Annotated in this window: 52 protein-coding genes (2 of these 52 cut by a window edge); 11 read left to right on the top strand and 41 right to left on the bottom strand. The window is 62.6% G+C overall.

Going from position 1 to position 57,671, the window contains the following annotated elements; genetic code table 11:
* On the top strand, positions 1 to 1,234 hold the 3' portion of the coding sequence (locus WBN73_RS11115; protein ID WP_337340280.1) for a M13 family metallopeptidase. The gene continues 719 nt to the left of window position 1, outside the view; only the last 1,234 of its 1,953 coding nucleotides appear in the window; its start codon lies beyond the left edge, outside the window; its stop codon occupies positions 1,232 to 1,234.
* A 95-nt stretch (positions 1,235 to 1,329) separates the two neighbouring features.
* Here the strand turns inward: WBN73_RS11115 and WBN73_RS11110 are convergent, their stop codons facing one another.
* The 5 genes from WBN73_RS11110 to WBN73_RS11090 all read right to left on the bottom strand — a co-directional run bounded on the left by WBN73_RS11110 (position 1,330) and on the right by WBN73_RS11090 (position 6,821).
* Positions 1,330 to 2,889, bottom strand: coding sequence for an LCP family protein (locus WBN73_RS11110; RefSeq protein ID WP_207593632.1), 1,560 nt, complete (start codon positions 2,887 to 2,889; stop codon positions 1,330 to 1,332).
* A 105-nt stretch (positions 2,890 to 2,994) separates the two neighbouring features.
* Entirely contained in the window at positions 2,995 to 3,957 is a 963-nt protein-coding gene (gene era / locus WBN73_RS11105; RefSeq protein ID WP_207593633.1) for a GTPase Era, read from the bottom strand.
* Positions 3,941 to 5,272 (bottom strand): hemolysin family protein, encoded by a 1,332-nt coding sequence (locus WBN73_RS11100; protein ID WP_280622911.1) that lies wholly within the window; start codon positions 5,270 to 5,272, stop codon positions 3,941 to 3,943. The genes era and WBN73_RS11100 overlap by 17 nt, the downstream gene beginning before the upstream one ends.
* On the bottom strand, positions 5,269 to 5,742 hold the full coding sequence (ybeY, locus tag WBN73_RS11095) for an rRNA maturation RNase YbeY (RefSeq protein ID WP_207593635.1): 474 nt from the start codon (positions 5,740 to 5,742) through the stop codon (positions 5,269 to 5,271). The genes WBN73_RS11100 and ybeY overlap by 4 nt, the downstream gene beginning before the upstream one ends.
* On the bottom strand, positions 5,739 to 6,821 hold the full coding sequence (locus WBN73_RS11090; RefSeq protein ID WP_207593636.1) for a PhoH family protein: 1,083 nt from the start codon (positions 6,819 to 6,821) through the stop codon (positions 5,739 to 5,741). Before WBN73_RS11090 ends, ybeY begins: the two co-directional genes overlap by 4 nt.
* Before the next feature lie 424 nt (positions 6,822 to 7,245).
* On the opposite strand from WBN73_RS11090, the gene WBN73_RS11085 reads away from it, so the two are divergent.
* Positions 7,246 to 8,118: a GerMN domain-containing protein gene (locus tag WBN73_RS11085; RefSeq protein WP_207597565.1), complete on the top strand. Its 873-nt coding sequence runs from the start codon at positions 7,246 to 7,248 to the stop codon at positions 8,116 to 8,118.
* 60 nt (positions 8,119 to 8,178) lie between these two features.
* Here the strand turns inward: WBN73_RS11085 and WBN73_RS11080 are convergent, their stop codons facing one another.
* Genes WBN73_RS11080 through hrcA form a run of 3 tightly spaced genes read right to left on the bottom strand, consistent with a single transcriptional unit; the run spans position 8,179 to position 11,131 of the window.
* A complete protein-coding gene (locus WBN73_RS11080; protein ID WP_337340279.1) occupies positions 8,179 to 8,943 on the bottom strand; it encodes a 16S rRNA (uracil(1498)-N(3))-methyltransferase in 765 nt (254 codons plus the stop codon).
* A gap of 2 nt (positions 8,944 to 8,945) precedes the next feature.
* The gene (dnaJ, locus tag WBN73_RS11075; protein ID WP_337340278.1) at positions 8,946 to 10,073 is read right to left on the bottom strand and encodes a molecular chaperone DnaJ; all 1,128 of its coding nucleotides are present in this window, start codon (positions 10,071 to 10,073) and stop codon (positions 8,946 to 8,948) included.
* A 50-nt stretch (positions 10,074 to 10,123) separates the two neighbouring features.
* A complete protein-coding gene (hrcA, locus tag WBN73_RS11070) occupies positions 10,124 to 11,131 on the bottom strand; it encodes a heat-inducible transcriptional repressor HrcA (protein ID WP_089595203.1) in 1,008 nt (335 codons plus the stop codon).
* A gap of 178 nt (positions 11,132 to 11,309) precedes the next feature.
* On the opposite strand from hrcA, the gene WBN73_RS11065 reads away from it, so the two are divergent.
* On the top strand, positions 11,310 to 12,161 hold the full coding sequence (locus WBN73_RS11065) for a DUF3097 domain-containing protein (RefSeq protein WP_337340277.1): 852 nt from the start codon (positions 11,310 to 11,312) through the stop codon (positions 12,159 to 12,161).
* Positions 12,162 to 12,282: 121 nt separating this feature from the next.
* The gene (locus WBN73_RS11060; RefSeq protein ID WP_207593641.1) at positions 12,283 to 12,696 is read left to right on the top strand and encodes a DUF4870 domain-containing protein; all 414 of its coding nucleotides are present in this window, start codon (positions 12,283 to 12,285) and stop codon (positions 12,694 to 12,696) included.
* Between the two features lie 31 nt (positions 12,697 to 12,727).
* Here the strand turns inward: WBN73_RS11060 and hemW are convergent, their stop codons facing one another.
* The gene (gene hemW / locus WBN73_RS11055; RefSeq protein WP_337340276.1) at positions 12,728 to 13,957 is read right to left on the bottom strand and encodes a radical SAM family heme chaperone HemW; all 1,230 of its coding nucleotides are present in this window, start codon (positions 13,955 to 13,957) and stop codon (positions 12,728 to 12,730) included.
* Positions 13,958 to 15,811 carry a translation elongation factor 4 gene (gene lepA / locus WBN73_RS11050; RefSeq protein ID WP_011774924.1) on the bottom strand — a complete coding sequence of 618 codons (1,854 nt, stop codon included), beginning with the start codon at positions 15,809 to 15,811 and terminating at the stop codon, positions 13,958 to 13,960.
* Between the two features lie 160 nt (positions 15,812 to 15,971).
* Here lepA and WBN73_RS11045 point away from each other — a divergent pair, with 160 nt between their 5' ends.
* Positions 15,972 to 16,499, top strand: coding sequence for a type II toxin-antitoxin system PemK/MazF family toxin (locus WBN73_RS11045; protein WP_337340275.1), 528 nt, complete (start codon positions 15,972 to 15,974; stop codon positions 16,497 to 16,499).
* A 178-nt stretch (positions 16,500 to 16,677) separates the two neighbouring features.
* Entirely contained in the window at positions 16,678 to 16,938 is a 261-nt protein-coding gene (gene rpsT / locus WBN73_RS11040) for a 30S ribosomal protein S20 (protein ID WP_207593645.1), read from the top strand.
* A gap of 107 nt (positions 16,939 to 17,045) precedes the next feature.
* Here rpsT and holA read toward each other — a convergent pair whose 3' ends face one another.
* From holA to WBN73_RS11000, 8 genes are all read right to left on the bottom strand, one after another.
* Positions 17,046 to 18,062 carry a DNA polymerase III subunit delta gene (holA, locus tag WBN73_RS11035; protein ID WP_280622913.1) on the bottom strand — a complete coding sequence of 339 codons (1,017 nt, stop codon included), beginning with the start codon at positions 18,060 to 18,062 and terminating at the stop codon, positions 17,046 to 17,048.
* A gap of 156 nt (positions 18,063 to 18,218) precedes the next feature.
* Entirely contained in the window at positions 18,219 to 19,946 is a 1,728-nt protein-coding gene (locus WBN73_RS11030; protein WP_337340274.1) for a ComEC/Rec2 family competence protein, read from the bottom strand.
* Positions 19,939 to 20,763, bottom strand: a complete 825-nt coding sequence (locus tag WBN73_RS11025; RefSeq protein WP_337340273.1) for a helix-hairpin-helix domain-containing protein — start codon at positions 20,761 to 20,763, stop codon at positions 19,939 to 19,941. Before WBN73_RS11025 ends, WBN73_RS11030 begins: the two co-directional genes overlap by 8 nt.
* A 72-nt stretch (positions 20,764 to 20,835) precedes the next feature.
* Positions 20,836 to 21,870 (bottom strand): DegV family protein, encoded by a 1,035-nt coding sequence (locus WBN73_RS11020; RefSeq protein WP_337340272.1) that lies wholly within the window; start codon positions 21,868 to 21,870, stop codon positions 20,836 to 20,838.
* 8 nt (positions 21,871 to 21,878) lie between these two features.
* Positions 21,879 to 24,407: a leucine--tRNA ligase gene (leuS, locus tag WBN73_RS11015; RefSeq protein WP_280622916.1), complete on the bottom strand. Its 2,529-nt coding sequence runs from the start codon at positions 24,405 to 24,407 to the stop codon at positions 21,879 to 21,881.
* 293 nt (positions 24,408 to 24,700) lie between these two features.
* Complete coding sequence (gene glpK / locus WBN73_RS11010; RefSeq protein WP_207593650.1) at positions 24,701 to 26,215, bottom strand: glycerol kinase GlpK; 1,515 nt, start codon at positions 26,213 to 26,215, stop codon at positions 24,701 to 24,703.
* Positions 26,216 to 26,296: 81 nt separating this feature from the next.
* Positions 26,297 to 27,049 carry an MIP/aquaporin family protein gene (locus tag WBN73_RS11005; RefSeq protein WP_207593651.1) on the bottom strand — a complete coding sequence of 251 codons (753 nt, stop codon included), beginning with the start codon at positions 27,047 to 27,049 and terminating at the stop codon, positions 26,297 to 26,299.
* Positions 27,050 to 27,218: 169 nt separating this feature from the next.
* Positions 27,219 to 29,000, bottom strand: coding sequence for a glycerol-3-phosphate dehydrogenase/oxidase (locus WBN73_RS11000; protein ID WP_337340271.1), 1,782 nt, complete (start codon positions 28,998 to 29,000; stop codon positions 27,219 to 27,221).
* Between the two features lie 122 nt (positions 29,001 to 29,122).
* On the opposite strand from WBN73_RS11000, the gene WBN73_RS10995 reads away from it, so the two are divergent.
* From WBN73_RS10995 to WBN73_RS10980, 4 genes are read left to right on the top strand one after another with little or no spacing between them, the layout of a single operon-like run.
* Positions 29,123 to 30,085 carry a sugar-binding transcriptional regulator gene (locus tag WBN73_RS10995; protein WP_207593653.1) on the top strand — a complete coding sequence of 321 codons (963 nt, stop codon included), beginning with the start codon at positions 29,123 to 29,125 and terminating at the stop codon, positions 30,083 to 30,085.
* A 34-nt stretch (positions 30,086 to 30,119) separates the two neighbouring features.
* Positions 30,120 to 31,001, top strand: coding sequence for an aldo/keto reductase (locus WBN73_RS10990; RefSeq protein WP_337340270.1), 882 nt, complete (start codon positions 30,120 to 30,122; stop codon positions 30,999 to 31,001).
* Between the two features lie 10 nt (positions 31,002 to 31,011).
* Positions 31,012 to 31,953, top strand: a complete 942-nt coding sequence (locus tag WBN73_RS10985) for an alpha/beta fold hydrolase (protein ID WP_337340269.1) — start codon at positions 31,012 to 31,014, stop codon at positions 31,951 to 31,953.
* On the top strand, positions 31,950 to 33,032 hold the full coding sequence (locus tag WBN73_RS10980) for a glycosyltransferase family 4 protein (RefSeq protein WP_337340268.1): 1,083 nt from the start codon (positions 31,950 to 31,952) through the stop codon (positions 33,030 to 33,032). The genes WBN73_RS10985 and WBN73_RS10980 overlap by 4 nt, the downstream gene beginning before the upstream one ends.
* A gap of 7 nt (positions 33,033 to 33,039) precedes the next feature.
* Here the strand turns inward: WBN73_RS10980 and WBN73_RS10975 are convergent, their stop codons facing one another.
* The 13 genes from WBN73_RS10975 to pyrR form a co-directional block, all read right to left on the bottom strand.
* The gene (locus WBN73_RS10975; RefSeq protein WP_337340267.1) at positions 33,040 to 35,139 is read right to left on the bottom strand and encodes a primosomal protein N'; all 2,100 of its coding nucleotides are present in this window, start codon (positions 35,137 to 35,139) and stop codon (positions 33,040 to 33,042) included.
* A 163-nt stretch (positions 35,140 to 35,302) separates the two neighbouring features.
* The gene (gene metK, locus WBN73_RS10970; protein WP_089595220.1) at positions 35,303 to 36,532 is read right to left on the bottom strand and encodes a methionine adenosyltransferase; all 1,230 of its coding nucleotides are present in this window, start codon (positions 36,530 to 36,532) and stop codon (positions 35,303 to 35,305) included.
* A 76-nt stretch (positions 36,533 to 36,608) separates the two neighbouring features.
* A complete protein-coding gene (gene coaBC / locus WBN73_RS10965) occupies positions 36,609 to 37,859 on the bottom strand; it encodes a bifunctional phosphopantothenoylcysteine decarboxylase/phosphopantothenate--cysteine ligase CoaBC (RefSeq protein WP_337340266.1) in 1,251 nt (416 codons plus the stop codon).
* 28 nt (positions 37,860 to 37,887) lie between these two features.
* Complete coding sequence (rpoZ, locus tag WBN73_RS10960) at positions 37,888 to 38,148, bottom strand: DNA-directed RNA polymerase subunit omega (protein WP_017197559.1); 261 nt, start codon at positions 38,146 to 38,148, stop codon at positions 37,888 to 37,890.
* Between the two features lie 39 nt (positions 38,149 to 38,187).
* Entirely contained in the window at positions 38,188 to 38,760 is a 573-nt protein-coding gene (gene gmk, locus WBN73_RS10955; RefSeq protein ID WP_207593659.1) for a guanylate kinase, read from the bottom strand.
* 21 nt (positions 38,761 to 38,781) lie between these two features.
* Positions 38,782 to 39,108, bottom strand: coding sequence for an integration host factor, actinobacterial type (gene mihF / locus WBN73_RS10950; RefSeq protein WP_207593660.1), 327 nt, complete (start codon positions 39,106 to 39,108; stop codon positions 38,782 to 38,784).
* A 97-nt stretch (positions 39,109 to 39,205) separates the two neighbouring features.
* The gene (gene pyrF / locus WBN73_RS10945; RefSeq protein ID WP_337340265.1) at positions 39,206 to 40,081 is read right to left on the bottom strand and encodes an orotidine-5'-phosphate decarboxylase; all 876 of its coding nucleotides are present in this window, start codon (positions 40,079 to 40,081) and stop codon (positions 39,206 to 39,208) included.
* Positions 40,074 to 43,382 carry a carbamoyl-phosphate synthase large subunit gene (carB, locus tag WBN73_RS10940; protein ID WP_207593662.1) on the bottom strand — a complete coding sequence of 1,103 codons (3,309 nt, stop codon included), beginning with the start codon at positions 43,380 to 43,382 and terminating at the stop codon, positions 40,074 to 40,076. The genes pyrF and carB overlap by 8 nt, the downstream gene beginning before the upstream one ends.
* A complete protein-coding gene (gene carA, locus WBN73_RS10935; RefSeq protein WP_337340264.1) occupies positions 43,382 to 44,629 on the bottom strand; it encodes a glutamine-hydrolyzing carbamoyl-phosphate synthase small subunit in 1,248 nt (415 codons plus the stop codon). The genes carB and carA overlap by 1 nt, the downstream gene beginning before the upstream one ends.
* Positions 44,610 to 45,131 carry a PH-like domain-containing protein gene (locus tag WBN73_RS10930; RefSeq protein WP_207593664.1) on the bottom strand — a complete coding sequence of 174 codons (522 nt, stop codon included), beginning with the start codon at positions 45,129 to 45,131 and terminating at the stop codon, positions 44,610 to 44,612. Before WBN73_RS10930 ends, carA begins: the two co-directional genes overlap by 20 nt.
* Positions 45,131 to 46,456 carry a dihydroorotase gene (locus WBN73_RS10925; protein ID WP_337340371.1) on the bottom strand — a complete coding sequence of 442 codons (1,326 nt, stop codon included), beginning with the start codon at positions 46,454 to 46,456 and terminating at the stop codon, positions 45,131 to 45,133. Before WBN73_RS10925 ends, WBN73_RS10930 begins: the two co-directional genes overlap by 1 nt.
* Positions 46,456 to 47,463, bottom strand: a complete 1,008-nt coding sequence (locus WBN73_RS10920) for an aspartate carbamoyltransferase catalytic subunit (protein ID WP_337340263.1) — start codon at positions 47,461 to 47,463, stop codon at positions 46,456 to 46,458. The genes WBN73_RS10925 and WBN73_RS10920 overlap by 1 nt, the downstream gene beginning before the upstream one ends.
* Positions 47,460 to 48,044 (bottom strand): bifunctional pyr operon transcriptional regulator/uracil phosphoribosyltransferase PyrR, encoded by a 585-nt coding sequence (pyrR, locus tag WBN73_RS10915; RefSeq protein ID WP_207593666.1) that lies wholly within the window; start codon positions 48,042 to 48,044, stop codon positions 47,460 to 47,462. Before pyrR ends, WBN73_RS10920 begins: the two co-directional genes overlap by 4 nt.
* Before the next feature lie 110 nt (positions 48,045 to 48,154).
* On the opposite strand from pyrR, the gene WBN73_RS10910 reads away from it, so the two are divergent.
* Entirely contained in the window at positions 48,155 to 49,450 is a 1,296-nt protein-coding gene (locus tag WBN73_RS10910) for a PrsW family intramembrane metalloprotease (RefSeq protein WP_337340262.1), read from the top strand.
* A 67-nt stretch (positions 49,451 to 49,517) separates the two neighbouring features.
* Here WBN73_RS10910 and nusB read toward each other — a convergent pair whose 3' ends face one another.
* From nusB to alaS, 10 genes are all read right to left on the bottom strand, one after another.
* Positions 49,518 to 49,928, bottom strand: coding sequence for a transcription antitermination factor NusB (nusB, locus tag WBN73_RS10905; RefSeq protein ID WP_207593668.1), 411 nt, complete (start codon positions 49,926 to 49,928; stop codon positions 49,518 to 49,520).
* Positions 49,928 to 50,491, bottom strand: coding sequence for an elongation factor P (gene efp / locus WBN73_RS10900; RefSeq protein WP_011774957.1), 564 nt, complete (start codon positions 50,489 to 50,491; stop codon positions 49,928 to 49,930). The genes nusB and efp overlap by 1 nt, the downstream gene beginning before the upstream one ends.
* Positions 50,492 to 50,644: 153 nt before the next feature.
* Positions 50,645 to 51,166: a tetratricopeptide repeat protein gene (locus tag WBN73_RS10895; RefSeq protein WP_089595231.1), complete on the bottom strand. Its 522-nt coding sequence runs from the start codon at positions 51,164 to 51,166 to the stop codon at positions 50,645 to 50,647.
* Positions 51,163 to 52,254 carry a 3-dehydroquinate synthase gene (gene aroB, locus WBN73_RS10890; RefSeq protein WP_207593669.1) on the bottom strand — a complete coding sequence of 364 codons (1,092 nt, stop codon included), beginning with the start codon at positions 52,252 to 52,254 and terminating at the stop codon, positions 51,163 to 51,165. Before aroB ends, WBN73_RS10895 begins: the two co-directional genes overlap by 4 nt.
* The gene (locus WBN73_RS10885) at positions 52,251 to 52,817 is read right to left on the bottom strand and encodes a shikimate kinase (protein ID WP_207593670.1); all 567 of its coding nucleotides are present in this window, start codon (positions 52,815 to 52,817) and stop codon (positions 52,251 to 52,253) included. The genes aroB and WBN73_RS10885 overlap by 4 nt, the downstream gene beginning before the upstream one ends.
* On the bottom strand, positions 52,817 to 54,016 hold the full coding sequence (gene aroC / locus WBN73_RS10880) for a chorismate synthase (RefSeq protein WP_337340261.1): 1,200 nt from the start codon (positions 54,014 to 54,016) through the stop codon (positions 52,817 to 52,819). Before aroC ends, WBN73_RS10885 begins: the two co-directional genes overlap by 1 nt.
* 26 nt (positions 54,017 to 54,042) lie before the next feature.
* Positions 54,043 to 54,897 (bottom strand): shikimate dehydrogenase, encoded by an 855-nt coding sequence (locus WBN73_RS10875; RefSeq protein WP_207593672.1) that lies wholly within the window; start codon positions 54,895 to 54,897, stop codon positions 54,043 to 54,045.
* Positions 54,894 to 56,621, bottom strand: a complete 1,728-nt coding sequence (gene mltG, locus WBN73_RS10870) for an endolytic transglycosylase MltG (RefSeq protein WP_337340260.1) — start codon at positions 56,619 to 56,621, stop codon at positions 54,894 to 54,896. Before mltG ends, WBN73_RS10875 begins: the two co-directional genes overlap by 4 nt.
* On the bottom strand, positions 56,618 to 57,208 hold the full coding sequence (gene ruvX / locus WBN73_RS10865; RefSeq protein ID WP_337340259.1) for a Holliday junction resolvase RuvX: 591 nt from the start codon (positions 57,206 to 57,208) through the stop codon (positions 56,618 to 56,620). Before ruvX ends, mltG begins: the two co-directional genes overlap by 4 nt.
* 2 nt (positions 57,209 to 57,210) lie before the next feature.
* Positions 57,211 to 57,671: the final stretch of an alanine--tRNA ligase gene (gene alaS / locus WBN73_RS10860; RefSeq protein WP_207593675.1), read on the bottom strand. The gene runs 2,218 nt beyond the window's last position; 461 of the gene's 2,679 nt are visible here — the last part of the coding sequence; its start codon lies off the right edge, out of view — the gene reads right to left on this strand; its stop codon occupies positions 57,211 to 57,213.

Raw genomic sequence — 57,671 nt, 5'->3', positions numbered from 1 at the left:
GGCAGCCCGTGTCGACGCAGCCAAGCGAAACGAGATCGTTGTCAGCACCCCGGACTTCTTCGCCGGCGCAGCAGGCTTGCTGGAGTCCGAGCCGTTGGAAACGTGGAAGGAATGGTTGACACTGAGGGTGCTGAGTTCGGCGGCCCCGTACCTCTCGTCCGAATTCGTGGACACCAACTTCGAGTTCTACGGCACTACACTCAGCGGCACGCCCCAGAACAAGGAACGCTGGAAGCGTGGAGTTGCCGTTGTCGAAGCTGCGCTTGGCGAAGCCGTCGGACAGATATACGTGGAGCGGCACTTCCCCCCGGGCCACAAAGCAAGGATGGAGACGCTCGTTGCCAATCTGATCGAGGCTTACCGTGACAGCATCTCCTCCCTGGCATGGATGGGCGAGGAAACCAAGAAGGAAGCGCTCAAGAAGCTGGAGGCCTTCCGCCCCAAGATTGGCTTCCCGGAAAAATGGATCGACTACTCAGCCGTGGTCATCGATCCATCCGACCTGTTGGGCAACGTGGAGCGCGCACATGATGCTGACGTCGACCGTCACCTGGACGAGATCGGCAAGCCTGTTGACCTTAATAAGTGGCTGATGACTCCGCAGACGGTCAATGCCTACTACCACCCCATGCTGAATGAGATCGTCTTCCCGGCCGCAATTCTCCAGCCGCCCTTCTTCACGGCAGATGCTGATGACGCTGTGAACTATGGCGGAATCGGTGCCGTCATAGGCCACGAGATCGGCCACGGCTTCGACGACCAAGGATCGCAGTTCGACGGCAGCGGTGCACTGCGCAACTGGTGGACTGATGAGGACCGGACCGCGTTCGAAGCCCTCACGGCCAAATTGGTGGCTCAATACGACGCCCTCTCCCCCTACGCGGCGCCAGAACACAAGGTCAACGGCAAGCTCACCCTCGGCGAGAACATCGGCGACCTCGGCGGCCTGACCATTGCCTACAAGGCCTACCTCCTCAGCCTGGAAGGCAAAGAGCCTGAGGAGATCGACGGCTTCACTGGCCAGCAACGCTTCTTCATGTCGTGGGCAGCAGGCTGGCGCCAGGTAATCCGCCGTGAAGAGGCGATCCGACGGCTTGCCACCGATCCGCACTCCCCCAACGAGTTCCGCACCAACGCCATCGCCCGCAACCTCGATGCGTTCCATGAAGCATTTGGTGTCGGCGCCGGAGACGGCATGTGGTTGGAATCCGGAGACCGCGTCAGCATCTGGTAAGAAGGGAAAAGTGAGGCCGGGCCAGTTCGTAAAGAACTGGCCCGGCCTCTTCAGTGTATGGCTGCCTCGCAGCCCGATACTGGTCCAAGTACTGACTATTGGTCGATGTACAACGGGTTCACTTGTTGGCAGACGGCATCGCTCGCGGTCTGGTTGACGACGTCCGATGGCACGGAGGTTGCTCCGTAGGTAGTGCCGGCGGCGAAGTCCGTACCCACATAGAGCTGAACCCCCGCCACGCCAGGAGCCTCCTGCACTTGGGCCGCCGGAATACCGTAGAGCGCAGCCACGTCTGCAGCAACATCGGCGAAGCCTGCCCCGTAGTAAATCACTGTCTGGTCCACAGGGTTTGCCAAATAGGAAACCGCCTGGGTAAAGCCACCGCCTGTCAGAACCGACATGATCTCCTGGGCCCGCGCGGCTGCTCCGCTGCCGTTGGCCACTGCCACCGGCTGGATCGCTTTGTCGTAGGCGGGGACCGCAGGAGTCGACGCCGTGGGCTGCGGTGCAGGAGTTTCGCTGGCAGCGGGCGACGAGGTGGCACCGGGTGTGGTCAGGTCAAGGTCGGCACGCAAAGCTGAAAAGAGCTGGGATGACTGCGGTTCCACAAGCTCCAGCCTGTTCGGATCAACTGCTGCTGCCTGGGTCGGGACAGCCACGAACGCAACCTTGGAAACATCAATGTCCTTCAACCGCCCTCCGATGGTCAGCAGCGACGGAACGGATGCCAGGCCCTCATCGACGGTGAGGTTCTGGGTGACCACGTCGGCAATCTGGAGGAGCCTCTGCGGGTTACCCAACGTTCCTTCGTCTTTGAGCTTCCTGGTCAAGGACGAGAGGAAAGCCTGCTGTCCCTTGATACGACCGAGGTCGCCTCCATCGCCAAAAGCGTGGCGGGTCCGCAGGAAAGCCAGGGCTTGTTCGCCCTCAACCAGGGAATCACCTTTGGGCAGGCGAAGGCGGGAGTCCGGGTCAAAGACGGGGTCGCTGACACAGACATTCACGCCGCCAATAGCGTGGGACAACTCCTTGACGGCGTTGAAGTCCGCCATCATGAAGTGGTCGATTTCCAAACCGGTCAATTTATTGACGGTGTCAACAGCGCAGCCGATGCCCGCCTCGGCCATGGCCTCGTTGATCATCACACCGCTGCGGGCAGGGAACGTCTGGTTGTTTGTCCGATCGGTGCATTGCGGCACGTCCACCAGCAGGTCACGCGGGAAGCTCATGACACTGACGCGCTTGTTGTCTGCTGAGATATCCAGCAGCATCATGACGTCCGAATGACCGTAGCCGGTGGAGTCTTCCGTGCTTCCGTACTCCGAGTTTTTCCCGTCACGGGTATCAGAACCAAGAATAAGGATTTGCAGGCGGTCCGATTTGTCATTGGCCAGGGTTTCACCGCTGTCGCGGGTCTCCCCTGCACTCAGCGGAGCCTTGGTGATGTTGCTCTGCAACCGGATGAACCAAAAGGCAGCAAAAGCCACGCCTGCCACCAGGGCCACAGAGACCACGCCAGTAACAATCTTCAACCACAACGGAAGTCCCTTGCGGGCCTTCATGTGGCGGGGAGTGCCCTCGGCATCCTCACCGTGGCGAGCCGCAACGGGGTCAGCGGTGCCGGTGCCCTGTGGGCGGGCGTCACGACGTCGCACTATTCGGTTTACCTTTCCTCAAACACGTGGATTCCCGCCATCATAGTTGCCGATTCTGGGAAGTTCCTTATCGCGCCTCTACAATGCCTGGACGTGTCTTGCCCGCTAGAACCCGAGTTTGACCAGTTGCTTGGGATCCCGCTGCCAGTCCTTGGCCACCTTAACATGCAGATCCAGGTAGATTCGGGTGCCCAGAAGTGTCTCGATGCCCTTCCGTGCGTTGGTACCGACTTCACGCAGCCGGCTGCCACCCTTGCCGATGATGATGGCCTTCTGGGAGGGCCGCTCAACATAGAGGTTGACCCGAACGTCCAGGAGCGGGTTGTCCTCGGTTCGACCTTCACGGGGAACGATCTCCTCCACCACTACGGCCAGCGAGTGGGGAAGTTCGTCGCGGACACCTTCCAGGGCAGCCTCTCGAATAAGTTCCGCAATCATGACTGCTTCGGGCTCGTCCGTCAGTTCACCGTCGGGGTACAGCGGGGGCGATGACGGCATGTGGCTGATCAATACGTCCGCGACAGTGGAGACCTGGAATCCGTCGGCCGCTGAAACGGGGACGATGTCTGCCCAACCTTGCTCCCCCAGGACATCGCGTCCCAAAGCAGCGACAGCGAGCAATTGCTCGGTCAAGGCCTGGCGGTCAACAAGGTCGGTTTTGGTGACAAGGGCAACGATCGGCTTCCTCCCCACGGCTGCCAACTGAGCCGCGATGTACTTATCGCCGGGGCCGATCTTCTCGTTCGCCGGCAGGCAGAATCCAATGGCATCCACTTCGGCCAGGGTATCGGCCACAAGATCATTGAGCCGCTTACCCAGGAGCGTGCGCGGCCTGTGCAGGCCAGGGGTGTCCACCAGGATCAGCTGCGCATCCTCGCGGTGGACAATACCGCGGATGGTGTGCCGCGTGGTCTGCGGCTTGGCCGAGGTGATGGCCACCTTCTGGCCAACCAAGGCATTGGTCAGTGTCGATTTGCCGGCGTTGGGCCGACCCACCAGCACAGAGAAGCCTGCGTGGAAGCCACCGAAGTCATTATCGGCATCGAATTTCTTATTTTGCTTGCTCACGTGGAACTCCCTGTTGCGTTGAGTCGGCGTCATCGAGTAGGTCTTCAAAGTCAGTGTCTTCCTTTGGCATGGCTGCCGCAATGATGTGGCTGACCCTGTTTCGGCGACCCTCAAGCCTATCCGCCCTGAGCGATATTCCATCCACATCAACTGAACTGCCGACAATCGGGACCTGCCCCAGGGCCTTGGCAAGGAGGCCGCCTACGGTGTCCACCTCGTCGTCGTCGAGGTCAATGTCGAACAGTTCACCGAGGTCGTCGATGCTCATGCGGGCGCTGACCCGGAACGTACCGTCACCGAGGTCCACTGCTTCTTCTGCCGCGGCATCGTATTCATCCACGATTTCACCCACGATTTCCTCGATGAGGTCCTCAAGGGTCACCAGTCCGGCGGTACCGCCGTACTCATCGATCACGATCGCCACGTGGGTGGATTCCTGCTGCAGTTCCCTGAGAAGGTCACTCACGGGCTTGGATTCAGGAACGTAGCGGACGTCCCGGGCGAGGGAGTCGACGTCGTGCGCCTGCAGTCCGGGTTCGCCTCGATACATGGCCGCGGCGACGTCCTTCAAATAAAGGATTCCGCGGATCTGGTCGGTATTCTCACCGATGACCGGAATCCTGGAATAGCCCGACCGCAAGAAGAGGCCCATGGCTGTCTCGAGGTCCGATCCGGTACCGATGCTGACAATGTCTGTGCGGGGAACCATGACGGAACGGACCAACGTGTCGCCGAAGTCGAAGACCGAATGGATGAGTTCAGCCTCGTTGTCCTCGATCATGTCCGATTCTGCGGCGCGGTCCACGAATTCGCGGAACTCTTCTTCGCTGACGAATGCGTCATCACCGCTGGGCGCGCCAGGAGCCACTGCTTGGCCGAGGGCCACGAGCCACCCGGGAATGGGGCCGAGAACCCAGCAGAGGAAGCGGATCAGCGGAGCCGTGAAGCGAACAACGGGACCGGAATGGGCCCTCCCCAGCTGCCTCGGCGACACCCCCACCAGCACGAATCCGATGACGGCCATGATGCCGGTAGCAGCAAGCCCGGCAAGCCAGACGTTGTCGAGCAAACTGTGCAGCACTACCGCCACAGCTACTGCAGCGGCCATCTCGAACCACACACGCCAGAATCGCAGGGCCCTCATGTGGGCAATGGGAGCTTTGAGGATTCCGCTCAGGGCCTTGCCCTTGCTGCGCACAATTGATTGTTCGGCCTCGTGCCGGGGAAGGAAATTGAACGCGGCTTCAGCAGCCGTCAACAGGGCGACAAAGCTGAGGAAAACCAGCGCCATGCCGACCAGGATGATCCAGGTCACTGCATGGTCTCCATGGGGGCATCCTTGCCCAGGAATTCAGACAGCAGTTCGCGCTGCAAACCGAACATCTCTTCTTTTTCCTCGGGTTCGGCGTGGTCGAATCCCAGAAGGTGGAGGATGCCATGGGTTGTCAGGAGCAGCATCTCATCCTGGGTGGCGTGACCGGCATTGCGGGCCTGTACCTCGGCCACCTGGGGGCAGATGGCGATGTCGCCCAGCATTCCCTGCGGGGTTGGCTTATCCGGGGTGCCTGGAGTGAGCTCGTCCATGGGCACTGACAGGACGTCGGTGGCCCCGGGTTCATCCATCAGTTCGATGTGAAGCTTCTCCATGGCGGGTTCATCCACCAGGAGAATGGAAAGCTCCGCTTGCGGATGGATGTAGAGCCGTTCGAAGATGAAGCGGGACAACGTCACCAGCTGGGCTTCGTCCACCGTCACACCGGACTCGTTGTTGACTTCAATGCTCATTGACGTTCTCCACGTTTGTAATGTGTGCCTGACGCGTCTTTGCGGTGCGCGTCATCCCAGGTGCTGTAGGCGGACACGATGTCGGCCACCAGGCGATGCCGGACTACGTCGGCCGCCTCAAGAATGGAGAAATTGACGTCGTTTATGCCTGTCAGGATCTCCCGGACGATCCGAAGGCCCGACGTTGCGCCCAGCGGAAGGTCGATCTGGGTGACGTCGCCGGTGACTACCATTTTTGAACCGAAGCCGAGGCGGGTCAGGAACATCTTCATCTGTTCCGGTGTGGTGTTCTGCGCTTCATCAAGAATGATGAAGGCGTCATTGAGCGTACGTCCGCGCATGTACGCCAACGGTGCCACCTCAATGGTGCCTGCAGCCATCAACCGTGGGATGGATTCCGGATCCATCATGTCGTGGAGGGCGTCATACAGCGGGCGAAGGTACGGATCGATCTTGTCGCTCAATGTACCGGGCAGGAAACCGAGCCGCTCCCCCGCCTCCACCGCAGGCCGCGTCAGGATTATCCTGCTGACTTCCTTCATCTGCAACGCCTGCACGGCCTTGGCCATGGCCAAGTACGTCTTGCCCGTGCCAGCTGGACCGATGCCAAAAATCACCGTGTTTGCGTCGATGGCATCCACGTAGTTCTTCTGGTTCAGTGTCTTTGGACGGATGGTCTTGCCGCGACTGGAAAGGATGTTGTGGGTCAGCACATCAGCCGGGTTCTGCACCGACTGGGCCCTCAACAGGGACACCAGCTGCTGAAGGATGTCCGGGCTCACCACGGTCCCTTTCGCCACAAGCCCACGGACTTCCTCCAGGAGGCGCATGACGCGGGGAATGACGGTGGAGGGGCCGGTCATGGAGAGCTCGTTGCCGCGGACATGGAAGCTGACATCCTGGAATTGTTCCTCGATGTACCTCAGGGCTTCGTCATGGCTGCCCAGCGAGTGAACCATCTGGTCGGAGTTGTCGAAGGTGACGACTTCCGTGCGTGTGCCCGGTAATGTGTGCGGGAACTCGTTGGGCGGCTGGTTGCCGTTTCCGGTCCTGAGCCGCCCGTTCAAAGATTCACTCATAGTGCTGGCCCGCGGGCCTTTTCTCCTCCGGTTGGTCTGTAATAACGCCATCGATTCGACATTCTCTGCGGACTTTCGTTGCCCGCGTTGATGCCGGAATGTCTCCAATCCTACGCCAGCCCGCCCGCGATGAACCTCCCCCGGCAGCCTCATTCGGCACCCCGGGGCTGATGCGGACATTTTGTCTCAACTCGGCATCAAGCCGGTATCAATCATGTTTCAGTTGGCGCCCTCCCCCGGAAACCCGGCCGACCGCCGTCGACGATGTGCCAAGCTGGCATTGCGGGTGAAAACACAACCCCGCACCCCAGCCGACAAATGGCTGCCAAACCATGCAGGGCAGGACAGGAAACCCATCAAGAAAACAGCCAGCAACGATCATGGCGCGAACAAGCGGACCAAGTCCGCTGTTGCCGTGCCGGCGATGCTCGCTGTCCTCCTGCTGACCGGTTGCATCGCCAACGGTGGCGGCACCCAAGCCACCTCCACCCCGCCGCCGCTGACCGTCCAGGAAGCCCCGGCCAGCAACGCCCCGCTGGAAACCACCCAGGCCTCCACCAAGATCCCGGTCTACTGGATCGGGCGGAGCAAGGAAGAGGTCTACCTCTACCGCGAGTTCCGGGACATCTCCGGCGACGGAAATCCTGTAACCACCGCCCTGAAAATCATGATGGCGGAAAAGCCGTTGGATCATGACTTCTTCACTCCCTGGCAGGAACCCGCCAACCTGGCCACGTCCATTTCCGGCAAAAACGTCATTACAGTCGATATTTCCCGCGATGCTTTCAACTCAAACCTGGATGCCGGCATGGCGCAGCGTGCAGTGCAGCAACTCGTCTACACGGCAACGGCCGCAGCTTCGTCTTCAGGGCTCATCAATTCAGGCCAGCAGATCCAAGTGGTCATCCTGGTTGATGGCCACAAGGACTACATGGCGTTCGGGCAAGTGCAGCTGGGGGAGCCGATGACCCGCGACGCCTCCCTGGTTGCCCCGCTCTGGATCATCGATCCGCAGGAAGAGACCACCCTGCCCACAGGACTGGTCAAGTTCAACGGACGGAGCACTGACAGCTCCAAGCCCATCGCCTGGCAGGTACTGCAGGACAATGGCAAGGGCGAAAAGACCAGCCTTCTCACGGGCCAAACGCAAGCCACCGGCGAACCCGGGCAGTATGGGTTGTTCACTTTTGGCGCGACATTGAAGGCCGGCCAGTATGAGGTACGTGTTTCCCAGGTGGACAGCGCCGGAGACATCATCGCGACAAGCACCGACACGCGGCTGTTCAGGGTCGGGTAGCTGTTCACGGTCGGTAGCTGCCCGGAGCCGGAAGCGGACCAAGGCCGCCCGGCTGCAGCGCTACCAGCGGCCCAGGATGTCGCTCGCAAGCACGACGGCGGCAGGTCCCGCCGTCGACGACCTCAAGACATGATGCCCCAAGAGAGCCGTCACGGCGCCGGCATCACTGAGCCGCGTCACTTCGCGGGGCGAGATCCCACCCTCGGGCCCCACTATCAACAGCACCTCGCGGGGTGAGGTGGCCTTGGTTGCCGCCAGCTCTACAAGAATGGTCCGCAAAGGATTCTTGGCGTCTTCATGCAGGATGATGGCAAGGTCAGACTGGGCAACGGCTTTCGCCAGGGACCCGGTGTCCACCATGGTCCGCACCTCGGGGATCCATGCCCGCCGGGCCTGCTTGGCGGCGGCAGCAACCACTGATTCCCACTTCGCATGGGCCTTTGCTGCGCGATCGCCTTTCCATCGAACAATGGAACGCTCTGACTGCCACGGGAGCACAGCGTCGATTCCGAGCTCCGTGGCCGTTTCGATGGCAAGTTCGTCGCGATCGCCCTTGGCCAGGGCCTGGACCAGTACCAGCCGGACGTCCGGCTGTTCTTCAAAGGCCATGTCGGAGGCAGTGACGACGAGGCCGGCGGGCCCGGCCGCGGCGACCGTGCCGGTCAACCGCGCGCCGGCACCATCGGCTATGTCAACGGGCTCTCCCACACCAAGTCGCTTGACCGTAACCGCGTGCCGTGCCTCTGGACCTTCCAGCACGAACGTGCCGCCGGGTATGACATCGCTGAGGCTGCCGGCCGACGTGAAGAAAACGGGGTTGCTCACCGCTACAGGTTACCGAGCTTGTCCCGAAGCTTGGCGAACATTCCGCCGCTGGCCACAAGCTTTCCTTCAGTGAACTGCTCCCCGCGAAGCTTGGCGAGCTGCTGCAGCAATTCTTCCTGCGCAGGATCCAGCTTGCTCGGCGTTTCAACGTGGAGGTGTACCTTAAGGTCGCCACGGCCATAACCACGCAGGTGCGTGACGCCCAGGCCCCGAAGGGTGATGATCTCCCCTGACTGGGTTCCGGCCTTCACATCAATGTCCTGCGCGCCGTCGAAAGTATCCAACTGCAACTCCGTACCCAGCGCTGCGGCCGTCATGGGCACGCTGAGGGTAGCATGGAGGTCGTCGCCTTCGCGCATGAACATGGAATCGTTGTTGACGCGGATCTCCACGTAGAGGTCGCCGGACGGGCCGCCTGCGGGTCCTGCTTCGCCTTGGCCGGACAACTGGATGCGCGTACCGGTGGCAACACCGGCAGGAACCTTGATGGTCAGGGAACGGCGACTGCGGATGCGGCCTTGGCCGTTGCACTCATTGCAGGGGTCTTTGATGACCGTTCCGAAGCCCTCGCAGGAACCGCAGGGGGCAGCGGTCATGACCTGGCCAAGGATGGACCGGACAGCGCGCTGGACCTGGCCGCTGCCGCCACAGATGTCACAACGTTCCGGGTGGGTGCCCGGTCGGCAGCAGCTGCCGTCACAGGTGGGGCAGGTCACGGCCGTGTCCACTTCGAGCTTCTTGTTGACGCCGAAAACGGCGTCCTTCAGGTCAATGCGGACACTGATAAGTGCGTCCTGGCCGCGTCGGACACGGGAGGCCGGCCCGCCGTGACCGCCGCCGCCACCAAAGAACGTATCGAAGATGTCCTGGAACGCGAAGCCCTGGCCGGAATATCCGCCGCCAAACCCGCTGTCCGTTCCATTCTCATTGCCGGTGGCGTCGTAGACGCGGCGCTTCTGGGGATCGGACAGCACCTCATAAGCATGGGTCACGGCCTTAAACTGCTCCGCGACATCCTCACCTGGGTTTACGTCCGGGTGGAGTTTCCGCGCCAACTTGCGGTACGCCTTTTTGATCTCTTCCCCGGTGGCTTCCGGCGAGACTCCCAAAACGTCATAGTGGCTGCTCAAAGTCGGTATCTCTTCCTTGTTGTACTGCGGATGTTTCTTCGGGACGGCGTTCAGCCGCCAAGAATGCGTGAAAGGTAACGGGCCACGGCCCGGACTGCGGCCATGGTAGTGGGGTAATCCATGCGGGTTGGGCCCAGGATCCCCACCTTGGCACCGGAACCGTATCCGGTGGCCACAACGGAAGCCTCAGCCAATCCGTCGTAGGGATTCTCCCGGCCGATACTCACGGTGACGCCCCTGGGGTCATCCCCCATGTCTGACAACAACCGAAGCATGACAACTTGTTCCTCAAGGGCTTCCAGCACCGGACCGATGCTCAAGGGGAAGTCCACGTTGGACCTGGCAAGGTTGGCCGTACCGGCCATCAGGATGCGTTCTTCGCGGCTGTTGTCGCTCAAGGCCTGCAGTCCGTTGGCCAACGTCTGGGCCAGCCCCCGAAGCTCCGGCGGACACAGGGCAATCACCGACGGAAGCACCTGCGGCAACAGGGCCAGTTGCGTCCCTGCGATGCTGCCCAGGAAGCGGGATCTCAATCGCATCAAAGCGTCGTCGCCCACGTCCGAACCAGCGTCGATGACCTTCTGGCTGACGCTGCCGGTATCGGCAATCAGCACCACCAACACTTGTTGTGGTGCCAACAGGACGAACTCAACATGCCGTACCAAGGCGCGGTTGGAGTGCGGATACTGCACGACGGCGACCTGGTTGGTCAGTTGGGACAGAAGCCTTACCGTGCGCTCCAGGATGTCGTCTACATCATCAGGGCCTTCAAGCAGCGAGTGGATGGCCCTCCGCTCGGCGGCCGAAAGGGGCTTGACTTGGGAGATGCGATCGACGAAAAGGCGGTAGCCCTTGTCGGTGGGAATGCGACCGGCACTGGTGTGGGGCGCTGCAATGAGGCCTTCTTCTTCCAGAACGGCCATGTCGTTACGGATGGTGGCGCTTGAAACTCCAAGATGGTGCCGTTCAACAAGGGCCTTCGATCCAACAGGCTCCCGTGAATGCACGTAATCTTCAACGATGGCACGCAGCACTTCCAATTTGCGTGGCTCACTCATTGCTCCACCTCCTGACGACTGCCGTGGTCTCTGAGACCGGGTCCACTTAGCACTCAACATGCCCAAGTGCTAACCAGTCTAGTATGAGCCAACCCGTTGCTAGCATTGAACTTTCCTTTCCCAAGCCAGCACAAACCAACACTGAACAATTCAACCCAGCACAAAAGGTAGGAACTCCTTGGCTTTCGACACGTGGGGTCCGCAGGATCTGTCAGCTCCCGCCAAACGGCAACTGCCGGAGGTAGCTGTACAACGCGGGATGGTCCTCGAAGATGTCCAATCAGGCTGGGTGGGCGAAGTCACCCGGGTCGAGAAGACCGGCGGCATGCACATCGTGTCCCTCGAGGACAGGCGGGGGAAGACGAAGTCGTTCCAGCTCGGATTTGGCTTCCTGCTCGAGGGGCAGCCCATCCGCTTGATGCCCCCGGCCCCCCGACAATCGACGCCGCCCGTTCAGGCCGGTCGCACGGCGTCGGGTTCGGTGAAGGTTGAAGGACAACGCGCCCAGGTGGCCAAAGCCAGCCGCATTTGGGTGGAGGGAAAACACGACGCCGAACTCGTCGAGAAAGTCTGGGGCGACGATCTTCGCGTCGAGGGCATTGTGGTGGAGCCCCTGCACGGAGTCGATGACCTCAAGTCGGCAATCTCCGCCTTTAACCCCGGGCCCGGCCGGCGCCTCGGCATCCTGGTGGACCACCTCGTGGCCGGCTCCAAAGAGTCCCGCATCGCAGCTGACGCCATGACTGTGCCCGGCGCCGCAGGAAACGTCCTGATTGTCGGCCATCCCTACATCGATGTCTGGCAGGCCATCAGGCCCAAAGTTCTGGGAATTGAGGCCTGGCCGTCCGTACCCCGCGGCACCGACTGGAAGACCGGGATTCTCACCGCCTTCGGGTGGCCTCACGAGACCGCTGAGGATGTAGGACTGGGCTGGCAACGTCTTCTTGGTGCGGTTCGCAGCTACGCCGACCTTGAGGCCTCGCTGCTGGGCCGCGTGGAGGAAGTCATCGACTTCCTCACAGTTCCCTGACCTTTGGCCTCAAAGCAGCAGCAACTGACGTGTCATCGTGGCGTTTGTCCCGGGAAGCCTGCCGGGGCCGGTATTCTGGGACAGCAACACCGCACTATCTTTACAGCAAAGGGAACACACCGTGGCAGAGAACGCTCCTGAAGAACCGGGCAGCGCCGCAGGCCAGCCCCAGTACCATGGCGCGCCTGCAAATGCGCTGCCGCTGACCGCCAGCGAGGACAGGCAGTGGGCTACGTTGGCACACTTTGGCGGTATTCTCGGATGCCTGCCATCTCTCCTGATCTACTTGATCTTCCGTGACCGCGGACCGTTCACGGCACAGGAATCCAAGGAGGCGTTGAACTTCACGCTGCCTCCCACCATCGCTGCGGTTCTGGCCAACATCCTGGTGCTGTTGCCGGTAGTAGGCAACATCTTTGCTGTGATCGCCACTGGCATCTGGGTAGCCCTGACATGCTTCTCCGTCTCAGCCGGAATCCGCGTCAACCACGGCCAGCCGCACCGTTACAAGCTCAACCTGCGCTGGGTCAAGTAGCCCTCCCCCAGCCATTCAAGCGGCTGGGGGGTTAGTCGGGGAGAATCCTCCGGACTACGGCGTCAGCCAGCAGCCGGCCCTTCAGCGTAAGGGTCAACCGGCCTTTGAACGCTTGCACGGGATCAACCAGCTCGTCGGCGATCAGCCCTGCCATTGCATGGCGGCCAACCGCGTCCAAGGCATCTACTTCAAGCCCTGTACCGAGCCGTGCTTCCAGCATGATGCGTTCGACTTCCCGGGTTTCGGCGTCGAGGGTCTCCCGGCCTGCCGCCGGTGAGCTTCCCGCACCCAACCGTCCTGCGTACGCTGTGGGGTGCTTAACGTTCCACCACCGGACACCTCCTACGTGGGAGTGCGCACCGGGGCCGATGCCCCACCAGTCATCGCCGCGCCAGTAGGCCAGATTGTGCCGGCACGCTTGATCGGGTGTCCGGGACCAGTTGCTGACCTCGTACCAGTTCAAACCAGCTGCGGAGATCAACGAATCAGCCAACTCGTATTTGGCTGCATGATCGTCGTCGTCAATTCCGGGCACTTCGCCGCGGCGGATCTGGGCCGCCAACTTGGTGCCGTCCTCCACGATCAATGCGTAGGCGCTGATGTGGTCAGGCTCGTAGGACAGTGCTGTTTCAAGGGACAACCGCCAGTCCGCCATGGACTCCCCCGGCGTACCGTAAATAAGGTCCAGGCTCACCGCGAGTCCGGCCTCACGGGCCCACTGGACCACGAGCGGCACACGACTGGGGGTATGGGTCCGGTCAAGGACCTTCAACACGTGCGGCACAGCCGACTGCATGCCAAACGAAACCCTGGTGAATCCGGCATCGGCCAGCACCTTCAGGGACTCAGGGGTTACGGAATCCGGATTGGCTTCGGTGGTTACCTCGGCACCAGGCTCAAGCCCCCAATGGTCGACGGCGGCCCGCAGGATTCGTGCAAGGTCTTCCGCGGGGAGGAGCGTGGGCGTACCGCCTCCAAAGAAGACTGTGCTCATGCGCCGCCGGGGCACCCCTGAGGCGTCCAGTGCCAGAGCCGCAAAGTCGAGTTCGGACACCGCAGTTGTGGCATAGGCATCCTGGGAAGCCCCGCCGCCAAGCTCGGTGGCCGTATAGGTATTGAAGTCACAGTAGCCGCAGCGAACGGCGCAAAACGGGATATGGACGTAGAGCCCAAAGTTGCGGTGCTCGACGCCATCCAGCACCTGCGGGGGAAGTACTCCGTCCGCAGGCGCCGGATCGCCCAATGGTAGGACGCTGGGCATCTACTTCTTGGCCTTGTCCTTGGACTCGTCGGTGGTCAGTGCTGCGATGAATGCTTCCTGGGGAACCTCCACGCGACCCACCATCTTCATGCGCTTCTTGCCTTCCTTCTGCTTTTCCAGCAGTTTGCGCTTACGGGTGATGTCACCGCCGTAGCACTTGGCAAGAACGTCCTTGCGGATGGCCCGGATGCTCTCACGGGCGATGATTCGCGATCCGATGGCCGCCTGGATGGGCACCTCGAATTGCTGCCTCGGAATGAGCTCACGGAGCTTGCCGGTCATCATGACACCGTAGGCGTAGGCCTTGTCGCGGTGGGTGATGGCACTGAAGGCATCCACTTGTTCGCCCTGCAGCAGGATGTCTACCTTGACAAGGTCTGCAACCTGCTCGCCGTCGGCTTTCCAGTCCAGTGAGGCGTAGCCACGGGTTTTGGACTTCAGGAGGTCGAAGAAGTCGAACACGATCTCGGCCAGCGGAATCCAGTAGCGGAGTTCCACTCGGTCCTCGGACAGGTAATCCATGCCGCGCATTTGGCCGCGGCGGCTTTGGCAGAGTTCCATGATGGAACCAACAAACTCGTTCGGAGCCAGGATGGTGGCGGAAACCATAGGCTCGCGAACCTCGGAGATCTTGCCCGTGGGGTACTCGCTGGGGTTGGTGACATGGATGACCTTCTTGTCCTCCAGTGTCACCTCGTATTCCACGTTGGGAGCCGTGGAGATGAGGTCCAGGTTGTACTCACGTTCAAGGCGCTCACGGGTAATTTCCAGGTGCAGCAAACCGAGGAACCCGACGCGGAAACCGAAGCCCAGCGCTGCGGACGTCTCGGGTTCGTAAACCAGTGCGGCGTCGTTAAGCATCAGTTTTTCGAGGGCGTCGCGGAGGACAGGGTAGTCCGTTCCGTCCAGCGGGTAGAGACCTGAGAAGACCATCGGTTTGGCGTCGGCGTAGCCGCTGAGCGACTCCGAGGCAGGCTTGGCCAGGTTGGTGACAGTATCGCCAACCTTCGACTGGCGGACGTCCTTCACGCCGGTGATCAGGTATCCCACCTCGCCGACCCCCAGGCCCTTGGATGGCGTGGGCTCCGGAGAGCTGACACCAATCTCCAGGAGCTCGTGGGTTGCCCGGGTGGACATCATCTGAATGCGTTCGCGCGGGTGGAGCATGCCGTCCACCACGCGGACGTACGTCACGACGCCGCGGTACGTGTCATAGACGGAGTCGAAAATCATGGCGCGGGCCGGCGCATTGGGATCGCCAACGGGAGCAGGAAGGTCGCGGACAATTTTGTCCAACAGCGCCTCAACACCCACACCGGTTTTGCCGGAGACCTTGAGGACGTCCTCGGGGTCACCGCCAATGAGGTTGGCAAGCTCTGCCGCGTACTTCTCGGGCTGGGCAGCCGGAAGATCGATCTTGTTCAGCACAGGAATGATGGTGAGGTTGTTCTCCATTGCCAGATACAGGTTGGCAAGGGTTTGGGCCTCGATGCCCTGGGCCGCGTCCACCAGCAGCACTGCGCCTTCGCAAGCGGCGAGCGAGCGGGAAACCTCATAGGTGAAGTCGACGTGGCCGGGAGTATCGATCATGTTCAGTGCATAGCTGTTGCCATCAAGTTCCCACGGCATGCGAACAGCCTGGGACTTGATGGTGATGCCACGCTCACGTTCGATATCCATGCGGTCCAGATACTGGGCCTTCATGTCGCGTTGCTTAACGACGCCGGTGTACTGCAGCATGCGGTCGGCCAAGGTGGACTTACCGTGGTCAATGTGGGCAATGATGCAGAAGTTCCGGATGATGGCCGGATCTGTTGCGGCGGGCACCGGTGCGGTGCGGGCCATGGGAGACACGCAGGATCCTTACTGTCGACACTCACACGGCAATTCCCGGAGCTGGGCATAGGCCAGCCGGAACACGCCGCGCATCTGATCCTCTAGTCTCCCATGAACCTGCGCTTCGCCGTACATTGCCTGCCCAGGTGTCAGCTCCACGCAGCTGTAGCGTTGTCACATGGCTTTCGACTTGCGCCCTTTGGGCAAACTCATCCTGCGATCATTCAAAGCCCTCGGTGGCAACAGCACTAAAGCAGCCACACCGTCAGGTGCCCGCAGGACACAAACCCGGCAGTCCGACGTCGTACGCCAGCCAGGTTCTTACCCGGGCGATTTTCGCGGTTCCCTCAAGGTCAGCTACTCCCCCAAGCCAGATGGTCAGCCGGATCCCGGCGAGATTGTCTGGAGCTGGGTTCCCTACGAAGAGGACCACACACAAGGCAAGGACCGGCCCGTACTCCTGGTGGGCCGGGATCGCGAATGGCTGTTGGGTCTTATGCTGACCTCCAAGGACCACGACAATGGCGCACGCGCGGACGACTATGTTGATATAGGAACCGGCCCTTGGGATCGGCAGGGCAGGCCCAGCGAAATCAACGTTGGGCGCATTATCCGCCTCGATCCTGGTGCGATCCGGCGCGAAGGCGCCGTTTTGGGAAAACCGCAATTCCGGGAGGTCGCACGGGCCCTTCAAGAACGGCAATAGCCGGATCGGGGGCCCAGTTCCCGAAGAGCCCGGACTTTCTGCTATCCTTTATAGCTGTGTGTCCGTGCAGGTCGACGGCCATACATGGTTGGCTGCCATAGGCATCCCCACGCCGCTCAGTCGATGGCCAACCTGAAAACCCTCTAGACCATTTCCGCATTAAAAAGAGAGTTCATACGTGGCTAATATCAAGTCCCAGAAGAAGCGCATCCTCACCAACGAGAAGGCTCGCCTGCGCAACAACGCAGTCAAGTCCGAGCTGAAGACGGCCATCCGCGCCGTCAACACCGCCGTTGAGTCTGCTGACAAGGATGCTGCTGGAACTGCACTTGCTGCTGCCAGCCGCAAGCTGGACAAGGCTGTCAGCAAGGGCGTTATTCACAAGAACAACGCTGCAAACCGCAAGTCTGCGATCTCCAAGAAGGTCAACGCACTCTAAGGTTTTTCCAGTTCGACTGAGCTGATCAAAAGGCCGGCACCCGTTGGGTGCCGGCCTTTGGGTTTAAGCGGCTGTATCAGTGGCGGCGATGCCGCCGCTGACCGGCATCAACGTCGGCTGGCTGACATGGCAATTACAGTCACCGCGTGCTCCACTGCGTAGACAGGGTCCCGCGACTCACCCTTCACCTGCGCGTCCGCTTCTGCGATGACCTGGATGGAACGGATCAGGCCCTCGGGAGTCCATCGCCGGACATCCCGCTGCGCCTGCTCAACAAGCCACGGCTGCATTCCCAGATTCCTGGCGATGGTGGCTGGAGAACCATTGGCCCCTGCAACTTTGGCCAGCGTCCGCAGCTTGGCCGCCAGTGCCGCAACCAAGGGAACCGGATCCACCCCGGTGGCCAAGGCATGCCTCAACGTGGACAGTGCCACCGGCCCATTACCAGCCATCGCAGCATCCGCAACCTTGAAGGCCGTCGCCTCAACCCGGCCGCCGTAGTAGCGTTCAACGGTCTCCGCCGTCACGGCGGTAGTGGCGTCGGCGATCAACTGGTTGCACGCTGCTGCAAGTTCGGAAAGGTTTGCGCCCACTGCGTTCACCAGGGCCTGGACAGCATCGCCCTCAATGCGTCGCCCTCCGGCCCTGAACTCGGAGACGACGAACGCGGTTTTGTCAGAGTCCTTCTTCAACGGTTGGCAATCAATGACGGGCCAGCCAGCGGACTTCACGGCATCGAGCAGCTTCTTGCCACGAACGCCCCCGGCATGACGCAAGACCAGGACAACGTCCTGGTCCGGGTGCTGGAGGTAGGCCAGTCCGTCCGCCAGAAAAGCATCATTCATGGCCTCGAGGCCATCGACCTCAATGAGCTTCCCCTCACCGAAGAGGGATGGCGTGACGGTCATCGCCAGGGATCCGGCCTCGTAGGAGCCCGCGTTGAGTCTGCTCAGTTCGACATCAGGGGTGGTGGTTCGCACCTGGGCCCGGATGCCGTCCACGGCCCGGATACCGAGATATTCTTCTGGTCCCATGACCAGGACGACGGCGGCCGGTGCCGCATCCCGCCAGCTGACGGTGTTCGCCGCGACGCTCTTGGCCCGGGTATTTTGGGCAGCAGCCACAGGTGGTTCCTTCCGGACGTTTCTTTGCAGGATTCAAGTCTGCCATGTTTTGCAGGGGGTGGAATTTGGTGTTCGGGGGTGCCTGACACCCTGGCGGCGTACAACCGCTTCTCGCCCCTTGGGGGCGGCTCGGTGCAGGCGGCCGAGGGCTGCAGATTAGGTGCGTCGCCAATTCTTCACCTCTGAGTTGGTTTTGTGCTTCTGCCCAGTCAGCCTTGGTCTCCAGGAAGGCCCTCTCCAACGCCAGCGCACAGATCCTTGCGGCGTCTCCGTCGGCAGCCCGCACCTACGCCCCCGGACGATCACCAAGCGATCAAGGAGCGCCACTACAGCGCCATGAAGTCCCATGACGTGACCCATCACCTGCGCAGGGCGCAGCACCATCCAAACAACCAGGACGGTCACCAAGGATGAGAGCACCATGGCCATTATTCCAACCGGCCCCTCTGCCCACGGCAGGGCAGCCCCTGGCAGGCCGGCAAAAAGCCGCGCCACTCCCGCAACCAACCCAGCACAGGTCCCGGAGACAGCGATGGGCACCACCGCGAGCCAGGGAAGAAGTGTGGCCAAAGGTACGGCAATTGTGCCGAAAATCGTCACCGGAGCCACCAACGGGCCTGCTACCACGTTGGCAATCAGCGCGAATGTGGTGAACTGTGGCTGAAGTGCCACGATCACCGGGCCACACAGCAGCTGGGCAGACAACGGCACGGCAACCCCGGCAGCCAACCACCGTGGCACCCAGAAAGGGATCCACGACGCAATTCTCGCCGCCAGCAGCACAATTCCGAACGTCGCCAGAACCGAGAGGAGAAACCCCACGTTGGCCGCCATGGCCGGGTCCAACAGCAGCAGGATGGTTGTGGCGAGGCAGAGGAAGGACAAGGACCGTCCGCGCAGCCCACCCGCCAGGGCAGCCAGCCCCACTGTCCCCATGACTGCGGCCCGTAGGACGCTGGGATCCGGCCCCACCATGGTGACGAATGCCACCAGCCCGCACGCAGCAAAAGCCCCTGCTGCCGGGCGCGCCAACCGGAAGCACCGTGCCAACAAAATGAAGCCACCCAGAATGAGGCTGCAGTTGGCTCCCGAGACCGCCGTCAAGTGAGTCATTCCCGTAGTCTTCATTGCCGCCTCCAGGCTTTCCGGCAGCGCGCTGGTATCGCCCGTCACCATTCCAGGGAGCAGCCCGGACGCGTCCGGAGGCAGCCAGTCAGCAGCGGAGACAAACCCTTTCCGTACGTCGGCCGCTGTCTGTCGGGCATCGAACCCGGATCCGGTAACGACGGGGTCAGAGGACGCGCTGAGAAGCGCAGCTTCGGATTGCCCTTCCCGCACCTGTTTCAGCGTTCCGGTTGTTCTGACGCTCTGCCCCGCCCGTACATTCCGCCAGGCAGCACCGCCCGACACAACGATGCCGGCAGTTCCACGTATCACGTTTCCCTTGGACGTGAGATGAATCAGACCCGCATCAACCATCCATCTGTCGTCACTTGAAGGCGCAGGTGCAGGCGCCGGTGTGGGGCTGCCCGTAATGAGAAGGTGAACGACGACCCCCTCATCGGCGGCCATCGCCGGGGCCAGTGGTCCGTTCTCACGGTTGTCGGCGATGACACCACAATGAACCGCAACAGCAGCGCCCAGGACACACGCGAGGGCCAGGGTGGCCCACAGTGTTCGGGGCCGCACTCCGGACGGCCCCTGGCGATGCCCCACCACCAGGAACACTCCGCCAAACAAGCCCAGTGCAACCGCCACCACAGCCGACCAGACCGCATCCATGCGGCCACCTGCCAGCGCTGCAGACCACGTCACCACCACCACCGGCACGAGCCTCAGGTCTATGCGTTTTCCCGCTTCCGGACCTCCCACGGACTCAGCCACCCTCCACCGTCACAAGGTCTTTGAGGGACTCCATGAGCTTGGGCCCAATCCCATCAATGGCATCCAGTTCGTCCACCGAGGCGAACGGTCCATGGTCTTTCCGCCAGTCCAGAATCCGCTGGGCAGTGACGGGCCCCACCCGGGGCAATGTCCCCAACTCCTCCAAGGTGGCAGTGTTGATGTTGACCTTCGTGGCCCCGCCGCTGGAACTGCCAGTGCCAGTACTGCCAGCAATCGCAGACGGGGCGCCCCGCGGGGCTTCCCCCGCTACTGGAACGGCAACCTTGGCTCCATCGCTGAGCACCTCGGCAAGGTTCAGCCCGCCGAGTTCGGCGTTTGGCGCTGCACCCCCGGCGGCATCAATGGCCTGGAAGACGCGGCTACCCAGCGGCAAAGTGACGACGCCGGGCTGCTGCACGGCCCCCGCCACGTGAACAATCAGGCTCCCCTGGGACTCCGAACCCACCGGTTGCGGCGATTCTGACGAACCCGGCACAACGGGGCCAACAGACGTGGAAGAATCCAACGGTTCTGATGTTGGCTGGCCCAAGGAAGACTGCCATAAATGCCACGCGATGAGGCCTGCCCCTACCACCGCCAGGAGTACCGCTACGCGCCAAGGGGCACGCCATCGAAGACGGGATCTGCGAAGGAGGTCTCCGGGGTCTTCCTCGTCGCCAACTGGAACAGAAGGATAATTGTCCGGCAACTCCAACAGCGGAGAAGCCAGGGTCTCTCCGGCCAATCGGGAGGTAAAGCGCTGCCGTGCTGCCGTCGCTGCGGCATCTGGGGACGAATCCCGGTTCCAGCGTGGCATGAAATGAGCTTATGGCCGGCGCCGCAGGGTCAGTCCGCCCCACATGGGCTATGTGGATAAACCGCCGGATGATCAGTCCGTTGGCGTGCTGCTCTCCCCCACAATGACAGCCAGAACCCCCAGGCCGGCATGAGCCGCCAGGACGGCAGGCAAGGCACTGATTTGCGGCGGCGGGCAGTCGGGGCATTTCTCGTTCAGCCGGGCGGCGAGGGCTTCGGCCTCCATCTGGTTGCCAAAGTGGTGTACTGCCAGGCGCTGCTGTCCGTGCGGGCGGGAAGCAACATCCGCTGCAACGATCTCCTCCAAGCGAGCTACGGCGCGCACGGCGGACCTGACCTTTTCCAGCGGAACGATCTTGCCGCCGTCGACGGCCAGGATGGGCTTGATGGCGAGGACCGTGCCCAACAGGGACGCTGCCGCACCGATCCGCCCACCACGGCGTAGCTGTTCCAGGCTGGGCACGTAGAAGTAGACCTTGGTGCGCTCCATGCGCCGCTCGGCGAAACCACGGACTTCGGCAGCCTCTTGCCCATCGGCAGCAGCAACCACGGCACTTTGGACCCCCATGCCCTGCGCCATGCCCACCGTGCGGGAGTCCACCACTTCCACCGGAATGCTGACGCGGGCCGCAGCCAGTCGGGCAGCATCGGCGGTTCCGGAGAGCTCGGACGAAATGTGGATGGAAACCACTGACTCGAAACCGCGACGCTGGGCAGCGAGGTAGGCCTGCTCGAATTGTCCGGGTGATGGCCGGGACGTTTTCACCGAGGCACCCGAGGCCAGGGCCAGCGATAAAGTCTGGGTGATGTCGTCTTCGCCCTCGCCATAAATTTCGTTCCCCACCATGACGGGCATGGGAACAACAGCGAGCCGTCCGTCGGCGGTAAAGGCCGAGACCCAGTCCGAGGGAAGCGCAGCCGCCGAATCCGTGACTACTGCTGTCTTGACGACGGCGGCCAACGGTACGTCAGCTGCTGGAACCGGCACAGTGGGCTGCCTAAGGCGCGCCACTCTTTCCTTGAGCCATATCCATGCGGGTGGTTCTCGCTCAGGCACGCAACCTCCAAAGATGATGGCCGGCCGCCGGCAGACTGCCGGCGGCCGCATTGTCCCTGCTAGGCGGGGACGATGTTCACCAGTTTAGGTGCCCGGACGATCACGGTCCGGATGCCGCGACCGTCCATGGCACGCTGGACGTTTTCCGAAGCCAGGGCAAGTTCCCGCAAGGCGTCCTCAGTGATGTCAGGCGACACTTCCAGGCGATCGCGAACCTTGCCCTGCACCTGAACCACAGCGGTGACGGTATCCTGCACCAGCAATGCTTCGTCATGCTTCGGCCAGCCTGCATTCGCTACGGAAGCAGGGTGGCCCAGGGTGTTCCACAGGTCCTCGGCTGTGTACGGAGCAAACAGGCTCAGGATGACCGCAACGGCTTCCACCGCTTCGCGTACGGCGGGGTCTGCGGCACCTGCACCGGAATCAATGGTCTTGCGGGTCGCGTTCACCAACTCCATCAGGCGGGCCACCACGACGTTGAACTTGTTGTTGTCCAACAGTTCCGCGGCATCGGCGATGGTCTTGTGCGTGACAGTGCGCAGTACGCGGTCGCCAGCAGCCGGATCCACACCCGGCTCGCTGCTGACGTCCTGGCCAAGCCGCCAGGCCCGGGCCAGGAACTTGGCAGAACCCGACGGCGAAACGTCGGCCCAGTCGACGTCGTCTTCCGGCGGGGAGGCAAAGACCATGGTGAGGCGCACGGCGTCGACGCCGAACTTGTCCAACTGCTCGCCGAGGTCCACACCGTTGCCGAGGGACTTGCTCATGGCCTTGCCGCCGTTGAGCACCTGGCCCTGGTTGAGCAGCGCCGAGAACGGTTCATTGGCTTCGATCAGGCCGATGTCCTTGATGACCTTGGTGAAGAAGCGGGCGTACAGCAGGTGCAGGATGGCGTGCTCAACGCCACCTACGTACTGCCCGACCGGCATCCAGTTGTTGATCTTTTCGGGATCGAACGGGCCCTCGGTGTAGTCCGGGGACACGAAGCGCAGGAAGTACCAGGACGAGTCCACGAACGTATCCATGGTGTCGGTATCGCGCTGCGCAGCGCGGCCGCAGTTGGGGCACTCAACATTGACCCACTCGACGGCGGCGGCCAACGGGGAGGTCCCCTTGGGCGAGAGCGCCTCACCCCGCAGGTTATCGGGCAACCTGACGGGCAACTGGTCATCGGGGACGGGAACTTCGCCACATTCGCCGCAGTGGATGATGGGGATGGGCGTACCCCAGAAACGCTGACGGCTCAGCAGCCAGTCACGCAAACGGAAGTTGACGAATTTCTCGCCGGTTCCCAGCTTCTCGAGGATCTCGATCGCTGCCGGAATGCCCTCGGACTTGGACAAGCCGTCCAAGTCGCCGGAGTTCTTCAGTGTGCCTTCGCCGGCAGTGGCCACGCCGGTCTCTGCGGGATCTTCGGCGCCTGTTTCCACCACTGCCCGGACGGGCAGGTTGAAGGCCTTGGCGAAGTCGAGGTCGCGCTGGTCATGCGCAGGCACGGCCATGATGGCACCCGTACCGTAGTCGGCCAACACGTAATCAGCGGCCCATACCGGGAGCTTCTCGCCGTTGAGCGGGTTGATGGCGTAACGGCCGGTGAAGACGCCGGTCTTCTCGCGTTCGGTGGACTGGCGCTCAATTTCGGAGAGCGCCTTGACCTTTTCGCGGTACGCCATGAGTTCGTCGTGCTGTTCCGGAGTCACCAGGTCCAGCGCCAGATGCGCATCTGCTGCAACAACAAAGAACGTTGCGCCATAGAGAGTGTCAGGACGGGTAGTGAAGACCGCGACTTCGCGCTCGGCACGCTCTTCCGTGGCTTCGATGACGAACCGCACGTGCGCGCCTTCAGAGCGGCCGATCCAGTTGCGCTGCATGGCCAGGACACGCTCGGGCCAGTGCCCTTGCAGCTGGTCCATGTCCTCCAGCAAGCGGTCAGCGTAGTCGGTGATCTTGAAGTACCACTGGTTCAGCGACTTCTTGGTGACGGGTGTGCCGCAGCGTTCACAGGCGCCGTTGACAACCTGTTCGTTCGCCAGGACGGTGAGGTCCTTGGGGCACCAGTTGACCGGCGAATCCTTGCGGTAGGCCAATCCGCGCTCGTAGAAGCGCTTGAACAGCCACTGCGTCCACCGGTAGTACTCGGGATCCGAGGTGTGGATGCGCCGGGACCAGTCGGCGGAGATGGCGTATCGCTTGAAAGACGCCGCCTGGGTGTCGATGTTCGCGTAGGTCCACTCGCTGGGGTGCGCGTTGCGCTTGATCGCGGCGTTCTCCGCGGGGAGGCCGAAAGAGTCCCAACCGATGGGGTGCAGGACGTCGAAGCCCTTCTGGCGCAGGTATCGCGCCACCACGTCGCCCATCGCGAATGCTTCGGCGTGGCCCATGTGCAGGTCACCGGAAGGGTAGGGGAACATGTCCAGCACGTAGCGCCGTTCCCGCGAACCGTCGTCGGCAGGAGTAAAGACCTTGAGGTCTTCCCAGACTTGCGGCCACTTGGCTTCCATCGCCGCGAAGCTGTAGACGCCCTCTTCAGGCGCTTCAGCTGCGGCTGTCTGTGCTGTTCCGGTCTCTGTCTCCGGCTGAACGCTCACTGCTGCCCTCTTCTGTTCTTCGATGGCGGTTTTGCCTCCTGCTGCGGTCCCGGATAGCCCCGGACACACAAAAGCCCCTCAACAATGGAGGGGCGGCCGCACGGCTGATAAAAGCCGGGCGGCTAGCTAAGCAGAAGGATCTCACGCATACCAATACCTTACCCCACCAAACCCGTGGGCCGGGTGCAAGACGTCCGTACGCCCAAGAGGTGTTCCGGGGACTCCGCGCCATGGTGTGGTGGGCACCGCGAAGCGGGCGGGCGGGAGTCCCCGGAACCTCTGTCGAGGTCAGACTACTTAACGTCCTCGTCGACCCAGTCCATTGATTTGGTCACGGCCTTCTTCCAGAGCCGCAGCTGACGCTCCTGCTCTTCTGCCGGCAGCTGCGGTTCCCAGCGCTTGTCTTCGTTCCAGTTGGCGCTGAGCTCACCCAGGTCCTTCCAGAATCCGACGGCGAGACCCGCCGCGTAGGCAGCGCCGAGGGCCGTGGTTTCCACCACCTTGGGACGGACCACCGGTACGCCCAGGATGTCTGCCTGGAACTGCATGAGTGCCTCGTTGGCGACCATGCCGCCGTCGACCTTCAACTCGGTGAGCGGAACACCCGAGTCCGCGTTGACGGCGTCCAGCACCTCGCGGGTCTGGAAGGCAGTTGCTTCCAGCGCGGCGCGGGCAATGTGGCCCTTGTTGGCGAAACGGGTCAGGCCGACGATGGCGCCGCGGGCGTCCGCGCGCCAGTACGGCGCGAAGAGGCCGGAGAAGGCGGGGACGATGTACACGCCACCGTTGTCCTTGACACCGGCAGCCAAGTCCTCAACTTCCGGAGCGGAGCTGATCATGCCCAGGTTGTCGCGGAGCCACTGGATCAAGGAACCGGTGACCGCGATGGAACCTTCCAGGGCGTAGTGCGGCTTGGCGTCGCCCAGCTTGTATCCCAACGTGGTGAGGAGGCCGTTCTTGGAGTGAACAATTTCCTCGCCAGTGTTGAAGATCAGGAAGCAGCCTGTGCCGTAGGTGTTCTTCGCTTCGCCGGCCTGGAAGGCTGCCTGGCCGAAGGTGGCCGCCTGCTGGTCGCCCAGGATGCCTGCTACCGGAGTTTCCCGAAGGAGCTGGGAGGTGTGGACCTGGCCGTAGACCTCGGAGGAGGACTTGATGGCCGGCATCATGGAGGCCGGAACGCCAAAGACGTCCAGGATTTCCTGGTCCCATTGGAGCGTCTCGAGGTCCATGAAGAGGGTGCGGGATGCGTTGGTGACATCGGTGACATGGACGCCGCCGTCCACACCTCCGGTCAGGTTCCACAGAACCCAGGCATCGGTGTTGCCGAACAGGAGGTCGCCGGCTTCCGCACGTTCGCGGGCACCGTCGACGTTGTCCAGGATCCACTTGATCTTGGTGCCGGAGAAGTAGGTGGCCAGCGGCAGGCCCACCTTTTGCTTGAAGCGTTCGAGCCCGCCGTCCTGGGCCAACTGGTCCACGATCGGCTGGGTGCGGGTGTCCTGCCAGACGATGGCGTTATAGACAGCCTCACCGGTGTTCTTGTCCCAGACAACCGCAGTTTCACGCTGGTTGGTGATTCCGACGGCGGCGATGTCGTGCCGCGTCAGGTTCGCCTTGGACAGGGCGGAGGCAATAACTTCCCGGGTGTTGTTCCAGATTTCGGCGGGGTTGTGCTCAACCCAGCCAGCCTGCGGGAAGATCTGCTCGTGTTCCATCTGGCCGGTGGAGACGATGTTGCCGGAGTGGTCGAACACGATGGCGCGGGAGCTGGTGGTGCCCTGATCAATGGCGATGACGTATTGATTCATGGTGACGTCCTTGTCTTAGTGATGGTCGTTGCTGGTTACTCAGTGGTGATTGAGGGTGTGTGCGGTTCGGTACGGGCAGGATCAGCCGGCGACCGCAGGCATGATGTCGGGAACCCACAGAGCTACGACGCCCGCAAGTGCGCCGCCAACCAGCGGTCCAACAATGGGGATCCAGGAGTAGGCCCAGTCGCTGCTGCCCTTGCCCTTGATGGGAAGGAGGGCGTGCGCGATGCGGGGGCCGAGGTCACGTGCAGGGTTGATGGCGTAACCGGTGGGGCCACCGAGGGAAACGCCGATACCGACAACGAGCAGTGCCACGGCCAGCGGGCCGAGTCCTGAGGGGGTACCGCCGAAGGTCAGGATGACGAAGACCAGGACGAAAGTGCCGATGATCTCTGTGACGAGGTTCCACGGGGTGGAACGGATGGCGGGACCGGTGGAGAAAGTACCCAGCTTGTTGGCTGCCAGGGGTTCTTCATCGAAGTGCTGCTTGTATGCGAGCCAGCAGACAACCGCACCCAGGAAGGCACCCAGCAGTTCGGCGCCGAAGTACGTCAGGGTGGACGCGAAGGTGACGGCTACGTCCGGGGCATACTCTGCCTTGCCGTTGACCAGCAGGCCCAACGTCACGGCCGGGTTCAGGTGCGCACCGGACTTTGCAGCCACGAAAACGCCCGCGAAGACCGCAATACCCCAGCCCCACGTCACCATCAAGAATCCAGCGTTGTTGCCCTTGGTGCCTTTGAGCGCAACGTTTGCCACGACGCCGCAACCCAACAGGGTCAGCATCATGGTTCCGAATACTTCGGAAAGGAAAACAATTCCAAGAGACATCTTTGACTCCTCATTTTTCTGTTATCAGCCCCCTCGCGGGTGAAGAGGCCGTTTGGGACGGTTCCGCTCTCCGGAACCGTCCCGGTGTGGTGGTCCCCTGTCGGGCCCACCTACCCCATTCCGCCCCTGCCGCACGTTGGGACGGTCAAGCTGTTTCCGCTGCTTGGGCTCAGGCTACGAGACTGTGCACGTCAACCTTGTGGAACCGCTGCAGTACTTCCTGGGCGTGGCGGATTTCTGCTTCACGGGCGGCAGCATCCCAGCCGAGCGGTTCGGCCAAGGCGGCGGCAATTTCGTTCAGCAGCTCACCGGTGACCAAGCCACGGAACGCCAGGGACGTCCTGCGGATAAGGACGTCCACCAAGTGCCCGATCTGCTCATGCTCGGCCATGAACTCCAACTCACGGACGCTGAGTTCACGCGTTGACCGCAATGGCTGGTCATGGCCTGCGTTGAGGTACGCGATCACCGCGTCAGCCCGCGTACCGTAGCGGGTCAGCAGCCCGGCAACCCGGTCAGCGTCCAGGCCCGGACCCATGTGCTTCTTGATCCATTCCTGTTCGCCCTGTTCAGTGGCAGGGAAGCCGGCGCCGCCGCCGATGGCGAGTTTCGCCGTCGAGACTTTGCGTTCCATGCCGAGTTCACGCAGGACGTCGTTGGTCATGTGCTCGGCCAGGGCGCGGAACGTTGTCCACTTGCCGCCTACCAAGCTGAGTACGACGGCGGCCTTACCGCCTGGCGTGGCTACCGCACCATCGCCGGTGCGGACGCTGCGCTCGATCCGGTAGTCCCTGGAAACGAAGCCGGGCTGGGTTTCGTCGTGACGGGGCAACGGACGGACGCCGGCGAAGCTGTAGACAATCTGGTCCCGCTCCACCTTGATGGTGGGGAACACGTGTCCTACCAGGTCGAAGAAGTAGTCGATCTCTTCTTCGGTGCACACGGCGTCTTCGGACATGTCCGCGTCGACGTCGGTGGTGCCCACCAGGACGCGGTCGCCCATCGGGTAGATGAGGACGATGCGGCCGTCGGTGTGTTCGAAGAAGATCTCCCTGCCGTTGCAGGCGGCAAGAAGTTCCGGGTGGTCAAGGACAATGTGGGAGCCCTTGGTTCCGCCCATGAACTTGCTGACGGCACCCATGGCCTGGTTGGTGAGATCCACCCAGGCGCCTGTGGTGTTGACGATCACGTCTGCCTTGAATTCAAATTCCTTGCCGGTCAGTTCATCGCGGAGGAGAACCCCGTCCGCGCCCATGGAAACGAGTGACACATAGTTGCTGGCGCGGGCGCTTCCACCGGGAAGTCCGCCGCCCAGGCCTGCCTTCTCGCCATCCTGAAGGACATCGAGGGTCAGGCGTTCGGGGTTGTGGACCGAGGCATCAAAGTAGGTTGCCGCGTACTTGATCCCCGAGTGCAGCTTGGGAAGCTCGGCCAGGGCCCGGGTCCTTCCACGGAACTGGTGGCGGGGCACACTTCCTCCGTCACGGGAGAAGAAGTCATACATGCTCAGGCCAACCTTGATGAGGAATGCGCCGCGTTCCTTGGGCTTGCCCTGCTTGTGGGTGAGGAAACGCATGGGTGCGGAAAGGATTCCGGAGAAGGTGCTGAAGATGGGGATGGTGGTCTGGAGCGGCTTGACGTAGTGCGGTGCAATGCGCAGGAGCCGGTTGCGCTCCACCACGGATTCCTGGACCAGGCGGAACTCGCCATTTTCGAGATAGCGGATGCCACCGTGGATCATGTGCGAGGAAGCACCACTGGCACCTTGGCAGTAGTCGCCGCGTTCAACAAGCGCCACATCCACACCTTGCAGGGCCAGGTCGCGGAACGTTCCTACACCGTTGATGCCGCCGCCAATGATAAGTACCTTGGCCGAGGGCCGCTCCTGCAGCGCAACGACGGAGTCGCGCTCTGTGTGCCGTGAGGTACCGGAAATCCTGTTGTGTCCCAAAACTGCTCCCTTGGGCTTGGTTCGTGCGCCGCGCCACTCGCTGCTGCACCGTTCACCACTAATCTTGCGAAGGTGGAAAATGGAGTCAAGCTATTTGCACAAACGTGCAGGAAGGAAATGAGATGGCACGATCACGTCACTCGGATGCGCTCCGGGCTGCACAGATGTATTACCTCCAGGACCTGACCATGGACGCCATCGCCCGGGAGCTGAGAACGTCCCGGTCCACGGTGTCCCGGCTGCTGTCATCGGCACGCGAAACCGGCCTTGTGCAGGTACAGATCAGGAGCCCTTTTGACACCGGACCCGAACTGGAGAGCCAGATCCGCAACCAATATGGAGTGGACGTCCATGTGGTTCCCGTGTTGGACACGCTCAACGAAGCAGAGACCCTGGACCGCGTTGCCATGCAGGCCGCGCGAACAATAGGCCCCCTGGTGGACTCGAACGCCATCATCGGCGTGGCCTGGGGTGCGACGCTGAGTGCGGTCAGCCGGCATCTCACGCGGAAGGTGACGCACGACAGCATTGTGGTCCAGCTCAACGGTGCTGGAAACATGCAAACCACCGGCATTACCTACGCCAGCGACATCATGCGCCGCTTCGGCAGCGCCTACGGTGCACGGGTGGAGCAGTTTCCTGTTCCGGCATTCTTTGATCATGCATCCACCAAGACGGCCATGTGGAATGAGCGCAGCGTTCAACGCATTCTTGATCTGCAGGCACGCATGAGCATCGCTATATTCGGCGTGGGTTCGGTGGATTCGGACTATCCCAGCCACGTCTATGCCGGCGGTTACCTCGATGAACGCGACCTCACCATGCTGGCCGCCGATGACGTGGTGGGCGACGTCGCCACGGTATTTTTCCGCAGCGATGGATCGTCGGACGGCATCACCCTCAACGAACGGTCCACGGGCCCCAGCCATGAGCAATTGCGGCAAGTCAGGCGCCGCATTTGCGTGGTGTCCGGTGCCTCCAAGATCAATGGACTCCAGGGAGCACTGGCCGCCGGGCTGGCCACGGACCTCATTTTGGACGAAGCCTCGGCCCGGCGACTTGTCAGTTTCAATGGCCACTCCTGAAGCATTCGTGCAAGGAATGGGTAGAGTCTTTGCTATGAGATTCCCGTCCCGGCAGACATTGAACAACGGCGTACAGATGGACAGCCTGGGATACGGACTCTATAAAGTGCCCCCGAAGGACGCCGAAGCACTGGTAGCCACAGCCCTGGGCGAGGGGTATCGGCGCTTTGATACGGCCGCGATGTACGGCAACGAGGTCGGCGTCGGACGAGCCATCGGCGGCGCAGTCGGAGATGCCGCGGAAGCCAACAGGGGAACGGGCGGTTCCGGAGAATCCGTTCACACCCTTGCACGGGAGGACCTCTTCGTCACCACCAAGGTCTGGAACGATGACCACGGCTACGACGCCACCCTTCGCGCCTTCGACACGTCCATCTCAAACCTTGGGCTCGACTACGTGGATCTTTACCTCATTCACTGGCCCTGTCCCCGACGTGGACTGTTGGTGGAGACGTGGAAAGCCATGGAGACCTTGTACAGGGAAGGCAAAATCCGGGCCATTGGTGTTTCCAACTTCCAACCCGGCCACCTGGACGATTTGATGCAGAAGGCCGAAGTAGTCCCGGCCGTCAACCAAATCGAGCTGCACCCCTGGTTGCAGCAGACCAGGTTGCGCACCTTGCACGAACAACTCGGTATACGCACTGAGGCGTGGAGCCCACTGGGCAGAGGGCAGGTACTGGTGGATCCGGCCATCATCCGCCTGGCGGCGAAGTACGGCAGGACTCCTGCGCAGGTTGTTCTCCGCTGGCATCTCCAACTGGGGAACCTGGTCATCCCGAAAGCAAGCTCTGCAGGCCGTATCAAAGAGAACTTCGCCGTTTTTGATTTCGAACTCGACGCCACGGACATGGACGGCATCGCAGGGCTTGAGCGGCACCATCGAACCGGATCGCATCCGGACAATGTGAATTAGGAACAGCTGCATGGAAAAAGTGGACACCGCCAACTCCCCCGAAGGAACACAGGCCCCCACATTCTTCAGCGAAGCCCTTCCAGGGCGGACTGTAGCTTCGGACATTGATGTTGACGGCAGCAACGTGGCGTATTGGACGTACGAACCGGTCACCGTCACCCCCAAAACCCGTACCATCCTGGTGATCCACGGATTCCGGGGAGACCACCACGGGTTGCTCCGGGTGGCCGACCAGCTCCCGGAAATGCGGATCATCATGCCGGACCTGCCGGCCTTCGGAAGCTCCGATCCGTTCGTTGATGATGAGCACACTGTTGAACGCTACGGTCAGTTCATTTCCAGCTTCATGTCAGCGCTCGGCCTCGGGCCAAAGACCGTGTTGCTGGGCCACTCCTTCGGCTCGATCGTCGCCAGCCACTTCGCAGCGACGCACCCACACGCCATCTACCCGCTGATCCTGATCAACCCCATTGCCGCGCCCGCGCTGGAGGGTCCAAAGGGCATCATGACCAAGCTCGCTGTGCTGTACTACCAGGTGTCGGCCAGGCTTCCGCGCCCCCTGGGTCTCGCAATCCTTCGTAACCGGGCGATCGTGCGCATCATGAGCATCACCATGGCCAAAACCAAGAACAAAGCCCTGCGCCGTTTCATCCACGGCCAGCACGACGCCTACTTCAGCGCCTTCGCCGACAGGAAGAGCCTGCTGGAATCCTTCAAGGCCTCCGTCTCAGGACACGTGGCCGAGGTTGCCGAACAACTCACCCTCCCGGTGCTCCTTGTGGCCGGTGAGAAAGATGAGATCGCCACCCTTCCCAACCAGTACAAACTCATGGAGCGCCTTCCGGACGCGAGGCTGGAAGTCATTCCCGGCGTCGGGCACTTAATCCACTATGAGACGCCGGTCCCGGCGGCAGAAGCCATCCGCACCTTCCTGGAGGAACATCCCGCGTGAAAATTGTCATCGACGCCCGCTTTACCAGGACGGACCACCACGATGGCATCAGCCGCTACGGTTCAAGCCTCATAGCCGCAACATCCAAAATCGCCGACGTCACCATGCTGATCAGCGATAAGCGCCAACTTGCCCTGCTGCCGGACGTCCCCTACGTGCTCGTCAACAGCCCGTTGTCACCCGTCGAACTCTTCGTAGCCCGCAAGGTCAATCCCCTCAACGCCGATGTGGTGGTGTGCCCCATGCAGACCATGGGCACCTTCGGCCGCCGGTACGGCCTGGTGCTCACACTCCACGACCTCATTTACTACCAGCACCCGACACCCCCTGGCTTCCTGCCCGCACCCGTGCGTTTGCTGTGGAGGCTGTACCACAAGGCCTACTGGCCGCAGCGTCTCCTGCTGAACCGAGCGGATATCGTGGCCACCATCAGCCGAACCACTGAAGCGTTGATGGCCAAATACAAACTGACCAAACGGCCCGTCCGGATAGTCGGCAATGCCCCTCAGCCAGGTCAGTCGCCGCGCGATCCTGGCTCCGGCGCAGATAAAACCCTTCTCTACATGGGTTCGTTCATGCCGTACAAGAACGTAGAGACGATGATTCGGGGAATGGCCGGATTGCACGATTACACCCTGCACTTGCTCAGCCGCATCACCCCGCAACGTCAGTCTGAACTTGAGGCTATGGTTCCCACCGGAGCCAAGGTCCAGTTCCACAACGGCGTCACCGACGCCCAGTACGACGAACTGCTGCTGAGGGCAACTGCCCTGGTCAGTCTCTCCCGCGCTGAGGGGTATGGCTTGCCGTTGGTGGAAGCCATGGCACTGGGAACCCCTGTCATTGCCAGCGACATTCCGATCTTCCGTGAAGTGGGCGGAGACGCTGTCAGCTATGTGGACCCCGGATCACCTACGGAGTTCGCCGGCGCTGTGGCTGCGCTCGGTGACGACGCTCTCTGGCAGCAGCGCTCCCGCCAGTCCGTTAAGCGGGCATCCGAATTCACCTGGGACGAGTCGGCGCGGCAACTGCTTGCTGCAGCCGAGGAAGTCGTGGCACTGCGCAAACGCCGGGCCTAGGGATCCCCTAGAGGACGTCCACGCCGTCCAGGCGAAGTTGTACAGGACCCCACGTGCGCTTGGCGGCGCTGGCAGCCTTCACGGCCCGCAGGGCACGCGTGGCTTCCGCAGCGTCGCCGTACGGCAGGAAATACAACGTCCGGACGTCCTCATCTGCCTCGCTGGAGGCGCCCTGCGAGGCCCCTGGGTAAAGCTGAACCGGCGCAGGACCGGCCTTCCGGAGCTTGTTGCCCGACGGCAACGTCGCGGTAGCTTCAAAGGCATCCGCGAAATGCCCGACGTCGGCCCTGGTACCGGTAATTGACGCCACCCGCACCGCTGGGGGCAAATGGAGTTCCTTCCTCAGCGCCAGTTCACGTGATGCGAAGCCCGGCGCGTCCCAGCGCAGCAGCGCACCCGTGGCGACGGTATCGTCAGCCGTGATCACCACGAGGCCCCCCTCGTGGGCAGGTTTGACCAAGGCAGCGGCATTGAACCAACGCCTGACGGTGTCCTCCCCCGCCCGGAGGTTTTCCCTCCGGAGCAGCGAGTTGCCGTCCAACAGCAGAGCGGCAGCATAGCCCCCTGGAGCCACAGGCTCGGCTCCCACGGTTGCCACCACAAGGGCAGCAGTATCGGGAACTGTTGCCTTGATGTGTTCACCGGAGGAAGTCACCACAGCCTTGCCAGGGAACGCACGGCCCAATTCCTCTGCGGTGCGCATGACGCCGACTGCGCCACGACGCAGCCGGGTTCCGCTGCAGTGGGTGCATCTCCACTGGGGCGCCGGTGTGGAGCACCACCTGCACGCAGGTATGGCGGAGCCGCTGGAAACCGCCAGCGGCCCTTGGCAGGCGTTGCAGCGGGCCAGTTCCCGGCACGTCTCGCAGACCAGCGACGGCGCATATCCGGCGCGTGCCACCTGGACCAGGACAGGCCCGCGCTCCAAGCCTTCCTTGGCCGCACGCCACGCCGAGCCCGGCAAACGGGCGATCCGTGCCAGGGGATCCCGTTCCTGCTCGAAACTGTCGGCGGTGTTCAAGACCCGCGGAACAGTCGAACGCACCACGTTTCGTGGCGCTTCAATGGCTACGGCCCACTGCATCTCGACCAGACGATGGAGCTCGGTGCTGCGGCTATGGGAAGCCATGAGGCACGCGGCGTTCTCCTGCTCGGCACGCAGCAGCAAAACTTCCCGGGTGTGCGCGTACGGTGCCCGTTGCTCAATGTGGAGATCGTCACCGTCATCCCAGCACACCACCAGGCCAAGGTCGCGTACAGGCGCATAGGCAGCCGAACGTGTGCCGATGGCTACCCCGGCGGATCCATTCAGCAGCCGAAGGAAGTTCCGGTAACGGGGCGTCTGCCCGTCGTCCGCGGTGAGCCGTGCGACGTCGGACTTCGGCAGGACCCTCTCCAGGGCGGCTTCCAGTTGCTCCAAGTCCCGGTAGTCAGGCACGACCACCACGGCGCCCCGTCCCGAGGACCGCACCGCAGCAACGGCGGAAGCAACAAGTGCGGGCCACCCGTCCGGACCGAAACCCTGAAGCGCCGTGAGGACAGCCTTCGGCGAGCCGCCACTGGCGAGGTGCTGCAAATAGGGGGCCCCGTTGGAGTACGAAGCCCATGCGTGGGCATCACTGTCCGGCGCCGGATCCACCACGGCCTCATCTGAATCTCCGGACAGCAACTCCTTCTCCACCTTGGCGATACGGGGAGGAACAGCAGTCCGAAGGACATCGCTCAGTGTTCCGGCGTACCTGGCAGCAACCCTGGCCGCGAGCTCTGCAATGGCCGGGGTAAGGACAGCCACCGGCGAGACGACTTTGTGCAGGGCCGTCAACGGGTGAGCCGCGTCGGAGGTCGCGCGCCGCTCTGTGATGTAGCCGTTCAGTTCCTGGCCGTTGAACTTGACCTTGACCCTTACCCCGGGGGCAGCCGCTTCGGCCAGCACAGCTGGAACACTGTAATCGAAGGGCCGGTCCAGGTGGGGCAGGGAGGACTCCAGAACCACTCGGGCAACGGGGTCCGTTTCTGCCAGGGGCGGGCCGTTGACGGGCAGGCGGTCCGGGAAACCTTGCAGCAGCGAGGGTTGAAGCAGGGACGGCTGGGCCTCGGGTCCTGCCATGCACTTCACCTCCAACTCATCAAGCGGAAAACCGCTGCGCGTCACCAACGCAGATGCCCGCAGCAGGATGGAACCCGCTGCGGGCATCTCACTGGCACCAGCCAATCACGGGCCACCGACAAAGTAGTAACCCCGGATGGCACCGGCAAAATCGACAAAGCGATCAGGCGTTGAAATATTCCTTCAGGTCAGCAACCCGGTCCAGACGCTCCCAGGTGAAATCGGGCTCGTCGCGGCCAAAGTGTCCGTGGGCTGCCGTCTTGGCGTAGATGGGCCGCTTGAGGTCCAGGGCATCGATGATGGCGCGCGGACGCAGGTCGAAGAGTTCGTCGATGGCCTCGCTGATGCGGGCCGGGTCCACGGTCTCCGTGCCGAACGTCTCAACGTACGTCCCGACCGGGCGGGCCTGGCCAATCGCGTAGGCAATCTGGATTTCGGCACGCTTGGCCAGTCCGGCGGCCACCACGTTCTTGGCAACCCACCGCATGGCGTAGGCAGCCGAACGGTCAACCTTGGACGGATCCTTGCCTGAGAAGGCGCCGCCGCCATGCCGGGAGAACCCGCCATAAGTGTCGACGATGATCTTGCGCCCCGTGAGGCCTGCATCGCCTACCGGACCGCCGATGACGAAGGCACCGGCCGGGTTCAGAATATTGGCCGTGCGCGAGAGGTCCAGGCTTGACGCCGCGAGGACGGGGTCGATGACGTAACTGGCGAGATCGGCCCGAAGCTGCTCAAGGCCAGCTTCCTCGGCGTGCTGGCTGGAGATCACCACGGTTTCAACGGAAACCGGGCGGTCGCCGTCGTACCCTACGGTAACCTGCGTCTTGCCGTCCGGCCGGAGGTAAGCCAATTCGCCGTTCTTGCGCACTTCGGTGAGCCGTTCGGACAAGCGGTGGGCAAGCCAGATGGGCGTGGGCATGTAGGAGGCTGTTTCATCACTGGCGTAGCCGAACATGATGCCTTGGTCGCCTGCACCCTGGAGATCGTAGTCATCCTCCTGGCGGCCTTCGCGGGCCTCGAGGGAGTTGAACACCCCGCCTGCGATGTCGTTGGACTGCTGGCCGATGGACACCGAAACACCACAACGGGCACCGTCGAAGCCGTTGGCTGAAGAGTCATATCCGATGCCGAGGATAGTCTCACGGACTATCTGCGGGATCTCTACGTAAGCGTCGGTAGTGACCTCACCAGCCACGTGCACCAGGCCGGTGGTGGCCATGGTTTCAACGGCCACGCGGGACTCAGGATCAGCGGCCAGCAGCGCGTCAAGGATGGCATCGCTGATCTGGTCGCAGATTTTGTCCGGGTGCCCTTCGGTGACCGACTCGGAAGTGAAGAGCCGGAGCTTGGACGGGGTGCCATGGTGTTCATGGTGCAGCGGTAAAGTCACTCGACCACCTTACTGGGTTGCGGGACGGCAGCATCTGCCGTGTGTCCCTGTGCTAAGAATTCGGGTGTGGGCTCAGTTACAACGCCGGGAAGACCCGTGTGAGCTCGACGCCCACCCGATCAACCACTGCAGCGGCGACATCGGCCTTGGAACCGGCGGCCGACTGCGGTTCGGCTCCGTGACCGGAGAGGATCACCACGGAATTTTCATCCTGGCCGAACACGCGCCCAATGCCCACCTGGTTAACTACCAGGAGGTCGCAGCCCTTGCGCTTGAGCTTGGCCGTTGCGTGTTCCAGGACGTCTCCCTGGGCGTCGCCTGTTTCGGCCGCGAAACCGACAATCAGTTGCCTGCCACCCTCGGCGTTGCGGCGTTCCACGAGCTCATGCAGGATGTCAGGATTCCGGATCAAACGCACCACCGGCGCATCCTCGCCGTCGACCTTTTTGATCTTGGTGTCCGAGACCTCGGCCGGACGGAAATCCGCCACAGCGGCGGCCATGATGACGACGTCGGAATCCACTGCCGCCTTCAGCGCGGCCTCGCGCAGTTCCAACGCCGACTCAACACGGACAAGCTCGACGCCGGCGGGCGGTTCGACGTCCATATGTGCGGCAAGGAACCGAACAGTTGCCCCGCCAGCCAAGGCTGCGGCGGCCAGGGCAGCACCCTGCTTACCGGACGAGCGGTTGCCCAGGAAGCGGACCGGGTCCAGCGCCTCCCTGGTGCCACCGGCTGAGATCGTTACGATCCGGCCTGCCAACGGCTGCTCCGCGGCGGGTGAAGCCTTGGCGCCATCCGCCACCTCAGTCAAAGCCATCGCAGCCGTGAAGATTGCTTCCGGCTCCGGCAGGCGGCCAGGGCCCGAGTCGGACCCGGTGAGGCGACCGGAGGCTGGCTCGAGTACTGTCACACCGCGGCTGCGCAACGTCTCCACGTTCGCCTGGGTTGCGGCATGCTGCCACATCTCAGTGTGCATGGCCGGAGCAAAGAGCACTGGACCGTGGGCCATGAGCAGCGTATTGGTAAGGAGGTCGCCCGCTTGTCCTGTTGCAGCCTTGGCCAGGAGGTCCGCCGTGGCGGGTGCAACCACAATCAGGTCGGCTTCATGGCCCAGGCGCACATGGTTGACCTTCTCGACGTCGTCAAAGACGCTGTTGCTCACAGGGTTGCCCGAGAGGGCCTCCCACGTAGCGACTCCAACAAACCGTGTGGCCGCTTCCGTGGGGATGACCGTGACCTTGTGGCCGGCTTCAGTAAAAAGCCGGAGGAGCGATGCAACCTTGTAGGCTGCAATCCCTCCCCCGACTCCGAGGACTATGCGCACGTGACCTCCGTCAACAGGCAGTCTGTACTTATTCTGCGGGCTCGATCGGCGTGGAAACCAAAAGGCCTTCGTTGATCTCGCGCAGGGCGATGGACAGCGACTTCTCGTTCAGCTTGGTGTCAACCAGCGGGCCAACGTACTCAAACAGGCCCTCGTGGAGCTGGGCGTAGTAGGCGTTGATCTGGCGGGCACGCTTGGCGCCGAAGATGACCAGGCCGTACTTGGAATCAGCAGCCTCAAGCAGCGAATCGATCGGCGGGTTGATGATGCCTTCAAGGTTCGTGGACACGAATTCTCCAAATTTTAGCGGGCCAACAAATGCAAGCGCTTAGCGCTGGTGCGGGGTAAGCCCCATGAGTGAAACAAGCTCGTCCGCTGCCCGGCGAACGTCGTCATTGATGACGGTGTGGTCAAACTCCGGTTCAGCAGCAAGTTCCAGTTTAGCGGTTTCCAGCCTGCGCTGCTGTTCCTCGGGAGTTTCCGTGCCGCGGCCCACCAGGCGGCGGACCATTTCGTCCCACGTGGGCGGTGCCAGGAACACAAAATTCGCGTCCGGAACAGCCTTCTTGACTTGGCGTGCGCCCTGGAGGTCAATCTCCAGGAGGACGGACTTTCCTTCGGCGATGGCGGCGTTGACAGTACTGCGGAGCGTCCCGTAGCGGTTCTGTCCATGCACCACAGCCCACTCCAGCAATTCACCATCCGCCACCAAGGAGTCGAACTCCTCGGCAGACTTGAAGAAGTAGTGAACGCCATCCTGCTCACCCGGACGCGCGGCCCGGGTGGTTGCCGAGACTGAGAGCCAGACCTCTGGATAGTTGTCCCTGATGTAGGTGGATACGGTTCCCTTGCCAACGGCAGTGGGGCCTGCAAGGACAGTCAGTCCGGGTTTCTTGCTCACGGATTCCTTCGGGGAGATGCGTCAAACGCTTTGCTGGGTGTCCATAAAATCTACCAGCGCCCGGGCCTGGTGAATTCCCAGGCCCCTGATGCGCCGGGATCCGGCGATGCCTATCTCCGCCATGATCCCGGCCGCCCTGACGGGGCCAATGCCCGGCAGGGCCTCCAGGAGTTCCACCACACGCATGCGCGCAATCGCCTCGTCCGTTGCCCCGGAAGAGATCAGCTCCGCAACACTGACCTCGCCGCGCTTGAGCCGTTCCTTGGCGGCGGCACGGACTGCCCTCGCCTTGGCGGCCTTCTCCAGCGCATCGGAACGCTCCTGTGGTGTCAGCTCTTTAAGGCCCACTGCCAAACCCCTGTCAGATCGCGATTGTGATCCAGATCACGCGGACTGATCCTGAACCTACCGGCAGGGGCGCTGTTGCGCAATGCGGCCAGGCAACTTACTCCGACCGAAGCCCGCCCAACGTCTCTTCGGTTGCGGCGCGAAGGCCGGCCACGGAGGGACCTGCGGCCAGGATGCCCCGGCTGGAGGTAGCCAGGACCGAAGGATAGGCAGCACCGAACGTCGCACGAAGGTCAGCAGGGGTTGCACCCTGGGCGCCGAGCCCCGGTGCGAGGATCGCGCCGCGGACCTGGCCCAGATCGATGTCCAGGTCCTCGAGCGCCGACCCAATGGTGGCGCCCACAACCAAACCAACAGAACCAAGAGTGCCCTCGTACCGCTGGTTCTCGGCTGCAGCAGCGGCCACGATCCTGCGCGCCACCGAATCATCGCCACCAACGTGCTGGACCGACTTCCCTTCCGGGTTGGACGTCAGGGCCAGGACGAACGCTCCCCTGCCATATTGCGCAGCGAGGTCCAGCGCCGGACGCAGCGACTCAAAGCCCAGGTAGGGGCTGAGGGTCACGGAGTCTGCGGCCAAGGACGAACCGTCACGCAACCAGGCGTCCGCGTACGCCGCCATGGTTGAGCCGATGTCGCCACGCTTGGCATCGGCGATGCTGAGCACGCCCGCTTCCGAGGAAGCGGCAAGCGTGCGCTCCAGGACGGCCATGCCGGCGGAGCCGTGACGCTCGTAGAGTGCCACCTGCGGCTTGACCGCGGCAGCGAGGGAAGCGACCGCCTCCACCACTGTCAGCGAGAAGCGTTCCAGGCCGGCGGCGTCGTCGTTCAATCCCCAGTCAACCAAAAGTTGCGGGTGGGGATCGATTCCGACGCACAGCGGACCGCGGGAGGCCATGGCGGCCGCCAGCCGGGAGCCAAAAGACTCCCGGACCGGCGGCTGCGCCTGCTGCAATTGGGCAGACTCAGGCATTGGCTGCTTCCACTGCTGCTGCCAGGTTGGCCGCGTGCTCCTGCAAGCTGGTCACGGACCACTCGTAGGTACGCAGGGCCTCGATGGCCTGCACAGCCGCGTTGAATTCGGCGACGGTGGTGATGCAGGGAATACCGATGGACGTTGCTGCGGCGCGGAGTTCGTAGCCGTCGCTGCGGGCTTCGCCGCCGGACGGGGTGTTGAAGACCATATCGATCTCGCCAGCGATGACGAGGTCAGCAATGGTTCCTTCACCTTCAGCGCTGCTGCCCTCGGCCACCTTGCGGACCGGAGTCGCCTGGATGCCGTTACGGCGCAGGACGTCCGCCGTGCCACCGGTCGAGACGATCTCGAAGCCGAGGTCCGAGAGGCGCTTGACGCCCATGATGACCGAGCGCTTATCGCGGTTGGCCACGGAAACGAAGATCTTACCCTCGGTGGGCAGTGCGTTGTTGGCAGCGGCCTGGCTCTTGGCGAAAGCGGTGTCGAAGTGCTTGTCGATGCCCATGACTTCACCGGTGGAGCGCATCTCCGGGCCGAGCAGGGAGTCAACAACCTTGCCTTCGGGAGTGCGGAAGCGGCTGAACGGAAGCACGGCTTCCTTCACGGCAACCGGCGCGTCCAGGGGCAGCGTGGAACCATCACCGGTTTCGGGCAGCATCTTGTAGGCGCCGCGGAGCTGGTTGATGGTGACCCCGGTACCGATGAGGGCTGCTGCTTTGGCCATCTGCACACCCGTTGCCTTGGAGACAAACGGAACCGTGCGCGACGCGCGTGGGTTGGCTTCAAGAACGTACAGGACGTCTGAGGCCAGCGCGAACTGGATGTTGATGAGGCCGCGGACGCCCACACCTTCAGCGATGGCACGGGTTGCCGTGCGCACGCGCTCGATCACGTTATTGCCCAGGGTGATCGGAGGAAGCACGCAGGCGGAGTCACCGGAGTGGATACCGGCTTCTTCGATGTGTTCCATGATGCCGCCGAGGTACATGTCGGTGCCGTCGAAGAGTGCGTCGACGTCGATCTCCACGGCGTCCTCGAGGAAGCGGTCGATCAGTACCGGGTGGTCCGGCGTAATTTCCGTGGCGTTGGCGATGTAGCGGGAGAGGTTCGCTTCGTCATAGACGATCTCCATGCCACGGCCGCCCAGGACGTAGGACGGCCGAACCAGCACCGGATAGCCGATTTCGTCGGCAATCTTCTTGGCGTCCTCGAAGGACACCGCGGTGCCGTTCTTCGGGGAGGTCAGTCCGGCTTCGTCCAGCACGCGGGCGAAAGCACCACGGTGTTCGGCGAGGTCGATCGCTTCCGGCGAGGTACCCAGGATGGGCACGCCGGCGTCGGCGAGCTGCTGTGCCAGCTTCAGCGGAGTCTGCCCACCGAGCTGCACGAAGACGCCCATCACGCCGCCTGTGCGTTCCTCGGCTGCGATGACCTCAAGGACGTCCTCAAGGGTCAGCGGCTCGAAGTAGAGACGCGTGGAGACGTCATAATCCGTGGAGACAGTCTCAGGGTTGCAGTTGACCATGACGGTCTCGTAGCCGGCCTTGCGCAGCGCCATGGAGGCGTGGACGCAGGAGTAGTCGAACTCAATGCCCTGGCCGATGCGGTTGGGGCCGGAGCCGAGGATGATCACTGACGGCTTGGCGTGCAGGCCTACCTCGTCCTCTTCGTCGTAGGAAGAGTAGTGGTAGGGGGTGTAAGCGGCGAACTCCGCGGCACAGGTGTCCACCGTCTTGTAGACCGGACGGATACCCAAAGCCTGACGGACTCCGCGGACCACGGCCTCGTTGTTGTGCGTCAGGGCACCGATCTGCTCGTCGGAGAAACCGTGGCGCTTGGCGTTGCGCAGCATTTCCTCCGTGAGCACACCGGCCTTGCGGATCTCCTGGGCTGTCTCGTTGAGCAGCTGCAACTGGTCCAGGAACCAAGGGTCGATCTTGGTGGCCTCGAAGAGTTCTTCCACGGTGGCGCCGCCGAGCATGGCGCGCTGCACCTGGTGCAGGCGGTCCGTCGTGGGTCGCTTGGCCTTCTCGATGAGCTCTGCGACTTCGTATTCCGGCACGGAGCTGAAGTCCAGCTGGGAACCCTTCTGCTCAAGCGAGCGGAGGGCCTTTTGCAGGGCTTCGGTGAAGTTACGGCCCATGGCCATGGCTTCGCCAACCGACTTCATGGTGGTGGTCAGCGTGTTGTCTGCTGCCGGGAACTTCTCGAACGCGAAACGCGGGACCTTGACCACAACGTAGTCCAGGGTCGGCTCGAAGGAAGCCGGGGTCTTCTGCGTGATGTCGTTCGGGATTTCGTCCAGGGTGTAACCCAGGGAGAGCTTGGTGGCGATCTTGGCAATGGCGAAGCCGGTTGCCTTGGACGCCAGTGCTGAGGAACGCGAAACGCGGGGGTTCATTTCGATGACCACGACGCGGCCAGTGGCGGGGTCGATGGCGAACTGGATGTTGCAGCCACCGGTGTCCACGCCAACCTCGCGGATGACGGCAATGGAGACGTCGCGCAGCTTCTGGTACTCGCGGTCCGTCAGGGTCAGCGCCGGCGCAACAGTGATGGAGTCACCAGTATGGACGCCTACGGGATCGAAGTTCTCGATGGAGCACACAACAACGACGTTGTCGTTCTTGTCGCGCATCATCTCGAGCTCGTATTCCTTCCAGCCGAGGATGCTCTCTTCAAGCAGGACCTCGGTGGTGGGGCTGTACTGAAGGCCCTGGCCCACGATCCGGCGAAGGTCGTCCTCGTTGTACGCCAGGCCCGATCCCAGTCCACCCATGGTGAAGGACGGACGGACCACCATCGGGTAGCCGAGGTCCTCGGCAGCGGCGAAGGCCTCTTCCATGGTGTGGATAATGTGGCTGCGTGCGGATTCTGCACCGCAGCGCTCCACGACGCCCTTGAACTTCTCGCGGTCTTCGCCAAGCTCGATGGCGGCAATGTTCGCGCCAATGAGTTCCACGTTGTACTTCTCCAGTACACCGTTCTTGTCCAGGGCGATGGCCGTATTCAAAGCCGTCTGGCCACCCAGGGTGGGCAGGATGGCGTCCGGGCGCTCCTTGGCGATGATCTTCTCCACCACCTCCGGGGTGATGGGCTCAACATAGGTGGCATCGGCGAACTCGGGGTCCGTCATGATGGTGGCCGGGTTGGAGTTCACGAGGATGACCCGCAGGCCCTCCTCCTTGAGGACGCGCAGTGCCTGGGTGCCTGAGTAGTCGAACTCGGCTGCCTGGCCGATGACGATCGGGCCCGAACCAATGACAAGGACGCTCTTGAGATCTGTACGTTTCGGCATTACTTCTTGTCCTCAGTCTTGGATTCGGTGGAGTTTTCGTCTGTGGCCTTGGACTTGGTGTCGGCCATGAGGTCGATGAAGCGGTCGAAGAGGTAGGCGGCATCGTGCGGACCAGCGGCAGCTTCGGGGTGGTACTGAACCGAGAAGGCGGGGATGTCGAGGCAGGCGAGTCCTTCAACGACGTCGTCGTTCAACGAAACGTGGCTGACTTCAACCCGTCCGTAACGCTCTTCAGGCGCCACGGTGGAACCGTTCAGCGGGGCGTCAACGGCAAAGCCGTGGTTCTGCGAGGTGATTTCCACCTTGCCGGTGCGGCGGTCCATGACGGGCTGGTTGATGCCGCGGTGGCCGTAGCGGAGCTTGTAGGTGCCAAACCCAAGGGCACGGCCCAGGATCTGGTTGCCGAAGCAGATGCCGAAGTACGGCAGCTTTTCGTCCAGGACTGAACGCAGCAGGGAGACCTGGTGGTCCGCCGTGGCGGGGTCGCCGGGACCGTTGGACATAAAGAAGCCGTCAGGGTTGACTGCGTTGACGTCTTCCAGAGTGGAGGTTGCCGGCAGCACGTGGACGCGGACACCGCGCTCTGCGAAACGCACGGGCGTCATGGCCTTGATGCCGAGGTCGACGGCGGCGATGGAGAACCGCGGTTCGCCTTCCCAGCCGTGGTCCTTGGGCTCAACGACATAGGCCTCATCGATGGAGACTTCCTCCGCCAGGGCTGCGCCTTCCATGGGAGCGCTGGCAAGCACGGCGTCCAACAGTTCCTTGTCGGTGGCCTGGGCAGCCTCGCCGGAGAAGATGCCTGCGCGCATGGTTTTGTGCTCGCGGAGGTGGCGGGTGATGGCACGGGTGTCTACGCCCTGGATGCCAACGATGCCCTGTTCCACCAGTTCGTCATCGAGGCTTCGTTCCGAACGCCAGTTGGAGGGACGGCGTGCGGCGTCGCGTACGACGTAGCCTGCCACCCAGATCCGGCGGGACTCAGCGTCTTCGCTGTTGACGCCGGTGTTACCGATGTGCGGCGCAGTCTGGACTACCAGCTGGCGCGCGTAGGAGGGATCCGTGATGGTCTCCTGGTAACCGGTCATGCCGGTGGCGAACACCGCTTCTCCGAGCGCAGTTCCCTGCGCGCCGTAGCTGCGGCCGCGGAACATGCGGCCGTCTTCGAGCACCAGCACTGCTGCTGAGGGGGCGGGTGTGGTGGCTGCTTTACTATCCGTCACTTTATTACTTTCCACTATCGGCATCTGCCTGAGGGGCTGCGGAGATCAATTCCTGGAGGGCTTCGAGGAGGAGCTGCTTGTCGGCTGCGTGCCTGGACCGGAATCCGGTATCCAGTTCCCGGCCACCGAGTTTCCAGCTGATGACCAGGAGCCCGTCTTTTTCGACGAACTTCCCTGCCATGCCGCTGGACTCACGGCTGTCGGCCAGTGCGGAGCGGGGGATGAAGACCGGGGCGGCACCAGAGCGGTCGAACAGCACGCCTTCGGCGTGGATGCTCAGTTCCGCGTTGGTCCGGATACCCAGGCCCTGAACCGCGATCCGGTCCAGCCAGTCGCCCGCCGTGGTGGTGGCAACGTACTGGCCATCTGCGACGACGGTGGCCGGCGTCAGCTGCTCCGGCACCGCTGGTAGGCGTTCGACGTCGGCTTGTCGCCGCAGCCTGTTACGCCACCCCAGCCAGATCATCGCCAGGACGACGACGATCAACGGCACCGTGATGAGCACGGTCAGTGTCTGGTTATCCATTAATTGCTGCTGACTTCCGGGTACCGGTACGGCGTGTTGAGCCGGCCGTCGAGGACCGTGGGATGTCCTTTGAAGAAGGTTGCCACAACGGATCCGGGCAGCTCCTTGCCCTTGAACGGTGAATTGCGGCCCATGGTTGCCATTTTATGGGGGTCAACGGTCCATCGCGCAGCCGGGTCCACCAGGATGACGTTGGCCGGTTCGCCAACCTCCAGCGGACGGCCCTGGTCAGCGACACAGCCGATGACCGCCGGAGTGAAGGACGTCACCCTGGCGAAGTCGGCCCAGGACATCAGTCCAGTCTCGATCATGGTCTCCTGGACCACCGACAGAGCTGTCTCCAGTCCGGTCATGCCCATTGCGGCCTGGGCCCACTCACATTCCTTATGTTCGCTGGGGTGCGGTGCGTGGTCGGTGCCCACGACGTCGATGGTGCCGTCTGCCAGGCCTTCACGCAAAGCTTGCACGTCAGCATCGGTACGCAACGGCGGATTGACCTTGTAGACGGGGTCATAGCTGCGGACCAGTTCATCAGTGAGGAGCAGGTGGTGCGGCGTGACCTCGGCCGTGACGTTGATCCCCCGCGCCTTGGCCCAGCGCACGATTTCCACGGATCCAGCGGTGGAGACGTGGCAGACGTGGAGGCGGGACCCAACATGCTGGGCCAGCAGGACATCCCGGGCGATGATGCTTTCTTCGGCAACGGCCGGCCACCCGGTCAGTCCGAGGACCGCTGAGACAGTGCCTTCGTTCATTTGTGCCCCGGCGGTAAGGCGCGGTTCCTGCGCGTGCTGGGCCACCACGCCGTCGAACGCTTTCACGTACTCCAGGGCGCGACGCATCAGGACCGGATCATGGACGCAGATACCGTCGTCGGAGAACATGCGCACCTGGGCACGGGAATCGGCCATGGCCCCCAGCTCGGCGAGCTGTTCGCCGGCCAGACCCACAGTGACTGCTCCTACGGGACGAACGTCCACCCAACCCGACGCGCGGCCCAGGCTGTGAACCTGCTCCACCACGCCCGCAGTGTCAGCCACCGGATTGCTGTTGGCCATCGCGTGGACGGCCGTGAAACCGCCCAAGGCAGCGGCCCGGGTACCGGTTTCAACCGTTTCGGCGTCTTCGCGGCCGGGTTCGCGCAAGTGGGTGTGCACGTCAACCATGCCGGGCAGGGCGATGAGGCCTGCGGCATCAATCACCGCAGCGCCGTCAGCGGCGAGGCCCTGGCCGCGCGCTTCGATGATGCCATTGCGGATCAGCAGGTCTTCAGCTTCGCCACCGAGGATGGCGGCCCCACGAAGCAGGTAGGTATTCTCGGCCATCATTTGGTCTCCTTGCTGGACTGGCTTAAGGTGTGGGCGGCTTCGCGGGAGTCTCCGGAGAGCAGCAGGTAAAGGGCGGCCATGCGGACCGAAACACCGTTGCGCACCTGGGCAAGCACGGTGGAGCGCGGCGAATCCGCGGCGGCGGAGGATATTTCCAAGCCCCGGTTCATGGGCCCGGGGTGCATGATGATGGTGTCTTTCATGCCGAGGTCATCCAGAGCACGGAGCCTGGCGTCGTCGAAACCCCAGCGACGCGAGTACTCCCGGGTTGAGGGGAAGAACGACGCGTTCATACGCTCACCCTGGACGCGCAGCATCATCATGGCGTCAATGCCGGCCTCGAGCGTCTCGTCCAGGTTGTAACTGACTTTGCAAGGCCAGTGCTCCACGCCGATGGGCAGCAGGGTCGGTGGCGCCACCAACGTGACTTCAGCGCCGAGGGTCTTCAACAACCAGACGTTGGACCGGGCAACGCGGGAGTGCAGGACATCGCCGGCGATCGCTACCCGCATGCTCTTAAGGTCAGCACCGGTGGATTCGCTGCCGTTGACCTTGGACCAGTGCCGGCGCATGGTGAACGCATCCAGGAGCGCCTGCGTCGGATGCTCGTGGGTGCCGTCGCCGGCATTGATAACGGCGGCGTCAATCCAGTCTGTCGCGGCAAGCCGGTGCGGGGCCCCGGATGCCCAGTGACGGATGACCACGGCGTCTGCGCCCATGGCGGCCAGGGTCTGTGCCGTGTCCTTGAGGGACTCCCCCTTGGACACCGAGGATCCCTTGGCGGCGAAGTTGATGACGTCGGCAGAGAGTCGCTTTGCGGCAGCCTCGAAGGAGATGCGGGTGCGGGTTGAGTCTTCGAAGAAGAGGTTCACCACTGTCCGGCCGCGCAACGCGGGCAGCTTTTTCACTTCACGCTCACCAACGGCGGACATCTCTTCTGCCGTGTCAAGGATTCGGATGGCGTCGAAAGCACTCAGGTTCTCGGTGGAAAGGAGGTGCTTCACTTGCCGGCCTCGATAACTACCTCGTTGACGGGCACACCGTCCACAGAGTCGATTTCCTCGAGGTGGACACGGACCTTTTCAGAAGAGGAAGTAGGCAGGTTCTTGCCCACGTGGTCCGCGCGGATGGGCAGTTCCCGGTGGCCCCGGTCCACCAGAACGGCCAAGCGGACAATCCGGGGGCGGCCAAGGTCCACCAGCGCGTCCAGTGCAGCACGGATGGTACGGCCCGAGTACAGGACGTCGTCGATCAGGACAACCACTTTGTTGTCGATCCCTGACAACGGCAGGCGTGTGTGGCGCGGGGGCCGGGTGGGCTGATGGGAGAGATCGTCACGGAACATGGTGACATCCAATTGGCCGACAATCGTTTCAGCGTTGACCGAGGGGTCCGCAGCTGCGATCTTTTGGGCGAGCCGTACGGCCAACGGATAGCCGCGGCTGGGAATGCCCAGCAGGACCAGGTCCTGGGAGCCTTTATTGGCTTCGAGGATCTCATGGGCGATACGAGTGAGCGCACGGTCAATGTCCGCCTGGTTAAGAACAACCCGCGACGGCACGTGCGCTGAAGTGACTTCAGTCATCGCTCGTCTCCCCTTTCCCCGCCTCACGGGACGGAATTAAAAAAGGAATATTTGCTTTTCAAAACTACCACAGGGGCCCTTCGCCACCGCACCGCCCGACCAACCCAAGCGTGAGTCTAAGCTCACACTGCGTGCCGTGGAATAGGCTCTTGCCCATGACCATGAACCACCACGGCCAACCCGGCGGACGACCCTATCCGCGACCCTATCTGGAACCTGGCGCCAACCCCACGTGGATCGGACGGGTACAGCCGGGAAACTATCAACCGGCTCCAGGGAATCCAGCCTCACTCCCCCGGCAAACCTGGGCCACACCACAGGCTCCGCGCACCCGCCGGTCGCTGGGCACACTCCCCTTGGTCATTGTTGGTGGGGTCCTTGCCCTTGCCAGCCTGATGCTGGTGCTGCCGTTCCTGCTGGGCAACACCGGGGTGACAGGCTTCGTGATCGGCTTTATTGCTTCGTTGATTCCGTTGTCCGTGGTGCTGCTGACGGTACGACTCATCGATCGCTGGGAGCCGGAACCAAAAAGGCTGCTGTGGTTCGCCTTCACCTGGGGTGCCGCAGTGTCCATCGCCGGGACGCTGCTCATCCAGCCCCTCTTTGCCCTGGCCGCACCCACCAGCAGCGAAGAAGCTTTCACCTACTTCATGGCAACGGTCCAAGCACCCATCGTCGAGGAATTCACCAAGTCGCTCGGATTGCTGGTCTTGATCCTGGCCGCCCGGAAGTACTTTGACGGACCCGTGGATGGGGTGGTGTTCGCCTTCACCATTGCCGCCGGCTTCGCCTTCACTGAGAACATCCTCTACTTTGGACGCGAAATTGCCTCCTCCACCGATCCCGGGACGGACTTGGTCCGTATCTTCATCCTCCGCGGCGTCATGTCACCCTTCGCCCACGCTCTGTTCACCGGCACCACCGGCCTGATCATGGGCTTTGCTGCGCGGAGGTGGCACAGCGGCTATGCCGTACTGGGATTCTTCATTGGGTTACTGCCCGCGATGTTCCTCCACAACCGTTGGAACAGCATGGGTCAGAACTTCCTGGCGGAGTACTTCGTGGTCCAGGTCCCCATCTTCCTGGTGGCAGCAGTGGGCATCATCCTGCTTCGGGTCGCTGAAGGAAAACTCACGCGCCAACGCCTCCTGGAGTATGCCCGGGCCGGTTGGTTCACTCCGGCCGAGGTGGAGATGCTTGCCACCTCGCGCGGCAGGCGCCAGGCGGTGCGCTGGGCATCCACGCGCGGCCGTGGAAACCAGATGAAGGCCTTCATCAAGGGAGCCACTGCTTTGGCGTTCACCAGGCAGCGGATACTCAGCGGGCGGGACGTCCACGTTCACCAGCAAGACGAGTTGGAGCATCTGCGCAACATCCCCGGCCTGCGGGCAGCAGTTCTCCAATAACGGGAAAAGGACCCGCTCCCACAGTTTCCTGTGAAGCGGGTCCTTTGAATTCAGGCCAGGCGTGTACTTAAGCGAGAAGTGATGGCTTCAGCTTCTGGAGCCGGCCGAGGAGTCCATTGATGAACGCCGGGGACTCGTCCGTGGACATCGTCTTGGCAAGGGCCACGGCTTCGCTGACAGCTACACCATCCGGAACCTCGTCATTGTAGAGAAGTTCCCACGCGCCGATCCGCAGAATGATCCGGTCCACGGACGGCATCCGTTCCAGCGTCCAGCCCTGGGCATACGTCTCCAGGAACTCATCGATGGTTGCCTGCATGGAGACAACACCCTCGACGATTTCCACCGTGTAAGGGTTGATGACCAGGTCAGTCTTCTCCCGGCGCGCCGTCATGGCGTCGAATGCCGGGACGGAGCGCTGCTCCGCCTCGAAAAGTACTTCAAGAGCCCTGCTACGGGCTTTACCGCGTGCGCTCACTAGTCGTTGACCCGGCCCAAGTAGCTGCCATCGCGGGTGTCGACCTTGACTTTGGTGCCCTGCTCGACGAACAGCGGAACCTGGATCTCGTAGCCGGTTTCAACGGTGGCCGGCTTGGTGCCTGCCGAAGAGCGGTCACCCTGGAGGCCCGGCTCCGTGTAGGTGATTTCGAGGACAACGCTCGGGGGCAGTTCAATGTACAGCGGGGTGCCCTCATGGATGGCAATGTTGACCATCTGGTTTTCAAGCATGAAGTTGGTGGCGTCGCCAACCGTTGCACCGGAGACGGTGATCTGGTCGTAGTCCTGGGTATCCATGAAAACGAAGTCTTCGCCATCCTGGTACAGGTACTGGTAATCACGGCGGTCAACCGTGGCGGTTTCGATCTTCAGACCGGCGTTGAAGGTCTTGTCGACCACCTTGCCGGACATGACGTTGCGCATCTTGGTGCGGACAAAGGCGCCACCCTTGCCAGGCTTGACGTGCTGGAACTCGATAATGTTCCAGAGCTGGCCCTCGAGCTTCAGTACGGTCCCGTTCTTGATGTCGTTTGTGGTTGCCACTCGTATCCTCTGGTTATCGCACTGGTTCTAGCTGCCAGCTATCTATGCCAAGCAGGCGTACCAATCGGCCCGCCAGCGCGTATTTATCAAAAATCCAAGAACCATTCTACCGGCAAATACGCCGGGGGCTTGCGGGGCGTGTTTCCGCGTGCGTCAGGAAGCCAGTTCCAGCACATTCCGGGCCCTTTGAAGGGCAACGGCGGAGGAATAGATCAGCGCGGCATCAGCAGCCATGGCGACGCGCAGGTCCAAGGCTTTGGCGAACTCCTCGGATGCAGCCAGGGCGTTCCCGCTGACGAAGTATGCCCGCCCCAGGTACTGGTGGACGATCGCTTCCTTCGAGCTGCCCTGGACGTCCTGCAAGAGGTGGCGGAACAACTGTATGGCGCGGTCCAGCCGGTTGGTGGCACGGTGGACTTCCGCCTCGAAGATCCTCAGTCGGAACGACTCGGGATCCTTGTAGCGGGCTTCGGCCAACAGTTCGGCTGCCTCGTTGGGCTGATTTTCCAACAGCAATGCCATGATGCGGTCAGCGGGATCATCAGAGGCGGCAAGTGCCGTCTCCATGACTTCCTCGTTGACTATCACGGGCAGGAGGGTATCGGGATTGGTACGAACGCCCGGGAAGCCGGCTGTTGGCCAGTCGCTGACGCCTTCCCGCACGGCGACACTCATGATGCGATTTCCTGGTAGGCCGCAAACAGGAGGGAGGTATCGGGAACGTCCAGGATGCCAGGCTTGGCAACGCCGTCAAGGACAACGAACCGCAGAAGGTCGCCCCGCGACTTCTTGTCCCTGCGCATGCCATCCAGCAAACCCTGCCAGCGGTCACGCCGGTAAGTGATGGGCAGTCCCAGGCTTTCCAGGATGGTGCGGTGACGATCTGCATCGGCATCCGACAACCGCCCCACGCTGCGCGACAACTCGGCGGCGAACATCATGCCCACTGAGACAGCAGCACCGTGGCGCCAGGAGTAGCGCTCCACGAGTTCAATGGCGTGTCCCAGCGTGTGGCCATAGTTCAGGATTTCGCGGAGGCCGGATTCCTTGAGGTCCTGTGACACGACATCTGCCTTAACCGTAATGGCCCGCTCGATGAGTTCCCGGACAACGTCCGAGGACGGGTCCATCACTGCGTCGGTGTTCTTCTCAATCAGGTCCAGGATGGCGGGATCAGCAATGAACCCACACTTGATGACCTCGGCCATGCCGGAGATGAGCTCGTTCTTGGGCAGCGTCTGAAGCGTGTCGAGGTCTGCCAGGACGGCAGCCGGCGGGTGGAACGATCCCACGAGGTTCTTGCCCTCGGCTGTATTGATGCCGGTCTTTCCGCCCACTGAAGCATCCACCATGCCCAGAAGACTGGTGGGCATGTGGATGACCTTGACACCACGAAGCCATGTGGCTGCCACGAAACCGGCCAGGTCCGTCACGGCGCCACCTCCGACCGCCACGATGGCGTCAGAGCGGGTGAAGTCGTTTTGGCCCAGCACCTGCCAGCAGAAAGCAGCAACCTGAATGTGCTTGCCTTCTTCCGCATCAGGGATTTCGGCAGTCAGCGCGGTGAAGCCGGCTGTTTCCAGCTCGTCGCGAACCGTGTCCCCCGTCAGGCGGAGGGCCCGGGGATGAATGACCAGGACACGCCGGACACGCTCCCCCAGCTTTTCAGGAAGGGTCCCCAAAAGGCCGCGCCCCACTACGACATCGTAGTTTTCATTGGCGGACTGGCCAGTCACCTTGATGACAGTTGCTTCGTTACTCACTTTTCAACTTCCTCTTTCAAGGCTGCATACTGGCGCAGCCGCTCCTCCAACTGGAGGCCGATTTCCGCCACGGATCCTGAACGGACGTCCATGACGATGTCCGCGAGACGCTCATAGACAGGACGCCTCGTAGCGAACAATGCTTCCCACCGCGTCATCGCATCACCCTTCAGCAATGGCCTGCCAGTGTTGCGCGCGATGCGATCGGCAACGGTCTCCGCGTCACATTCGAGGTAGACCACCGTGCATTCTTCCAGCAGTTGCTGGGTTCCGGAGTCCAGGACCGCTCCCCCGCCCAGAGAAATAATGGCGGGCTGAACCTTGGCATTCTCGATGGACTTCGCGACTGCCCGGGCTTCAATTTCACGGAAGGCGTGCTCTCCGCGCCCCGCGAAAATATCCGCGATACTGCCGTGGGCAGCGACCACCACAGCGTCGGTATCCACGAACGGGAGCCCCAACTGCTGGGCCAACTGCTGGCCAATGGCCGACTTACCAACAGCCATAGGGCCCACCAGGACAACGGGACGGCCGGTGCAGCCGTCCAGGATCGGGCGAACCACTACCGGCCGACCGAGTCCAGGGTGGCCGGTATGTTGCCGAGGTAGCTTTGCAGGTTGCGGCGGGTTTCGGCTACGGAGTCGCCGCCGAACTTCTCGGCGACGGCCTCGGCCAGGACCAGTGCAACCATTGCTTCGGCGACTACACCGGCCGCGGGCACTGCACAGACGTCTGAACGCTGGTGATGGGCCTTGGCGGGTTCACCTGTGCTGACATCGATGGTGCGCAGGGCACGGGGAACGGTAGCAATCGGCTTCATGGCTGCACGCACGCGCAAAACCTCGCCGATGCTCATGCCGCCCTCAATACCGCCGGCGCGGTTGGTCTGCCGAACAATTTTCCCGTCAGCATCCTTCACGATTTCATCGTGGGCAGCGGAACCACGGCGCGCAGCAGTAAGGAAGCCGTCTCCGACCTCCACTCCCTTGATGGCCTGGATGCCCATCAGCGCAGCAGCCAGGCGGGAGTCAAGGCGGCGGTCCCAGTGCACGTAGCTGCCCAGTCCCGGCGGAAGTCCGTATGCCAGGACCTCAACAACACCGCCAAGGGTTTCGCCTTCCTTATGGGCGGCGTCCACTTCAGCGACCATGGCGTCGGAGGTCTGACGGTCAAAGCAGCGCAGGGGGTCCGCGTCGAGCGCCAGGACATCCTGGGGCAGCGGCAAGGGGCGGCCCTCGGGAACAGTCACGCTGGCGATGGAAACAGTGTGGCTCACCAATTCCACGCCCAGCTGCTTCAGGAACTGTGCGGCAACGGTGCCAAGGGCCACGCGGGTGGCGGTTTCCCTGGCGCTGGCGCGTTCAAGCACGGGACGGGCTTCGTCGAAGCCGTATTTCTGCATGCCCGTGAAATCTGCATGCCCTGGACGCGGCCGCGTCAGGGGTGCGTTGCGGGCTTGATCGGCAAGGATCCCGGGATCTACGGGGTCAGCAGACATGATCTGCTCCCACTTGGGCCACTCGGTGTTGCCCACTTGGATGGCTACGGGGCCGCCCTGCGTCAGGCCATGACGAACGCCACCCATGATGGTGACCTCGTCTCGCTCGAACTTCATGCGGGCACCACGTCCATAGCCCAGGCGGCGACGCGCCAGGGCATCACGGATCTGCGCGCTGGTGAGTTCAACACCGGCGGGCACGCCTTCAACAATTCCGATCAGGGCCGGACCATGGGATTCACCGGCAGTCAACCAACGCAACATATAACCAATCCTGCCATGTAAGGCTTCTAGAACACTCGCCGGGGAAGCCCGACTGAGTCGCACATCACATCTATGACGGCGGCATCCACGTCACAGCCGCTGAAGCGCCTGATCTGCTCGGCCGCTTGGTACATCAGCATCTCAAGGCCCGGGACTACGGCGCCTCCGTGACCATGCCACACCTCAGCAAGGCGGCTGGGCCAGGGATCGTAGGCAACGTCCAGCAGCACACCGGCCCCTGTTCCCGGCAACGCCGCCAACTCATCCGCCAAGGAATCGGCGGCACGCGGCGGGAATGTGGAGATCACCAGGTCGGTGCCCGCCACAGCGGTGGCTGCTTCAGTCAACGGTCTGACACGGAGGGAAATTCCGACGGCGGCTGCAGCGGCTTCCGCCTCACCGGCACGCCCTGCATCACGGACGAAGACATCCACGTGGCTGCCACCAAGTTCCTTGACAGCCGCAACGGCCGCAGCGGAGGTACCGCCGCCACCCAGGATGGCCGCGTGGGGCGTGGAAGCAACCCCGGCATACCGGACCGCCTCAACGATCCCGGCGACATCGGTGTTGTATCCAACGCGTCGCACCGCTCCGCCGTCGTGTTCAAAGACCACGGTGTTGATGACTCCCAACTGGGCGCCCGCGCCGCGGACCTCGTCAACCTCCTTGACCATGGCCGACTTCAACGGCATGGTCACTGAGAGCCCGCACCAGGAGTCATCGCCGAAGAGTGAGCCCATGAACGCTGGAAGGCCGTCCACGGTGACATCGATTGCGGAGTATTCAATGTCAACGCCCAGTTTGGCGTAGGCAGCAGTATGCAGGGCCGGTGACTTCGAATGCGAGATCGGATGCCCCAGGACTGCGGCACGACGACTCACACACACCGTCCCGGATTGGCCTGGCACCACGCGTTGTACTGCTCAACGTAGACGTTGTGCTCAGCCAGCGTCTTGGAGAACTTGGTTTCTTTGCTGTCCAGGTTGATGGTGACCCAGTACATGTAGTCGTTCTGGGTGGGTTTGGCCGCAGCATCAATGGCAGTCTTGCCCGGTGAGCCGATGGGTCCAGCCGGCAACCCAACATTGGCGTACGTGTTGTACGTATTGGACTTATCAGCCTTTTCTTCCTCCGTGAGATGGAAGGATTTCTTGCCGAGTCCGTAGGTCACCGTGGCGTCAGACTGGATCAGGCCGCTGGTTTCCACATTGTTTGGCTTGAGCCTGTTGTAGATGGCGCCGGCCACGTTTCCATAGTCCGCTTGACCGCCTTCTGCCTGCACAATACTGGCGATGGTCACGGTGTCGTACTGCTTGCCCGGTTCCGTGATTCCCTGGGACTTGAGCTCATCCAGCGTGGTAGTGGCCAACTTTTGGATGATGTCCTTGGCCGGCGTGCCGAGCGGAAAGCGGTACTCCCCCGGGGCCAGGAAGCCCTCGAGGTTCTTGGCCTTGGACGGAATGCCGAACTGTGCCGGGGCCTGGTTGAGCGCATTGAGTTCCTGCATGGAGATACCCGAGCCCTTGGAAATGGCTTCCAGCGACTCATTAATGCGAAGGCCCGCACTGAGGGCGAAGTACATCACCTTGGATGCGTCCTTGTTGACCAGGACATCCACTGCGTCGGAATTCTTCATCTCGGTACGGAAGGTGAACTCGCCCGGGGACAATTCGCCGCCGTCGTTAAGGAATTCCTTGACGAAGGCATCGGCGTCGGCCACCACTTTGTTCTCGACGAGTGCTACGGCCACCGCCTTCGGTCCGGAGCCTTCGGGCACGGTGATGTTGACCGAGCCCGTACCCGGGCCCGGATAGTCGGTGACCTTGTCCATGCCCAGCAAGGGCTTGAGGAACTGGGCCCCGATGGCTATTGCGGCAACGAAGACACCCAGCGTGATCAGCAGGGCAAGGACGCGACGACGGCGGCGGGCCTTCTTGACCGCTGCCTTGGAGGAAGCCGTCTGCTCGACAGGCGCGATGAGGTCGTGGTGGTGTTCATCGTGGTGAAGACCGTCGACGAGGTGCTCATCCTGGTAAAGATCGTCCGGGTGGTGTTCATCGTGGTGAACCCCATCTGCGTGGTGCTCATCATGAAAATCGCTGTGGGGCCCATGCCCGGCGACGTCGTGCGTAGGGTCGGAGTCCTCATGCCCGGGGTGGTGATGTCCTTCCACCTCGTGGGCTTCAGCGCCCTCCAGGTGATTCCCGCCATGATCCGGTTCAGCCGGATGCGCTTCCTCCGGAGTCTCAACGGACGGCGATTCGTCAGTGGACGCCGGGGTGGGCTCGTCGGCAGGACTCGGCGCTGTAGACACTGGTTGCGCGGCGGGAACGGGAGGAGCAGCAGGCTTTGACACGGGAACGGGTGGAGCAGCCGGCACAGGTGGCGCAACCGGAGCCGGGGGCACCGCGGGAACAGGACTGGGCAATTCAGGCTCACGGTCCGCGGACGCAGCAGCGGCTTCCCCGGGGGTCGCTTCGGGAACGGGTACGACGTTATGGTTCTGCGTGGCGAGGAATCGTTCCCGCGCCCGCAGCTCTTTGCGGGTCAGCGGCATACCGCCGCCGGCGGTACCGCTGGAGGGGTCGTTGTTGACCGGGCTCACAGTTGCAGTCCCCTCGTAGAAGAATCGGGTTCACGGCCGGAGGCAGCCCGCAGCGTTGGGGCACTGCTGGGCTTATCGGATTGCGCCGGTGCCTGCACTCGGCGGCCAACGTCCGTTCCTCTGGCTTTTTGCATGTCAATTGCGTGCTGCAGTATTCCAGCAGCGGCAACCTGATCAACCACTTTACGGTGGTTCCTGCTGCTCATGCCAGCTTGATGCAGGTTGCGGTGTGCCGTGACGGTCGAAAGCCGCTCGTCCACAAGGCTCACGGGGATGTCCAAACCAACCCGCAACAGTTCGTTGGCGAGGAGTTCGGCGTACGCGGTGGCCATGTCTGCCGAGGCACGTTCCTCACCCTTCATGGTGCGGGGAAGGCCCACAAAGATCTGCACCGCAGGCAGTTCAGCGGCGTGCTTGACCACGAAGCGGACGTCGGAGTTCTTCTTGGCGTCGCGTAAAACAGTCTTGAAGGGTGTGGCCAGGATTCCGTCGGGATCGCAGATGGCGACGCCTACACGGACGGTGCCGACGTCTACCCCCAGCTTGATGCCCCGGGGGTAGACGTCACCGTGAGTACTTGCAGCCACCGTCAGCGCTTGGCTATCGCATCCACCACCGCTGTGAGGGCCTCAGGGACCTTCCCAGCGTCGGCGCCGCCGCCTTGGGCGACGTCGTCTTTACCGCCACCGCCACCGCCAAGGATGCCGGCAGCAAGGCGAACCAGCGCGCCGGCCTTGACGCCTGCTTCGCGGGCGGCCTCATTGGTGGCGATGAGGATCACCGGGCGGTCATTGCTGACGCCTGCCACAGCCACCGTGGCAGCCTCCGAGCCGAGGCGGCTGCGGAGGTCCAAGGCGAGATTCCGGAGATCGTCGGCACCGCCGACCTGACCGGCGTCGTGGGCTACTACGCGCACACCCGCAGCGTCCTTTGCAGTGCCCACCAGGTTTGCGGCAGCCGCGGCCAGCTGCTCCTTGCGAAGGCGGTCGAGTTCCTTCTCCGTTGCCTTCAGCTTGCTCAGCGTGCTGGAAATGCGGTCGGCGAGTTGCC

It is taken from the genome of Paenarthrobacter sp. CCNWLY172 (assembly GCF_037402035.1).
Lineage (GTDB): Bacteria > Actinomycetota > Actinomycetes > Actinomycetales > Micrococcaceae > Arthrobacter.
Note: the sequence above shows the minus strand (reverse complement) of the source record. Positions and strands in the feature narration are given on the sequence as shown.

Coding starts and splice junctions, on each gene's coding strand:
- ybeY (WP_207593635.1), bottom strand. CDS start 5,742: ATGAGCATTGAAGTCAACAACGAGTCCGGTGTGACGGTGGACGAAGCC.
- WBN73_RS11090 (WP_207593636.1), bottom strand. CDS start 6,821: ATGAGTGAATCTTTGAACGGGCGGCTCAGGACCGGAAACGGCAACCAG.
- WBN73_RS11085 (WP_207597565.1), top strand. CDS start 7,246: ATGCTCGCTGTCCTCCTGCTGACCGGTTGCATCGCCAACGGTGGCGGC.
- hrcA (WP_089595203.1), bottom strand. CDS start 11,131: ATGAGTGAGCCACGCAAATTGGAAGTGCTGCGTGCCATCGTTGAAGAT.
- hemW (WP_337340276.1), bottom strand. CDS start 13,957: ATGCCCAGCGTCCTACCATTGGGCGATCCGGCGCCTGCGGACGGAGTA.
- WBN73_RS11045 (WP_337340275.1), top strand. CDS start 15,972: ATGGCTTTCGACTTGCGCCCTTTGGGCAAACTCATCCTGCGATCATTC.
- WBN73_RS11025 (WP_337340273.1), bottom strand. CDS start 20,763: ATGCCACGCTGGAACCGGGATTCGTCCCCAGATGCCGCAGCGACGGCA.
- WBN73_RS11020 (WP_337340272.1), bottom strand. CDS start 21,870: ATGCGGCCGCCGGCAGTCTGCCGGCGGCCGGCCATCATCTTTGGAGGT.
- glpK (WP_207593650.1), bottom strand. CDS start 26,215: ATGAATCAATACGTCATCGCCATTGATCAGGGCACCACCAGCTCCCGC.
- WBN73_RS11005 (WP_207593651.1), bottom strand. CDS start 27,049: ATGTCTCTTGGAATTGTTTTCCTTTCCGAAGTATTCGGAACCATGATG.
- WBN73_RS10995 (WP_207593653.1), top strand. CDS start 29,123: ATGGCACGATCACGTCACTCGGATGCGCTCCGGGCTGCACAGATGTAT.
- WBN73_RS10990 (WP_337340270.1), top strand. CDS start 30,120: ATGAGATTCCCGTCCCGGCAGACATTGAACAACGGCGTACAGATGGAC.
- WBN73_RS10985 (WP_337340269.1), top strand. CDS start 31,012: ATGGAAAAAGTGGACACCGCCAACTCCCCCGAAGGAACACAGGCCCCC.
- WBN73_RS10975 (WP_337340267.1), bottom strand. CDS start 35,139: ATGGCAGGACCCGAGGCCCAGCCGTCCCTGCTTCAACCCTCGCTGCTG.
- pyrF (WP_337340265.1), bottom strand. CDS start 40,081: ATGCCTGAGTCTGCCCAATTGCAGCAGGCGCAGCCGCCGGTCCGGGAG.
- carB (WP_207593662.1), bottom strand. CDS start 43,382: ATGCCGAAACGTACAGATCTCAAGAGCGTCCTTGTCATTGGTTCGGGC.
- carA (WP_337340264.1), bottom strand. CDS start 44,629: ATGCCGATAGTGGAAAGTAATAAAGTGACGGATAGTAAAGCAGCCACC.
- WBN73_RS10930 (WP_207593664.1), bottom strand. CDS start 45,131: ATGGATAACCAGACACTGACCGTGCTCATCACGGTGCCGTTGATCGTC.
- WBN73_RS10925 (WP_337340371.1), bottom strand. CDS start 46,456: ATGGCCGAGAATACCTACCTGCTTCGTGGGGCCGCCATCCTCGGTGGC.
- pyrR (WP_207593666.1), bottom strand. CDS start 48,044: ATGACTGAAGTCACTTCAGCGCACGTGCCGTCGCGGGTTGTTCTTAAC.
- WBN73_RS10895 (WP_089595231.1), bottom strand. CDS start 51,166: ATGAGTGTCGCCGTGCGGGAAGGCGTCAGCGACTGGCCAACAGCCGGC.
- aroC (WP_337340261.1), bottom strand. CDS start 54,016: ATGTTGCGTTGGTTGACTGCCGGTGAATCCCATGGTCCGGCCCTGATC.